At 71.3% G+C, this 57,671-nt stretch carries 44 protein-coding genes, 7 tRNA genes and 1 riboswitch (1 of these 52 running past the window's edge); of the genes, 25 read left to right on the top strand and 26 right to left on the bottom strand.

What is annotated here, in order from left to right:
* The 7 genes from ACFWJW_RS28315 to ACFWJW_RS28285 all read right to left on the bottom strand — a co-directional run.
* Positions 1–337: the 5' portion of a response regulator transcription factor gene (locus ACFWJW_RS28315; RefSeq protein ID WP_387246712.1), read on the bottom strand. Its footprint begins 266 nt before the window's first position; 337 of the gene's 603 nt are visible here — the first part of the coding sequence; its start codon is at positions 335–337; its stop codon lies off the left edge, out of view.
* A gap of 74 nt (positions 338–411) precedes the next feature.
* Positions 412–1,668, bottom strand: a complete 1,257-nt coding sequence (locus tag ACFWJW_RS28310) for a sensor histidine kinase (RefSeq protein WP_387246694.1) — start codon at positions 1,666–1,668, stop codon at positions 412–414.
* Between the two features lie 31 nt (positions 1,669–1,699).
* Positions 1,700–2,515, bottom strand: coding sequence for an ABC transporter permease (locus ACFWJW_RS28305; protein WP_387246692.1), 816 nt, complete (start codon positions 2,513–2,515; stop codon positions 1,700–1,702).
* Positions 2,512–3,558, bottom strand: coding sequence for an ABC transporter ATP-binding protein (locus ACFWJW_RS28300; protein WP_387246690.1), 1,047 nt, complete (start codon positions 3,556–3,558; stop codon positions 2,512–2,514). Before ACFWJW_RS28300 ends, ACFWJW_RS28305 begins: the two co-directional genes overlap by 4 nt.
* A 158-nt stretch (positions 3,559–3,716) precedes the next feature.
* A tRNA-Gly gene (locus ACFWJW_RS28295) sits at positions 3,717–3,789 on the bottom strand.
* A 74-nt stretch (positions 3,790–3,863) separates the two neighbouring features.
* A tRNA-Gly gene (locus ACFWJW_RS28290) sits at positions 3,864–3,935 on the bottom strand.
* Between the two features lie 119 nt (positions 3,936–4,054).
* Positions 4,055–4,375 (bottom strand): Lsr2 family protein, encoded by a 321-nt coding sequence (locus ACFWJW_RS28285; protein ID WP_387246688.1) that lies wholly within the window; start codon positions 4,373–4,375, stop codon positions 4,055–4,057.
* 300 nt (positions 4,376–4,675) lie between these two features.
* On the opposite strand from ACFWJW_RS28285, the gene purS reads away from it, so the two are divergent.
* The 8 genes from purS to purM all read left to right on the top strand — a co-directional run bounded on the left by purS (position 4,676) and on the right by purM (position 13,267).
* Positions 4,676–4,921, top strand: a complete 246-nt coding sequence (purS, locus tag ACFWJW_RS28280; protein WP_042151546.1) for a phosphoribosylformylglycinamidine synthase subunit PurS — start codon at positions 4,676–4,678, stop codon at positions 4,919–4,921.
* On the top strand, positions 4,918–5,598 hold the full coding sequence (gene purQ / locus ACFWJW_RS28275; protein ID WP_387246685.1) for a phosphoribosylformylglycinamidine synthase subunit PurQ: 681 nt from the start codon (positions 4,918–4,920) through the stop codon (positions 5,596–5,598). The genes purS and purQ overlap by 4 nt, the downstream gene beginning before the upstream one ends.
* Positions 5,595–7,844 carry a phosphoribosylformylglycinamidine synthase subunit PurL gene (gene purL / locus ACFWJW_RS28270; RefSeq protein WP_387246683.1) on the top strand — a complete coding sequence of 750 codons (2,250 nt, stop codon included), beginning with the start codon at positions 5,595–5,597 and terminating at the stop codon, positions 7,842–7,844. Before purQ ends, purL begins: the two co-directional genes overlap by 4 nt.
* Positions 7,845–7,999: 155 nt before the next feature.
* Positions 8,000–8,512 carry an ArsR/SmtB family transcription factor gene (locus tag ACFWJW_RS28265; protein WP_387246681.1) on the top strand — a complete coding sequence of 171 codons (513 nt, stop codon included), beginning with the start codon at positions 8,000–8,002 and terminating at the stop codon, positions 8,510–8,512.
* A 29-nt stretch (positions 8,513–8,541) separates the two neighbouring features.
* Positions 8,542–9,408, top strand: a complete 867-nt coding sequence (locus tag ACFWJW_RS28260; protein ID WP_387246679.1) for a M23 family metallopeptidase — start codon at positions 8,542–8,544, stop codon at positions 9,406–9,408.
* A 10-nt stretch (positions 9,409–9,418) separates the two neighbouring features.
* Positions 9,419–10,216, top strand: a complete 798-nt coding sequence (locus tag ACFWJW_RS28255) for a sterol carrier family protein (protein ID WP_387246677.1) — start codon at positions 9,419–9,421, stop codon at positions 10,214–10,216.
* Between the two features lie 363 nt (positions 10,217–10,579).
* Positions 10,580–12,139, top strand: coding sequence for an amidophosphoribosyltransferase (purF, locus tag ACFWJW_RS28250; protein ID WP_387246675.1), 1,560 nt, complete (start codon positions 10,580–10,582; stop codon positions 12,137–12,139).
* 33 nt (positions 12,140–12,172) lie between these two features.
* The gene (purM, locus tag ACFWJW_RS28245; protein WP_387246673.1) at positions 12,173–13,267 is read left to right on the top strand and encodes a phosphoribosylformylglycinamidine cyclo-ligase; all 1,095 of its coding nucleotides are present in this window, start codon (positions 12,173–12,175) and stop codon (positions 13,265–13,267) included.
* Positions 13,268–13,450: 183 nt separating this feature from the next.
* Here purM and ACFWJW_RS28240 read toward each other — a convergent pair whose 3' ends face one another.
* Both ACFWJW_RS28240 and ACFWJW_RS28235 read right to left on the bottom strand, forming a co-directional pair.
* On the bottom strand, positions 13,451–13,696 hold the full coding sequence (locus ACFWJW_RS28240; RefSeq protein WP_159744727.1) for a DUF3073 domain-containing protein: 246 nt from the start codon (positions 13,694–13,696) through the stop codon (positions 13,451–13,453).
* A gap of 317 nt (positions 13,697–14,013) precedes the next feature.
* Positions 14,014–15,132 carry a Leu/Phe/Val dehydrogenase gene (locus ACFWJW_RS28235; protein ID WP_387246670.1) on the bottom strand — a complete coding sequence of 373 codons (1,119 nt, stop codon included), beginning with the start codon at positions 15,130–15,132 and terminating at the stop codon, positions 14,014–14,016.
* 196 nt (positions 15,133–15,328) lie between these two features.
* Here ACFWJW_RS28235 and ACFWJW_RS28230 point away from each other — a divergent pair, with 196 nt between their 5' ends.
* Both ACFWJW_RS28230 and bldC read left to right on the top strand, forming a co-directional pair.
* Complete coding sequence (locus ACFWJW_RS28230; protein WP_387246668.1) at positions 15,329–16,165, top strand: hypothetical protein; 837 nt, start codon at positions 15,329–15,331, stop codon at positions 16,163–16,165.
* A gap of 514 nt (positions 16,166–16,679) precedes the next feature.
* Positions 16,680–16,886 (top strand): developmental transcriptional regulator BldC, encoded by a 207-nt coding sequence (gene bldC, locus ACFWJW_RS28225; RefSeq protein ID WP_003949541.1) that lies wholly within the window; start codon positions 16,680–16,682, stop codon positions 16,884–16,886.
* Positions 16,887–17,414: 528 nt separating this feature from the next.
* Here bldC and ACFWJW_RS28220 read toward each other — a convergent pair.
* From ACFWJW_RS28220 to hrpA, 3 genes are all read right to left on the bottom strand, one after another.
* Positions 17,415–17,648, bottom strand: coding sequence for a DUF6274 family protein (locus ACFWJW_RS28220; RefSeq protein WP_387246666.1), 234 nt, complete (start codon positions 17,646–17,648; stop codon positions 17,415–17,417).
* 329 nt (positions 17,649–17,977) lie between these two features.
* A tRNA-Asp gene (locus ACFWJW_RS28215) sits at positions 17,978–18,052 on the bottom strand.
* A gap of 94 nt (positions 18,053–18,146) precedes the next feature.
* Positions 18,147–22,265, bottom strand: coding sequence for an ATP-dependent RNA helicase HrpA (gene hrpA, locus ACFWJW_RS28210; protein WP_387246664.1), 4,119 nt, complete (start codon positions 22,263–22,265; stop codon positions 18,147–18,149).
* A gap of 241 nt (positions 22,266–22,506) precedes the next feature.
* On the opposite strand from hrpA, the gene ACFWJW_RS28205 reads away from it, so the two are divergent.
* Positions 22,507–22,737, top strand: a complete 231-nt coding sequence (locus ACFWJW_RS28205; protein ID WP_387246662.1) for a hypothetical protein — start codon at positions 22,507–22,509, stop codon at positions 22,735–22,737.
* Between the two features lie 60 nt (positions 22,738–22,797).
* Here the strand turns inward: ACFWJW_RS28205 and ACFWJW_RS28200 are convergent.
* From ACFWJW_RS28200 to ACFWJW_RS28185, 4 genes are all read right to left on the bottom strand, one after another.
* A tRNA-Phe gene (locus ACFWJW_RS28200) sits at positions 22,798–22,871 on the bottom strand.
* A gap of 4 nt (positions 22,872–22,875) precedes the next feature.
* Positions 22,876–22,950 (bottom strand) — tRNA-Asp (locus tag ACFWJW_RS28195).
* Positions 22,951–22,998: 48 nt separating this feature from the next.
* Positions 22,999–23,071: transfer RNA gene (locus ACFWJW_RS28190), tRNA-Glu, on the bottom strand.
* Positions 23,072–23,153: 82 nt separating this feature from the next.
* Complete coding sequence (locus tag ACFWJW_RS28185) at positions 23,154–24,833, bottom strand: metallophosphoesterase (protein WP_387246660.1); 1,680 nt, start codon at positions 24,831–24,833, stop codon at positions 23,154–23,156.
* A gap of 120 nt (positions 24,834–24,953) precedes the next feature.
* Between ACFWJW_RS28185 and ACFWJW_RS28180 the strand changes: the two genes are divergently transcribed.
* From ACFWJW_RS28180 to ACFWJW_RS28160, 5 genes are all read left to right on the top strand, one after another.
* Positions 24,954–25,304, top strand: coding sequence for a metallopeptidase family protein (locus ACFWJW_RS28180; RefSeq protein ID WP_387246658.1), 351 nt, complete (start codon positions 24,954–24,956; stop codon positions 25,302–25,304).
* A gap of 274 nt (positions 25,305–25,578) precedes the next feature.
* Positions 25,579–26,142: a hypothetical protein gene (locus ACFWJW_RS28175; RefSeq protein WP_387246656.1), complete on the top strand. Its 564-nt coding sequence runs from the start codon at positions 25,579–25,581 to the stop codon at positions 26,140–26,142.
* Positions 26,143–26,388: 246 nt separating this feature from the next.
* Entirely contained in the window at positions 26,389–28,533 is a 2,145-nt protein-coding gene (locus ACFWJW_RS28170) for a DEAD/DEAH box helicase (RefSeq protein WP_387246654.1), read from the top strand.
* 178 nt (positions 28,534–28,711) lie between these two features.
* A tRNA-Lys gene (locus ACFWJW_RS28165) sits at positions 28,712–28,787 on the top strand.
* A 322-nt stretch (positions 28,788–29,109) separates the two neighbouring features.
* Entirely contained in the window at positions 29,110–30,246 is a 1,137-nt protein-coding gene (locus tag ACFWJW_RS28160; RefSeq protein WP_387246710.1) for a PP2C family protein-serine/threonine phosphatase, read from the top strand.
* Between the two features lie 115 nt (positions 30,247–30,361).
* On the opposite strand, the gene ACFWJW_RS28155 is transcribed toward ACFWJW_RS28160, so the two are convergent.
* Positions 30,362–31,480: a DUF2332 family protein gene (locus tag ACFWJW_RS28155; protein ID WP_387246652.1), complete on the bottom strand. Its 1,119-nt coding sequence runs from the start codon at positions 31,478–31,480 to the stop codon at positions 30,362–30,364.
* Between the two features lie 284 nt (positions 31,481–31,764).
* Positions 31,765–31,919: riboswitch (cyclic di-AMP (ydaO/yuaA leader) on the top strand.
* 11 nt (positions 31,920–31,930) lie between these two features.
* Between ACFWJW_RS28155 and ACFWJW_RS28150 the strand changes: the two genes are divergently transcribed.
* Entirely contained in the window at positions 31,931–33,031 is a 1,101-nt protein-coding gene (locus ACFWJW_RS28150) for a M23 family metallopeptidase (RefSeq protein WP_387246650.1), read from the top strand.
* 194 nt (positions 33,032–33,225) lie between these two features.
* A complete protein-coding gene (locus ACFWJW_RS28145) occupies positions 33,226–34,197 on the top strand; it encodes an aldo/keto reductase (RefSeq protein WP_387246648.1) in 972 nt (323 codons plus the stop codon).
* Positions 34,198–34,287: 90 nt separating this feature from the next.
* Here the strand turns inward: ACFWJW_RS28145 and ACFWJW_RS28140 are convergent, their stop codons facing one another.
* Positions 34,288–34,590: a hypothetical protein gene (locus tag ACFWJW_RS28140; protein ID WP_387246646.1), complete on the bottom strand. Its 303-nt coding sequence runs from the start codon at positions 34,588–34,590 to the stop codon at positions 34,288–34,290.
* 172 nt (positions 34,591–34,762) lie between these two features.
* On the opposite strand from ACFWJW_RS28140, the gene ACFWJW_RS28135 reads away from it, so the two are divergent.
* On the top strand, positions 34,763–36,013 hold the full coding sequence (locus tag ACFWJW_RS28135; RefSeq protein ID WP_387246644.1) for a helix-turn-helix domain-containing protein: 1,251 nt from the start codon (positions 34,763–34,765) through the stop codon (positions 36,011–36,013).
* A 337-nt stretch (positions 36,014–36,350) separates the two neighbouring features.
* Here ACFWJW_RS28135 and ACFWJW_RS28130 read toward each other — a convergent pair whose 3' ends face one another.
* Entirely contained in the window at positions 36,351–36,521 is a 171-nt protein-coding gene (locus ACFWJW_RS28130) for a hypothetical protein (protein ID WP_387246642.1), read from the bottom strand.
* Between the two features lie 264 nt (positions 36,522–36,785).
* Here ACFWJW_RS28130 and ACFWJW_RS28125 point away from each other — a divergent pair, with 264 nt between their 5' ends.
* Complete coding sequence (locus ACFWJW_RS28125) at positions 36,786–37,721, top strand: YDG/SRA domain-containing protein (RefSeq protein ID WP_387246640.1); 936 nt, start codon at positions 36,786–36,788, stop codon at positions 37,719–37,721.
* A 40-nt stretch (positions 37,722–37,761) separates the two neighbouring features.
* On the opposite strand, the gene ACFWJW_RS28120 is transcribed toward ACFWJW_RS28125, so the two are convergent.
* Both ACFWJW_RS28120 and trmB read right to left on the bottom strand, forming a co-directional pair.
* Complete coding sequence (locus ACFWJW_RS28120) at positions 37,762–39,030, bottom strand: PrsW family intramembrane metalloprotease (RefSeq protein WP_387246638.1); 1,269 nt, start codon at positions 39,028–39,030, stop codon at positions 37,762–37,764.
* Positions 39,031–39,058: 28 nt separating this feature from the next.
* Complete coding sequence (gene trmB, locus ACFWJW_RS28115) at positions 39,059–39,922, bottom strand: tRNA (guanosine(46)-N7)-methyltransferase TrmB (RefSeq protein ID WP_387246636.1); 864 nt, start codon at positions 39,920–39,922, stop codon at positions 39,059–39,061.
* A 591-nt stretch (positions 39,923–40,513) separates the two neighbouring features.
* On the opposite strand from trmB, the gene ACFWJW_RS28110 reads away from it, so the two are divergent.
* On the top strand, positions 40,514–41,776 hold the full coding sequence (locus ACFWJW_RS28110) for a PQQ-binding-like beta-propeller repeat protein (protein ID WP_387246634.1): 1,263 nt from the start codon (positions 40,514–40,516) through the stop codon (positions 41,774–41,776).
* Between the two features lie 96 nt (positions 41,777–41,872).
* Here the strand turns inward: ACFWJW_RS28110 and lhgO are convergent, their stop codons facing one another.
* A complete protein-coding gene (gene lhgO, locus ACFWJW_RS28105; RefSeq protein WP_387246632.1) occupies positions 41,873–43,084 on the bottom strand; it encodes an L-2-hydroxyglutarate oxidase in 1,212 nt (403 codons plus the stop codon).
* Between the two features lie 192 nt (positions 43,085–43,276).
* Positions 43,277–44,725, bottom strand: a complete 1,449-nt coding sequence (locus ACFWJW_RS28100) for a hypothetical protein (protein WP_018092687.1) — start codon at positions 44,723–44,725, stop codon at positions 43,277–43,279.
* Positions 44,726–45,535: 810 nt separating this feature from the next.
* Here ACFWJW_RS28100 and ACFWJW_RS28095 point away from each other — a divergent pair.
* Positions 45,536–47,617 carry an asparagine synthase-related protein gene (locus tag ACFWJW_RS28095; RefSeq protein WP_387246630.1) on the top strand — a complete coding sequence of 694 codons (2,082 nt, stop codon included), beginning with the start codon at positions 45,536–45,538 and terminating at the stop codon, positions 47,615–47,617.
* A 68-nt stretch (positions 47,618–47,685) separates the two neighbouring features.
* Here the strand turns inward: ACFWJW_RS28095 and ACFWJW_RS28090 are convergent, their stop codons facing one another.
* Positions 47,686–49,677 (bottom strand): sigma-70 family RNA polymerase sigma factor, encoded by a 1,992-nt coding sequence (locus tag ACFWJW_RS28090; RefSeq protein ID WP_387246628.1) that lies wholly within the window; start codon positions 49,675–49,677, stop codon positions 47,686–47,688.
* A 321-nt stretch (positions 49,678–49,998) separates the two neighbouring features.
* Positions 49,999–50,862 (bottom strand): TetR/AcrR family transcriptional regulator, encoded by an 864-nt coding sequence (locus ACFWJW_RS28085; protein ID WP_387246626.1) that lies wholly within the window; start codon positions 50,860–50,862, stop codon positions 49,999–50,001.
* 445 nt (positions 50,863–51,307) lie between these two features.
* Here ACFWJW_RS28085 and ACFWJW_RS28080 point away from each other — a divergent pair, with 445 nt between their 5' ends.
* On the top strand, positions 51,308–52,687 hold the full coding sequence (locus tag ACFWJW_RS28080) for an NAD(P)/FAD-dependent oxidoreductase (protein ID WP_387246708.1): 1,380 nt from the start codon (positions 51,308–51,310) through the stop codon (positions 52,685–52,687).
* Positions 52,688–52,998: 311 nt separating this feature from the next.
* On the top strand, positions 52,999–54,807 hold the full coding sequence (locus ACFWJW_RS28075; protein ID WP_387246624.1) for a SpoIIE family protein phosphatase: 1,809 nt from the start codon (positions 52,999–53,001) through the stop codon (positions 54,805–54,807).
* Positions 54,808–54,889: 82 nt separating this feature from the next.
* Here ACFWJW_RS28075 and ACFWJW_RS28070 read toward each other — a convergent pair whose 3' ends face one another.
* On the bottom strand, positions 54,890–56,188 hold the full coding sequence (locus ACFWJW_RS28070; RefSeq protein ID WP_387246706.1) for an MFS transporter: 1,299 nt from the start codon (positions 56,186–56,188) through the stop codon (positions 54,890–54,892).
* Between the two features lie 186 nt (positions 56,189–56,374).
* Here ACFWJW_RS28070 and ACFWJW_RS28065 point away from each other — a divergent pair, with 186 nt between their 5' ends.
* Positions 56,375–56,935 (top strand): MarR family winged helix-turn-helix transcriptional regulator, encoded by a 561-nt coding sequence (locus ACFWJW_RS28065; RefSeq protein ID WP_387246622.1) that lies wholly within the window; start codon positions 56,375–56,377, stop codon positions 56,933–56,935.
* Positions 56,936–57,671: the final 736 nt, after the last annotated feature.

Below are 57,671 nucleotides of genomic sequence, written 5' to 3'. Positions count from 1 at the left end.
TCTCCGCCAGCCGCTGCGCCGACACGGTCTTCGGCACGAACCCCCGCACCCCGGCCTCCAGCGCCCGCTTCAGATGCCCGGGCCGCCCGTGACTCGTCACGATCATCGCCCGGCACCCCGGCACCTCACCCCGCAACGATGTGGCCACCGCCACACCGTCCGCCCCCGGCATCTGGAGATCCAGCACCGCCACATCCGGCTCATGCGCCCGCGCCATCGCCCGCGCCTCCGGCCCCGTCGCCGCCTCGGCCACCACCCGCAGATCGTCCTCCAGCGACAACAACGCCGCCAGCGCCCCACGGATCAGGTGCTCGTCATCCGCGAGCAACACCCGGATCGCCCGCTCACTCACCCCGCCACCCCGCTCCCTCCACCACGGCCCCCTTCCGGCACGCTCCCCGCCCACCTGTGCTACCCACTCGCCGCCCCCACGGGGAGCTCGACCGTCAGCCGGAAGCTGCCGTTCGGGACCCGGCCCGACGTCAGGCTCCCGCCCAGGGGGCGAAGACGCTCCCGGAGTCCCTTGAGGCCGCTGCCGGGGACCGACCCGGCGACCGCCTCGTCCGGCGGGTGGGTGACGCCGTCGTTCTCCATGGTCATCACGAGCACCGAGCGCCGCGGATCGATCCGGGTCCGCACCGCGCAGTTCCGCACCTCCACCGCATGCCGCAGGACGTTGGTGGTGCCTTCGCGGACGACCCAGCCGAGCGCCGACTCCACCTCCGGCGAGAGCTGTGCCCCCTCCTCGCCCTCGATACGGCAGTCCACCCCCGCCGCCCGCAGTATGGAGCGGGCCCCCGCCAACTCCGCCTGGAGATCGGCCTTCCGATAGCCGCGCACCACCTCCCGGACCTCCCGCTGGGCCTCCTGGGCGATCCGCTGTACCTCCACCATCTGCTCCACGGCCTCCGGCCGCTCCCGTCGCGCCAGCTGGACCGCCAGCTCGCCCTTGAGGGCGATCACCGCCAGATTCCGGCCCATCACATCGTGCAGATCCCGGCTGAACCTCAGCCGTTCCTCGGCGACCGCGAGCTGTGTCTCGGTGCTACGGGCCGCGTCCAGCTTCCAGATCACGCCGAGCAGCCAGCCCGTGGGCCGCGCCAGCCCGAAGCTCCACAGACCGGCGAAGAGCAGCAGGACCGCCATGGCCCCCGAGCTCAGCCAGGAATGCGTGACCAGGAAGAGCAGCCCCACGGACGCCACGGCGCTGCCGGCCAGCGCGGCCAGAAACTTCCGCTTGGACACCACCAGGCTGTGGGCCATGAAGAACGGTGTGAGGGTCGCGCCGATCGCCAGCCCCGTCGCACCCACACTGTCCTTGCCGGCGGGCCCGTTGGCGATGACCAGCGCGAACAACGCGACCTCGGCGACGAGGGTCAGCACCCCCGAGACCAGCAACAGGGTGCGCGGTGTCGCCCCCCGTTCCAGATACCGGTTCAGCGCGCGGTTCAACAGCGGTACGGCCAGCGCGGCCTGAGCCACGTTCAGCCCCATGGCGACACCGGCCAAGGTGACCGGCAGCGGGCTGCTGCCCGCCCGGCTCATGACGGGTGTCACCCCGCTGAGCACGGGAAGCCAGGGGAGGAGGTACAGACTGCCCCGGAAGTAGGCGTCGATCATGGCCATCTGGCCCCGCCGCCGCCACACCGCCCGTAGCTTGCCGATCATCCGCTGCCCCGCCCCCGTCGTCCCGATCCTGCTAGCGCCTCGGCTCCCAGCGGAACCACCGCTGGACAGCAAACAGCGCGAGCCCCGTCCAGGCCAAGCCGGTGAGCAGCTGCCCCACCGTCTCCTTGAGGCCCTCGCCCCCGGTCCAGCCGGCCCGTATCAGCTCCATCGCCGGTGACAGCGGAAGCAGTTCGAGCACGGAGGCCACCCGCTCCGGAAGGATGTCCAGCGGGACCACCATCCCGGACCCGGCCAGCGACACCATCATGAAGGGGAGCACGGCGAGCTGGGCGGCCTCGGCCGACTTGGCGAGAACGGAGGATGCCGCGGCGAACCCCACGGTCGCGGCCATGCCGAGCACCACCCCGGCGATCAGGAGATGCGGCGCGGCCGGCATTCCGGCGTCCAGGACCAGACCGCCCAGGACCACCAGAAGGACACACTGCATCAGCCCGAGCAGTACCGCCGGCAGCGCCGTGCCCGCCAGTATTTCCAGGTCCCGCAGCTCTCCGGTCCGCAGCCGTTTCAGGACCAGTTCTTCACGCCGCGCGGTATACGCGCCGGTGAGGCTGGAGTAGACGGCGAAGACCAGCACATACCCGAGGGTCGCGGGCAGGAGCGCAGATCCGACCGACAGCCCGGTGCCGGCCACCATGTTCTCGACCGCCCCTTTCATGGCGAACGCCAGGGCGACCGGGATGATCAGCGAGGTCGTCAGCGCGGTCTTGTTGCGGCCGAGAAGGGTCAACTCGGCTCGTCCCAGGGCGAGGAGACGCGCCGCGGTGCCGGTCTCCGCGGGTGTTCCGGCGGCCTCGATACCGACGGCTTCCCGCACGCTTGCACTCATGAGTTCTCCAGCCCCTTTGCGATGTGCAGAAATGCCTCTTCCAGGGATGCCGACCTGACATCCAGATGGCCCAGCGCTATCCCCTTGTCCCGCGCCCAGACCAGGACGCCGGTCGCGGCACGCTGGAGGTCGTCCGTCCGCAGCCGGACCGTGCGCCCGTCCGTCTCATGGCCGAGGACGCCCAGCTCTCCCAGCGGCGGAAGATCACCGAGATGGAATCCGGTGGGCAGCTCGAAGGAGATGTGCGAGGGGTGTGCGGCGACCACGTCCGCGACATGCCCTGCCGCCGCGATCCGCCCCTCGTGCAAGATCGCCAGCCGGTCCGCCAGCTCCTCGGCCTCTTCGAGATAGTGCGTGGTCAGCACGATCGTGGTCCCGGAGTCCCGCAGCTCACGGACCAATTCCCACGTGGCATGGCGCGCTTCGGTGTCCAGACCGGTCGTCGGCTCGTCCAGGAACAGCACCTCGGGCCTCCCCAGCATCGCCAGGGCGAGATCCAGCCGCCGGCGCTCGCCACCGGACAGCTGCTTGACCCGCACATCCCTGCGCCGCTCCAGCCCCACGGAGCCCAGGGCTTCGTCGACCGGGCGCGCCCCGCTGGTGCACCCCGCCCACATCCGCACGGTCTCCGCGGGCGTCAGCTCGGCGGGGAAGCCGCCCTCCTGGAGCATGACGCCCACCCGGGGCCGCACCTTGCGCCGCTCCCGGAACGGGTCATGGCCAAGGATCCGGACCCGCCCGGCCGTGGGCAGGGCCAGGCCCTCCAGCAGTTCGAGAGTGGAGGTCTTGCCCGCCCCATTGGTCCCCAGAAGCGCGAACAGCTCCCCGCGTTCGACGGAGAAGTCGATCCCGCGCACGGCCTCGAAGCTCCGCTGTCCGCTCCGCCCCTTTTCCCCGTCACGGTCCCGCGGACCGCCCGCGCGCCGGCCGCCGGCACCGTAGCTCCTGCGCAGACCGGTGACTTCGATCACATCGGCCCCGGAACCGGCGCTCCGTGCGCCGCCGCGGCCGACACCCCCGATGGTTTTCTCCCCGATGTTCATGAGACCAGCGTTCCGCCGGATCAAGGCTTCGGGCAGTGCGGGCTGTCATCGCAGCTGATGACAAATGTCAGTTGCCCCCGAGCGGAAGGGGGGAAGGGGGAGAGGCGATGCCACAGAAAGAAGGCCCCGGTCGCAATGACCGGGGCCTTCTTTATCTGAGCGGACGACGAGGCTCGAACTCGCGACCTCAACCTTGGCAAGGTTGCGCTCTACCAACTGAGCTACGTCCGCAGGCATCCACTCGGCTTTCACCGAGCGGCGCGACAGCTACTCTACCTGATCCTTTAGGAAGGTTGAGCAGTCAGAGCGGGTGACAGGGATTGCACACTGCGCCTCCCTCTTGGAAAGAGGGCGCTCTACTACTGAGCTACACCCGCGTGACTCCGTGAGGTCCGGCCTTTCGGCCTCGCCCCTCGGCGTGCTCCAGACTCTAGCTGATCAGTAGGGGTGCTGTGCAAGTCGGCTGCGCGCGGGCCGAGGGATGCCGGCAACTCCGTCAGTGATTGGCGGCGTTGAAGGCTTCGTAGACCTTCTTCGGGATCCGGCCGCGCGGCGGGACGTCCATCTGGTTGGAGCGGGCCCAGGCACGGACGGCCGCGGGGTCGGGGTTCACCGCGGTCCGGTGGTAGGTCTTGCCGGACTTGGCCCGCTTGCGGCCGGCCTCGACGAACGGAGCGAGGGCACCGCGCAGTTTCTTCGCATTGGCGGGATTGAGGTCGATCTCGTACGACTTCCCGTCCAATCCGAAGGTGACCGTCTCTGCGGCTTCTCCTCCGTCGATGTCATCGGAGAGCGTTACTACTACGCGCTGCGCCACGGATATCGGTCCTTTCGGGGAGCAACCCCTTGTTGACATGGGGTGATGCTCCGGATCCGGCTGATTGGGATCAATGCTTTTTCATTTGTACAGCGATGGGCATTGCATTGTGAAGCCCAGTTAATTTTGTCAGCGTGTCTTCCCGCAATCCGGACCCCGGATCTTTTCGAGAATTTTTCCTGCGGTGCACTCCCGCCGATACCGGACCGTGATCCGGAGCACCGTATATCTATGCGCGTAGATTTTCGAACACGGTACTGTGAGGACACCGCCTTACGCACCACACCACCGGGAGTGCCAGTGGCACGCGTCGTAGTCGACGTCATGCTCAAGCCGGAGATCCTCGACCCGCAGGGGCAGGCGGTGCAGCGCGCACTGCCACGCCTGGGCTTCGAGGGGATCGCCGACGTCCGTCAGGGCAAGCGTTTCGAACTTGAGGTGGAGGGTCCGGTCGACGAAGCCGCCCTCGCTCGCATCCATGAGATGGCCGAGACCTTCCTCGCCAACACCGTCATCGAAGACTTCACCGTGCGGGTCGACTCATGACCTCGCGGATCGGAGTCATTACCTTCCCCGGCACGCTCGACGACCGCGACACCCAGCGCGCGGTCCGGGTGGCCGGCGCCGAAGCGGTGCCGCTGTGGCACCGCGACAAGGACCTCAAGCAGGTCGACGCCGTGGTGCTGCCCGGCGGCTTCTCGTACGGCGACTATCTGCGGGCCGGGGCCATCTCCCGTTTCTCGCCGGTGATGGAGACCGTTATCGAGCAGGCCAAGGCCGGTATGCCCGTCCTGGGTATCTGCAATGGCTTCCAGGTGCTCACCGAGAGCCACCTGCTGCCCGGCGCGATGCTGCGCAACAACCATCTGCACTTCATCTGCCGCGACCAGAAGCTGCGGGTGGAGAACGCGGAGACTTCCTGGACCGTGGACTACGAGTCCGGCCAGGAGATCAGCGTTCCGCTGAAGAACATCGACGGCCGGTACGTCGCCGACGAGCGCACGCTCGACATGCTCGAGGCCGAGGGCCGGGTCGCCTTCCGCTACCTGGACGGCAACCCCAACGGTTCGCTCCGCGATATCGCCGGCATCACCAATGAGGCGGGCAATGTCGTCGGCCTCATGCCGCACCCCGAGCACGCCGTGGAGCCGCTGATCGGTACGGGCCGTACCGACGGCCTCGGATTCTTCACCTCGATCCTGAAGAAGCTGGTCAACGTATGACTCTCGACACCGTCAAGCACGCAGCCGAGACGCCGGACACCGACCAGCCGTGGGCCGAACTCGGCCTGAAGCAGGACGAGTACCAGCGCATCCGGGAGATTCTCGGCCGCCGTCCCACCGGCGCCGAACTCGCCATGTATTCGGTCATGTGGTCCGAGCACTGCTCCTACAAGAGCAGCAAGGTCCATCTGAAGCAGTTCGGCGAGAAGGCCCCCGAGAACGACGCACTGCTCGTCGGCATCGGCGAGAACGCCGGTGTCGTCGACGTCGGCCAGGGCTACGCCGTCACCTTCAAGGTGGAGTCCCACAACCACCCCTCGTACATCGAGCCCTACCAGGGCGCGGCCACCGGCGTCGGCGGGATCGTCCGCGACATCCTCGCCATGGGTGCCCGCCCGGTCGCCGTCGTGGACCCGCTGCGGTTCGGCGCCGCCGACCACCCCGACACCAAGCGCGTCCTGCCGGGCGTGGTGGCCGGAATCGGCGGCTACGGCAACTGCCTGGGTCTGCCCAACATCGGCGGCGAGGTCGTCTTCGACGCCTGCTACCAGGGCAACCCGCTGGTCAACGCCGGCTGTATCGGCGTCATGAAGCACGAGGACATCCACCTGGCCAAGGCGTCCGGCGCGGGCAACAAGGTCATCCTCTACGGCGCCCGCACGGGCGGCGACGGCATCGGCGGCGTCTCCGTGCTGGCCTCGGAGACCTTCGACGACTCCAAGCCCACCAAGCGCCCCGCCGTGCAGGTCGGTGACCCCTTCCAGGAGAAGCTGCTCATCGAGTGCACCCTGGAGATCTTCAAGGAAGACCTGGTCGACGGCATCCAGGACCTCGGCGGCGCCGGGCTGTCCTGCGCCACCAGCGAGCTGGCCTCGGCCGGTTCCGGCGGCATGCGCGTCGAGCTGGACACCGTGCCGCTGCGCGACTCCTCGCTCTCGCCCGAGGAAATCCTCATGAGCGAGTCCCAGGAGCGCATGTGCGCGATCGTCGAGCCCGGCAAGGTCGACCGCTTCCTGGAGATCTGCGAGAAGTGGGACGTCATCGCGACCGTCATCGGTGAGGTGACGGACGGCTCCCAGCTGGAGATCTTCTGGCACGGCGAGCAGATCGTGGACGTGCCGCCGCGCACCGTCGCCCACGAGGGCCCGGTCTACGAGCGCCCGTATGCCCGGCCCGACTGGCAGGACGCCCTCCAGGCCGACGACGCCGCCAAGCTGGCCCGCCCGGCGACCGCGGAGGAACTGCGGGCGCAGGTCCTGGCGCTGGTGGCCTCGCCCAACCAGGCGTCCAAGGCGTGGATCACCGACCAGTACGACCGGTTCGTGCAGGGCAACACCGTCCTCGCGCAGCCGGAGGACGCCGGTATGGTCCGCATCGACGCGGACAGCAACCTCGGTGTCGCGCTCGCCACCGACGGCAACGGGCGCTACGCCAAGCTCGATCCCTACACGGGCGCGCAGCTGGCGCTGGCCGAGGCGTACCGCAATGTCGCCGCGTCCGGTGCCAAGCCGCTGGCGGTCTCCGACTGCCTGAACTTCGGTTCGCCCGAGGACCCGGCGGTGATGTGGCAGTTCGCCGAGGCCACCCGTGGTCTCGCCGACGCCTGCCAGACCCTGGGCACGCCCGTCACCGGCGGCAATGTCTCGCTCTACAACCAGACCGGCGAGGTGGCGATCCACCCGACCCCGGTCGTGGCGGTGCTCGGTGTCATCGACGATGTGAACCGCCGTACGCCGATCGCCTTCGCGGAGGAGGGCCAGCTGATCTACCTCCTGGGTGACACCCGCGAGGAGCTCGGCGGCTCGGCGTGGTCGCAGGTCGTGCACGACCACCTCGGCGGTCTGCCGCCGAAGGTGGACCTGGAGCGCGAGCGGCTGCTGGCGGAGGTGCTGATCTCGGCCTCCCGTGACGGCATGATCGACGCCGCGCACGACCTCTCCGACGGCGGTCTGATCCAGGCGCTGGTGGAGTCCTGCCTGCGCGGCGGCAAGGGCGCCCGTCTCGTCGTTCCCGACGGGCTGGACCCCTTCGTCCTGCTGTTCTCCGAGTCGGCGGGCCGTGCGGTCGTCGCCGTCCCGCGCAGCGAGGAGCTCCGCTTCACGGACATGTGCGGTGCCCGGGGGCTGCCGGCCACCCGGATCGGTGTGATCGACGGCGCGGAGATCGACGTCCAGGGGCAGTTCAGCATCCCGCTGAGCGAGCTGAAGGAGTCGCACGAGGCCACGATCCCGGGCCTGATCGCCTGAGACCGGGCGGGCGGTGCGCACCGCCCCCGTATGACGGTCCGACGGCCCGTCCCCACCACCAGGGGGCGGGCCGTCGCCTTTTCCGTAGTGGGCAGCAGTGGGCAGCAGGGGGCAGCGCCATTGCCAAGGATTACGTAATTACGTAATCTCCCATCATGGATCTCGAACAGCGGGTGGCCGAGCTGGAGCGACGGCTGGCCGTTTTGGAGCAGGCCGCCGACCGGCCGGCACCCCCGCCCGAGCGTGAGCCCGACGACGAGCTGTGGGCCCTGCGGGGCCTGAAGTCCCAGCTCACCGAACTGGGCGCGGACAACGGGGGAGTGCTCTTCACCGGTGCCGTCCGCATTCCGGCCGGCCAGCGCTACGAGTGGCAGTACGGCCTGGTCACCGACACCGTGCTGGACCGTGACTGGGGAGCCGCTGCCGAGTCGTTCGCGGCCCTCGGCCAGCCCGTACGGCTGCGGCTGCTGCGCGAGATCCTCGGTGGCCGCTGCACCGCCGCCGAACTCACCGAGCTCGACGGCACCGGGACCACCGGCCAGATCTACCACCACCTGCGGCAGCTGACCGCCGCCGGCTGGCTGCACACGGCCGCCCGCGGCCGCTACGAGGTACCCGCCGACCGCGTCGTACCGCTGCTGGTGATGCTGACCGCCGCCGGGCGCTGACCCGCCCCAACCGACCCCAGGGGGACCCCATGCCGTCCACGTCCATACGGAAGCTCTCCGCACTCGCCGCCCGCCTCTGCCTGCTGGCCTTCCTCGGGCTGGTCGTCGCGCAGTTCTTCACCGACCTCTCGTACTGGTGGGCCTGGATTCCGCTCGCCCTGTGGATGCTGATCGGATTCGGCGTCAACCGCTCGGCGTCCCGCGCACGGTCCGAGGGCGCCACCGCGCGCGCTTCCGAGCCGGTGACGACCGCCGCCCCGGTCACCGGGCGCTGGAAGGCCCAGAACAGCCCCGCCGACAAGGTGCCCAGCCACGGCACCCGGGCCTACGGGCAGGCGTACGCCATCGACATCGTGGCCGAGCCGGCGTCCGGCGCCCGGCCCGGCTTCGGCTGGTGGCCGCTCGCCCGCCGCGGTGCGGACTTCCCGGCGTTCGGCGCGCCCCTGCTCGCCGTCGCCGACGCCACCGTCGTCCGCGCCGACGACCGTCAGCGCGACCACCTCAGCCGCACGTCCTGGCTCGCGCTGGCCTACTTCCTCGTCGTCGAAGGTCTCGTCCGCTCCCTGGGCGGCGCCCGGCGGGTCATCGGCAACCACGTGATCCTCGACCTGGGCGGCGGCACCTACGCGCTCTACGCCCATGTCCGCCACGGCTCGCTCACCGTCCGTACGGGGGACCGGGTACGGGCCGGGCAGCCGATCGGCCAGTGCGGCAACTCGGGCAACAGCACCGAGCCGCATGTCCACTTCCAGCTGATGGACGCCGCCGACCCCGACGCCGCCGACGGGCTGCCCTTCACCTGGCGGGGCCTCGGCGTCCCGGCCAACGGCGAGATCTTCGAGGCGGCCGCGGCGCCGGCGACGGACTCCGACGGCGTTGTCAGTGGTCCCGCCTAGGCTGATCACCATGCCTCCCGCCGCCCGGAAGCCGCGCCCCCGTCAGTACGACCCGAAGAAGACCCGGGCCGCCGTCACGGCCCAGCTCGATCATGTCCGGGACGCCGTACGCGGCCTCACTCCCGGGCAGTTCGCGCTGCCGACCCGGCTCGGCGACTGGACGGTGCGGGAGCTGGTGGCGCATCTGGCCATGACGCTCGGGGCGGTGACGCGCGGCCTCGCGCAGCCGGCCCCGCCGCAGCCGGAGACCACCGTGCTGGAGTGGCCGTCCGCGTCCGCCCCGTTCGCCTCCGCGATCGACGAGCGCACCCGCGCCCTGGCCGCCGCCCATGAGCCGGTGGATTTGCTGGAGCGCACCGCGGCCGAATTCGCCGAGCGCGTCGGAGCGGAACGGGACGACCGGGTGGTCGCGGCCCGCCCCGGCGCGATGCGGCTGTCCGACCTGCTGGTCACCCGCTGCCTCGAACTGGTCGTGCACAGCGATGATCTGGCGGCGGCGACCGGCCGGGAGATCCCGTACGACCGCCAGGCCCTGGCCACCACGACCCGGCTGCTGGCCGATGTGCTGGCCGCCCGCGCGCCCGGCGGTTCGGTCGAGGTCCGGGTGCCGCCGTTCGCCGCGGTGCAGTGCGTCGAGGGGCCGCGGCACACCCGCGGCACCCCGCCGAATGTGGTCGAGACCGACCCGCTGACCTGGATACGGCTGGCCACCGGCCGTACGACCTGGGCCGAGGCGGTGGACGCGGCGCGGGTCAGCGCCAGCGGCGAGCGGGCCGACCTCGGCGGCCATCTGCCCGTCATGAGCTGACCCGGGCGACGAGCCGGACCGGGCGGTTTCCGGCCGCGAAGGGTGCGTCGCGTATCTCACACGGGAGGGAGAGCCCCGGCGGGCGACAAATCCGGTGAAAGTGACGCCATGACCGCACAACGGTCGGGTGGTGAAGCCAGCGGAAGTGGAGCGCCGTAATCCGCTCGGCGGCGAGAAAGCGCAGTTCAGCGGGGTGACCGTGCAGGCGCACGGCCCCAGGAGAGGCGACGTCCCGGCCGTTCGCCCGCCGGCCCGGTGCCGGCGGCCGCGTCGCGCACAACCGGGGGCGCATTCATGCACTTCTCCAGTTCCGCGGCCATCCCCGGTTCGGATGAATGCGCGACCTGCCCTAGACTCGGTGCCGTGCCACGTGGTGACGGACGACTCAACCACGACCTGCTCCCCGGCGAGAAGGGCCCCCAGGACGCTTGCGGCGTCTTCGGTGTCTGGGCTCCGGGTGAAGAGGTCGCCAAACTCACCTATTTCGGGCTGTATGCGCTGCAGCACCGTGGACAGGAGTCCGCGGGCATCGCGGTGAGCAACGGCTCCCAGATCCTCGTCTTCAAGGACATGGGCCTGGTTTCCCAGGTCTTCGACGAGACTTCCCTCGGCTCCCTCCAGGGCCATATCGCCGTGGGCCATGCCCGCTACTCCACCACCGGTGCCTCGGTGTGGGAGAACGCCCAGCCGACGTTCCGTGCGACCGCGCACGGCTCGATCGCGCTCGGCCACAACGGCAACCTGGTCAACACCGCCGAGCTGGCCGAGATGGTCGCCGCGCTCCCCCGCGAGGGCGGCCGCGCGACCCAGGTCGCGGCCACCAACGACACCGACCTGGTGACGGCCCTGCTGGCCGGCCAGGTCGACGAGGAGGGCAAGCCGCTGACCGTCGAGGAGGCCGCCCCGCGCGTCCTGCCGAAGGTCAAGGGCGCCTTCTCGCTCTGCTTCATGGACGAGCACACGCTCTACGCCGCCCGCGACCCGCAGGGCATCCGCCCGCTGGTCCTCGGCCGCCTGGAGCGCGGCTGGGTGGTGGCCTCCGAGTCCGCCGCCCTCGACATCTGCGGCGCCAGCTTCATCCGGGAGATCGAGCCCGGCGAGATGGTCGCCATCGACGAGGACGGCCTGCGCAGCACCCGCTTCGCCGAGGCCCGCCCCAAGGGCTGTGTCTTCGAGTACGTCTACCTGGCCCGCCCGGACACGGACATCGCCGGCCGCAATGTGTACCTCTCCCGTGTGGAGATGGGCCGCAAGCTGGCCGCCGAGGCGCCGGCCGACGCGGACCTGGTGATAGCGACCCCGGAGTCCGGCACCCCCGCCGCGGTCGGCTACGCCGAGGCCAGCGGCATCCCCTACGGCTCCGGCCTGGTCAAGAACTCCTACGTCGGCCGGACCTTCATCCAGCCCTCGCAGACCATCCGCCAGCTCGGTATCCGCCTCAAGCTCAACCCGCTCAAGGAAGTCATCCGCGGTAAGCGCCTGGTGGTCGTCGACGACTCGATCGTCCGCGGCAACACCCAGCGCGCCCTGGTCCGGATGCTGCGCGAGGCCGGCGCCGCCGAGGTCCACATCCGGATCTCGTCCCCGCCGATCAAGTGGCCGTGCTTCTTCGGCATCGACTTCGCCACCCGCGCGGAGCTGATCGCCAACGGGCTGAGCGTGGCGGAGATCGGCAAGTCGCTGGGCGCCGATTCCCTCGCGTACATCTCCATCGACGGCATGATCGAGGCGACCACGATCGCCAAGCCGAACCTGTGCCGCGCCTGCTTCGACGGCGAGTACCCGATGGAGCTGCCCGACCCGGAGCTGCTGGGCAAGCACCTCCTGGAGTCGGAGACCAAGGCACCGGCGAAGTCCGACGTGGACGGCGTCCAGACGCTCACGGCCGGGGTCGGCGGCGCCGACGCGCTGCGTCGCCCGTAGAGCTCGTACACACACGACACGAAGGTTCTCAGCATGTCCGCTGAATCATCTGAGCGTGCTCCGCACGCGGGCACTGGTGCCAGCTACGCGAGCGCGGGCGTCGACATCGAAGCCGGCGACCGCGCCGTGGACCTGATGAAGGAGTGGGTGAAGAAGGCCACCCGCCCCGAGGTCGTCGGCGGGCTCGGCGGCTTCGCCGGCCTCTTCGACGCCTCGGCGCTGAAGCGGTACGAGCGCCCGCTGCTGGCCTCCGCCACCGACGGCGTCGGCACGAAGGTCGACATCGCCCGCAAGATGGGCGTCTACGACAGCATCGGCCACGACCTCGTCGGCATGGTCGTCGACGACCTGGTCGTCTGCGGCGCCGAACCGCTGTTCATGACCGACTACATCTGCGTGGGCAAGGTCTACCCGGAGCGGGTCGCCGCGATCGTCAAGGGCATCGCCGAGGGCTGTGTGCTGGCCGGCTGCGCGCTGGTCGGCGGCGAGACCGCGGAGCACCCGGGGCTGCTGGGCGCGGACGAGTTCGATGTCGCCGGTGCCGGTACGGGCGTCGTCGAGGCGGACCGGGTGCTGGGCGCGGATCGCATCCGTACGGGGGACGCGGTGATCGCCATGGCGTCCTCCGGCCTTCACTCGAACGGGTACTCGCTGGTCCGTCATGTGCTGTTCGACCGGGCGGGAATGGCCCTGGACCGGGAGATCCCGGAGTTCGGCCGCACCCTGGGCGAGGAGCTCCTGGAGCCCACCAAGATCTACTCGCTGGACTGCCTGGCGCTGACCCGTACGACCGAGGTACACGCCTTCTCGCACATCACCGGCGGCGGCCTGGCCAACAACCTCGCCCGGGTGATCCCGGACGGTCTGCACGCCACCGTCGACCGCTCGACCTGGACCCCGGGCCCGGTCTTCGACCTGGTCGGCTCGGCCGGCTCGGTAGAGCGCCGGGAGCTGGAGAAGACCCTGAACATGGGCGTCGGCATGATCGCCGTCGTCCCGCAGGGTTCGGTGGAGGCCGCCCTGACCACCCTCGCCGACCGCGGTGTGGACGCCTGGGTCAGCGGCGAGATCGTCGAGCGCGGTGACCACGCCGAGGCAGTGACCCTGACCGGTGACTACGCGAGCTGACGGACCGAGCCGTCCCCCTGGTCCGGGACCGGGCCAGGGGAGGTGCCGCCCGTGCGGACAGCCGTCCGCGCGGCGGGCCCGCCCACGGTCATCCGGGCAGGCATCCGGGCAGCACAGAACCCGGTCCGGGTATGCCCAGGACCGGGTCCGCGATGCTGTTATGGGTGCCGCGAGCGCAGAGACTCAAGCGCGACGACGCTGGTCCGACGAGTCGCCCTCGTCCTCTTCGTCGTCGTTGTACAGCTCTGCGTACCGTGCGTACGGGTCGTCGTCCTCGTCCTCCTCGAACGGCTCTGCGTTCGGAGGCTGCTGGTTCGACGGTGATGCACCCAGCTCGTCGGCCAGTCGTGAGAGATCCGTCCCACCGCTGCTGTACTTCAGCTGGCGGGCGACCTTTGTCTGCTTGGCCTTGGCCCGGCCGCGCCCCATGGGTCGACCCCCTCAATGACGGGGCTCGATGGCCCCAGAGTCTTGACACGCGTTCATGGATCAGAGCGGACTCTCGACAGAGAGACCGGCCCGTAGGGCTTTAACGGTACCTGCTTCCGCGGCCATACGGTACGTCGCCCGCATCACCCGCCGCTCGGCACGACCCGCAAGGTGCCCCGTCCCCGCTGGTCAACTGCGATTTTAACCTGTCCTGTACGGCGACCCGCCGACGGGTGGTGAGGGATGTCTCCCTGATCACCCGTGGCGGGCCGCGCAAGGCACGCTTTCCGGCCGACAAGGCCGCATTTCCGGCTGCGTCAGGCGCGCCGGGCCTCCGCCATCCGCTGCTCGGCCAGGCGATCGGCGGCCGCGGCGGGCGGAATGCCGTCGGCCTTCGCACGAGCGAATATCGCCAGGGTGGTGTCGAAGATCTTCGCTGCCTTGGTCTTGCAGCGGTCGAAGTCGAAGCCGTGCAGCTCGTCGGCCACCTGGATGACGCCGCCCGCGTTCACGACGTAATCGGGGGCGTAGAGGATGCCGCGGTCGGACAGATCCTTCTCGATGCCGGGGTGGGCGAGCTGGTTGTTGGCCGCGCCGCACACCACCTTCGCGGTCAGCGCCGGCACCGACTCATCGCTCAGCGCACCGCCCAGCGCGCACGGCGCATAGACGTCCAGGCCCTCGGTGCGGATCAGCGCCTCGGTGTCCGCAGCCGCGGTGACCTGCGGGAACTTGGCACGGACCCGGTCCACCGACTCGGCCCGGACGTCCGTGATCACGACCTCGGCACCGTCCTGGAGAAGGTGCTCGACGAGCAGATGGCCGACCTTGCCGACGCCCGCGATGCCCACCTTGCGGCCGCGCAGCGTCGGGTCGCCCCAGGCGTGCTGGGCGGAGGCGCGCATGCCCTGGAAGACGCCGTAGGCGGTCAGGACGGAGGAGTCGCCGGCGCCGCCGTTGGCGGGGGAGCGGCCGGTGGTCCACTTGTTCGTACGGGCGACGACGTCCATGTCCGCGACGTACGTACCGACGTCGCACGCGGTGACATAGCGGCCCCCGAGGGAGCCCACGAACCGGCCGTAGGCGAGCAGGAGTTCCTCGGTCTTGATCAGGTCGGGGTCACCGATGATCACGGCTTTACCGCCGCCGTGGTCCAGCCCGGCCAGGGCGTTCTTGTAGGACATGCCGCGCGCCAGGTTCAGAGCGTCCAGCACGGCCTCCTCTTCGGAGGCGTAGGCATGGAAGCGGGTACCGCCGAGGGCGGGGCCCAGGGCGGTGCTGTGGATGGCGATCACAGCCTTCAGGCCGCTGGCACGGTCCTGGCAGAGAACGACCTGCTCATGCCCCCCTTGCTCCGATCGGAACAGGGTGTGCAGAACGCCGCCGTCGGTGCCGGCGGAGGCCGGACGTACGTCAGTCACTGTGGTGACTCCCATAAGTCGCGAAGGGACGCCCTCCGACGGGTGGGGAGGGCCGGTTGAAAAGAGCGTAAGACCTGCGGGGCCGGTTGATCCGTCAGGTGCCGAGGATCACCCTCTCCCGGGGGACGGGCATGGGACGATCTGGTCGTATCGCAGGCCGGCGGGGGACCTCGGGATCTCCCGGCGGTGACTTCCCTTTGAAGGAGCGGGCGTGGCCCAGGCGTCGTCGGTGAAGGTCCCGTACATGGCATATCTACGGGTCTACGAGCCGCTGGCTGCGTTCCCCGAGCCGGAGCGCTCCCACTGGGCCCGCTATGCCAAGCGGGCGAAGACCCCCACCGCACAGGACGAGCAGCGCCGGGCCCTGGCGGATCTGCTGCCGACCCCTCCGGTGCCGGTGCCGGTCCACGAGAGCGCGGACGCCTTCATCGCCGTGGTGAACGAGGTGACCTGCGTCTGCCCCTGGCGCACCCGGCTGCGTGGCTGGCAGGCCCTGGAGTCGCTGGACGAGCTGCTGCCGGCCTCGGTGCTGGACGCGGCGCTGCCCCCGGTGGTGCGCCGGCAGGCGGCCACCGACTACGAGCAGTGGCGGGAGCGCAACCCGGACGCCCGGCCCTGGATCCGCGGGGCGGCCTGGCACGTCCCGGTGCGCTGGTTCGTGCTGTTCTCCGACGGCGAGCGGGAGTACACGAAGGGTGAGCAGGAGCCGGTGCTGCGTTACCGGACGCCGATGGTGCAGGCGCGGCGACGGGTCGCCCGGGGGCTGCGGACGCTGCGGGACGCCCTGGAAGAGGGGCCCTTGATCGACGGCCTGGTAGATGTGGGGCGCTGGCTCGAGGAATTCCATCCGCGCTCGCTCGTGGAGCTGGACTACGGAGGGCTGGTGCACGCGGTGCCCGAAGCGCAGCTCGCCGAGGACCGTTCCGCCGCCGAGGTGGCGGAGGGGCTGGCGGCGCTGCGCGAGGGGGACGGTGAGCGGGCCGGAGTCGCGTACGAGAAGCTTTCCCAGCGGTGGCGTGCGGTGCGGGAACGGCAGTTCTCCAGCTGAGGCGCCGGTGCGGTGCCGTAGGCCGTGGCGTGGAAGCGTCGAGTTCGCTTTTCGGTGGTGGGACGGTAAAGGACGTAGGTCCTGATCCGGGCGATTGCCTCAAGCGTGACCTAAAGCACTGACATCGGGTCTTGCTCCCAAGCCATACCCTCGTGCCAAAATAGGACAAGGAGCCCGACCTGGGCTCCTTCCGTCCAACTAAGGGCGGATAGATCGGTATTGCGTTCCTTGAGGGGTCTCGTGGCGGCTGGTCATGCTGTGACTGATCGTCACGGACGGGTGACTGTCCGCTATGGCACGGTCCATCGGCATCCGCCGAGGTTGAACACCTGAGAGGGCAATTCCATCGGTTTGGCCGACGTGGCTGGACAGATGGTGTAGTTGTAGTGCCGAGGACAAGCCGTTCGTCCTATAACCGACTCGGCCCGCGTCCGCCATTTCGGGCAACGTGGGTCAAGGTGCAGAATTTAGAGGAAAGAACCGTGATGGTTCGGTTCTCCCGAGGAGGCCGCTCATGACCGCTCGCACCCCTGACGCCGAGCCGCTGCTTACCCCTGCTGAGGTCGCCACGATGTTCCGCGTGGACCCGAAGACGGTGACCCGCTGGGCCAAGGCAGGCAAGCTCACGTCCATCCGCACGCTCGGAGGACACCGGCGTTACCGCGAGGCTGAGGTCCGCGCACTGCTCGCGGGCATTCCGCAGCAGCGCAGCGAGGCCTGAACAACCGCATAACCAGGTCGTTTTCGGGGCCCCCAACCCGAAAGCGTCCGCTTTGCGCCACATAGCTCGACCGCTCCACCACGCTTCACACAGCTTCATACGACGCGGTGCCTGCCCCACAGGCCCCACACCCGCTCCACTTGGGTACGTCATCGATCGCGCTGGACTCCGCCGGGTCCAGCGCGATTTTTTCGTGTGCGCCCGCTTCAGGGCCCGTCGGGGCGGTCGGGCCGGCCTGGCGCCGGCGCCGTCCCGGACGGCGGCCAGGGGGTCTCCACGGCCCCTGTGAGGGGCTTTCCGCAGGGACCCCGAGCCCCCTCTCGGAAGCCCTCTCGGGGGAAGTGCAATTGCACATATTAAATTGACCGGTTGTAGGGCGGGTGTAAGTTCCTCATCGCGCCAAACTTGTTCGGTGACACCCGTCACACGACGTGGCGCTTGAAGACGATACGTCCGCTGCGATAGTGAACTTCGCCCGCCACACCCAACAGCCTGTCACCGCACCGCGGGTGGCGCAGGCGTCGGTGGTCACCGGTCGGCGGGACCTTCGTCCTCGTCCGCCGGCGGCTCGCAGACGGCCCCGGACGAGCCGGAGGCGGACGCGGGCGCCGCAGGCCCGGAGCGGGCCGTGTGCGGCTCCATGACGAGCCGTTGCAGCTGATGGCAGACCGGGCAGTGCCGTGTCAGATGGCGATAACCCGTGGCGGCTGACAGATGGGCCCGCAACAGCGCCCTGGTCTCGTGCCGTACCGCAGTCGTCATGCGCATACCTCCCCGGCCCCCACGCCTTCCTCCAGTGAGTACCCGCGGTACGTGCCGCCGTCAATACAGCGGGCGGCAATCCGACTACGGTCCGCATCCGCCGGGAGTGGAACCGGCCGGTGCTTCGGCCGGCCCGCGGCGGGGTGCGGACGGGGCCGGAAGGTGATCGGCGCCACGCCCCCTGGCCGGCGCGCGACAGAGCGTGCCGCGTGATCTGACGGGATGTGGGGTGGCGGTGGCGGTGCCGGTGCCGGCTTCGTGCGAGGCGGGGCATGGGTACGGACAGCAGAACGGCCCGCATCCGAGGGGGATGCGGGCCGTTCTCTCTGCGGTCCTGACGGGATTTGAACCCGCGGCCTCCACCTTGACAGGGTGGCGAGCACTCCAAACTGCTCCACAGGACCTTGCGTTTCGCTTTCCGCTTGCGGCGGGCTGCGAAGCAAGACTGTACAGCAGGTCAGGGGGTGCGGTCGAACTCGATACCGGCGGGCCGGGTTCCTACGGCGCGGCGGCGTCCACCGCCTTCACGATGCGCTTGTCGGAGACCGGGTACGCGGTCCCCAGCGCGTGGGCGAAGTAGCTCACCCGGAGCTCCTCGATCATCCAGCGGATCTCCAGGGCCGCGGCCGGCACCGGGCGGCCCGGCGGGAACTGCTCCAGCAGCCAGGCGTATTCGTCCTGCATCTCCTTCACCTTCGCCATCCGGGTGCGGTCCCGCTCGGCGTTGGTGGGCAGCTGCTGGAGACGCCGCTCGGCGGCCACCAGATAGCGCATCAGATCCGGCAGCCGCTTGGCGCCGTGCGCCGTCACGAAGCCCGGCTTGATGAGCGCCGCCAGCTGCTCCCTGATGTCCGTGAGGGACGGCAGCAGCGAGGGGAACGCCGTCTCCTTCAGCCGGCGCTCGCACGCCTGCCAGGCGGCCAGCACCTCCTGGACCTGCTGGATGGTCTTCAGGGTGACGTCCACCAGATCCGCGCGGACCTGGTCGAACAGCTTCCGGAAGGACTCCTCGTCCCAGGCCGGGCCGCCCCGGGCCGCGATCAGCCGGTCCGCGGCGGCGGTGACGCAGTCCTCGAAGAGCGCGGCGATGGAGCCGTGCGGATTACGGGACAGCGCGAGCTTCTGCTGATTGCTCAGCTTGTCCTGGGCGAACTTGGCCGGATTGGACGGGATGTTGAGCAGGATGAGCCGGCGGGTGCCCGCCCACATCGCCGTGAGCTGCTCGGCCTCGGTGTCGAAGAGGCGTACGGCGACGCTGCTGCCCTCGTCGACCAGCGCCGGGTATGCCTTGAGCGGCTGGCCCGCGCGCCGGGTCTCGAAGGTGCGCGGCAGCGTGCCGATCGTCCAGGACGTCAGCCCGGTCCGCTGCTCGGGGCCGGCCGTTCCCGGGCCGCCGTCCGCGCCGCCCTTGCGGTCCCTGGCCGGCCGCTCGGCGGCCTGCTCGAATGCCTTGGAGATGGCCGCCCGGGTCTTCGGCTTGAGCCTCAGCCGCAGCGCCTCCAGGTCCTTGGCCTCGGCGAGCTTGCGGCGCCGCTCGTCGACCACCCGGAAGGTGATCTTGAGGTGGTCCGGGACCTTGGCCGGGTCGAAGTCCGCGGCCTCCACGGGCACGCCGACCATCCGCTGGAGCCCCGCGGCCAGAGACGTCGTCAGGGCGCCCTGAAGGGGGACCGTGGAATCCAGGAAGCGGGCCGCGAAGTTCGGTGCCGGGACGTAGTTGCGCCGGATCGGCTTGGGCAGCGACCGGATCAGCTCCGTCACCAGCTGTTCGCGCAGGCCCGGGATCTGCCAGTCGAAGCCCTCCGAGGAGACCTGGTTGAGGACCTGGAGGGGGATGTGGACGGTCACACCGTCCGCGTCCGCGCCCGGCTCGAACTGGTAGGTGACCTTGAACTTCAGCTTTCCCTGCCGCCAGGAATCCGGGTAGTCGTCCTTCGTGACGGCCTCGGCGGACTCGTTGATGAGCATCGAGTGCTCGAAGTTCAGCAGCTCCGGCTCGTCGCGGTGCTTCTTCTTCCACCAGGCGTCGAAATGCGCGCCGGAGACCACGTCCGCCGGAATGCGCTGGTCGTAGAAGTCGAAGAGCGTCTCGTCGTCCACGAGGATGTCGCGGCGCCGGGCGCGGTGCTCCAACTCCTCGACCTCACCGAGGAGTTTGCGGTTGTCATGGAAGAACTGGTGATGGGTGCGCCAGTCACCCTCGACCAGGGCATTGCGGATGAACAGATCGCGCGAGGTCTCCGGATCGATCCGGCCGTAGGTGATCTTCCGCTGGGCGACGATCGGGACGCCGTAGAGCGTCACCCGCTCGTACGCCATCACCGCGGCCATCTTCTGTTCCCAGTGCGGCTCGCTGTAGGTGCGTTTGACCAGGTGCTGAGCGAGCGGCTCGATCCACTCCGGCTCGATTTTCGCATTCACCCGCGCCCACAGCCGGGACGTCTCGACCAGCTCGGCGGACATCACCCAGCGCGGTGGCTTCTTGAAGAGCGCGGAGCCGGGGAAGACCGCGAACTTGGCGCTGCGGGCGCCCAGATACTCGTTCTTGGCGTCGGTGTCCTTGAGGCCGATATGCGAAAGCAAACCGGAAAGCAGGGAGGTGTGGATGTGGTCCGGCGCCGCGTCCTCCTCGCTCAGGTGGATGCCCATGGTCTTGGCGACCGAACGCAGCTGGGAGTAGATGTCCTGCCACTCGCGTATCCGGAGGTAGTTCAGGAACTCACCGCGGCACATCCGGCGGAAGGCCGAGGAGGACAGCTCCTTCTGCTGTTCGCGGACATAGCGCCAGAGATTGAGGAAGGCGAGGAAGTCGGAGGTCTCGTCCTTGAAGCGGGCGTGCTGCTGATCGGCCTGCTGCTGCTTGTCCGCGGGCCGCTCGCGCGGGTCCTGGATGGAGAGCGCCGCCGCGATGACCATGACCTCGCGGACACAGCCGTTGCGGTCCGCCTCCAGCACCATTCGCGCCAGCCGCGGGTCGACCGGCAGCTGGGAGAGCTTGCGGCCGAGCGGGGTCAGCCGCTTCTTGGGGTCCTTCTGCTTGGTGTCCAGCGCGCCGAGCTCGCTGAGCAGATCGACGCCGTCCTTGATGTTGCGGCGGTCCGGCGGGTCGATGAACGGGAACTTCTCGATGTCGCCGAGGCCGGCCGCGGTCATCTGGAGGATGACGGAGGCGAGGTTCGTCCGGAGGATCTCCGCGTCCGTGAACTCCGGGCGGGAGAGGAAGTCGTCCTCGGAGTAGAGGCGGATGCAGATGCCGTCGCTGGTACGGCCGCAGCGGCCCTTGCGCTGATTGGCGCTGGCCTGCGAGACCGGCTCGATGGGCAGCCGCTGGACCTTGGTGCGGTAGCTGTAGCGGGAGATCCGGGCCATGCCCGGGTCGATGACGTACTTGATGCCCGGGACGGTCAGCGAGGTCTCGGCGACGTTCGTGGCCAGCACGATCCGTCGGCCCGTGTGCCGCTGGAAGACGCGGTGCTGCTCGGCGTGCGACAGCCGCGCGTACAGGGGGAGGACCTCGGTGAACGGGAGGGCCTTCTTGTTGAGCGCGTCGGCGGTGTCGCGGATCTCCCGTTCGCCGGAGAGGAAGACCAGGATGTCGCCGGGGCCGGCGGACTGGAGCTCGTCCACGGCGTCGCAGATCGCGGTGATCTGGTCGCGGTCGCCCTCCAGATTGTTCGCAGCCTGGCCGCCCTCCTCCAGCAGCGGGCGGTAGCGCACCTCCACCGGATACGTCCGGCCGGAGACCTCGACGATCGGTGCGCCCCGCTTCGTCTCTTCCTCGCTCCCGGAGGCGCCGTCCCGGGAACCGGCGCGGTCCGGCGCCGCCCCTACGGACGCGAAGCTGCCGAAGTGCCGGGCGAACCGCTCCGGGTCGATGGTCGCCGATGTGATGACGACCTTGAGATCCGGGCGCCGGGGCAGCAGCTGGGCCAGATAGCCGAGGATGAAGTCGATGTTGAGGCTGCGCTCGTGCGCCTCGTCGATGATGATCGTGTCGTACTGGCGCAGCTCCCGGTCCGTCTGGATCTCGGCGAGCAGGATGCCGTCCGTCATCAGCTTGACGAGGGTGTCCCCGCCGACCTGGTCGGTGAAGCGGACCTTCCAGCCGACCGCCTCGCCCAGCGGGGTCCTCAGCTCCTCGGCCACCCGCTCGGCGACCGTACGGGCCGCGATCCGGCGGGGCTGGGTGTGCCCGATCAGGCCCCGGATGCCCCGGCCGAGCTCCAGGCAGATCTTGGGGATCTGCGTCGTCTTGCCGGAGCCGGTCTCCCCGGCGACGATCACGACCTGGTGGTCGCGGATCGCGGCGAGGATCTCGTCCTTCTTCTGGCTGACCGGCAGCTCTTCCGGATACGTGATCTCGGGCACCGCGGCGCGCCGCTGCTCGACCCGCAGCTCCGCCTCCTCGATACCGCCGGAGATCTCGGAGAGCACGGCCGCCCGGGCCTCCGGCTTACGGATACGGCGTGCGCCGTCGAGCCGGCGCCCCAGCCGTTGCTGATCGCGCAGCATCAGCTCGGGCAGACGTTCCAGCAGGTCGGAGAGGCCGGGAGCGGCGGTGCCGGGCAGCGCGGGAGCAGAGCCGTCGGGCAGGGCGGAGGCAGGCTGACTGGACATACGTCCCCCAGGATCTCACCTCGCCCAAACGACTGGCGAACCATTTGCCCGCGCGGGCGCCGCACGGCGCGGCCCGGCAACGCTTCCCCTGTCCCGGCCGGTCCTCGCACCCATGGACGTCCCGGCCGGCGCCACCGCCATCCGGGTGGCCGCGAGGGGGGGCGTGCGGGCGCGCGTGGGGGAATGCGAAGGCGCCCGAAAATGGCCCCTGAAGCCCGCGCGCATCCACGAGAATGCCCCTATGGACAAGGGAATACGACGGATTGCGGGCATCGTCATGATGGTCGCCGGTATCGCGCTCGGCGCCTGGCTGGTCTTCGGCGCGCCGCACGACTGGGAAGGCAATGTGCGGCTGCTGAAGATGGCGATGGGCCTGGCGGCGACGGGGATGATCACCGGCGGTGCCCGGCTGATCTTCTGGCAGCCCGAGGACGAGTCCGCCGAGACCGCCCAAGAGGCCGGTGTCGGATAGCGACGAACAACGACGAAAAAGGCCCCGATTCGAGGAATCGGGGCCTTCTCCCAAGGGGTGTGGCTGGGGCCGGGGTCGAACCGGCGACCTATCGCTTTTCAGGCGATCGCTCGTACCAACTGAGCTACCCAGCCGCAGCGGTCCTGACGGGATTTGAACCCGCGGCCTCCACCTTGACAGGGTGGCGAGCACTCCAAACTGCTCCACAGGACCTTGCATTGTGCGAAAGCGGCGTGAGCCAGTCTCGCACACGGTGATGCGTGCCCCCAACGGGATTCGAACCCGTGCTACCGCCTTGAAAGGGCGGCGTCCTGGGCCACTAGACGATGAGGGCTGGTGGCCACCTTGGCGTCGTTACCGGCGCCGTCGGGGACGTGAGAAGCATATGGGATGGGAGGACCGTTCGCCAAAACGGTTCAGCGGGGGTGGTCGGAAGGACTCCTGGCCGGGCGCGCGGAAGGGTGGGACGAGGGCCCGGAGGACGGGCCTGCCGAGGGCGGTGAACCGGACGGCGAAGGCGTGGCGCCGGGTTGGTTCTCATGGGGGAGATGACGGCTGACCTCGGCCCGGGACAGGCCCAGTCCGCCGAGGGTGATCTCGTCCCACGCCTGGAGCCGTTTCGTCCGCCGGTCCAGATAGAGCACCGAGGCCAGGACCGGCTCGGGCTTCTTGTTGTGCACCGCGCGCAGTCCGCCGCCGCCCGTCGAGCCCTCGACCATCAGCCGGGTGCCCTGGGGGAGCAGGGTGTTCTCCCGGTGGTGGACATGGCCGGCCAGTGCCAGCGGGGCCAGGCCGTCCGCCTCGGTCACCGCGGCGGGGTTGTGGGCCAGCGCGAGGTCGACGGGGGTGCCGGCCAGCCGCTGGGTACGCAGCGCGTCGGCGAGGCGGCCGCCGGCGGTGCGCTCGGCGGGGTCGCCGGCCGCCACCACGGAGCGGTCCGGGGTGAACTGCGGGTCGCCGACGCCCGCGATACGTACCCCGGCGACCTGGGTGACCTTGCCGTGGTCGAGGACGGTGACATGGCGGCGGCCGGACAGGTACTTCTGCGTGCCCAGGGAGTCGTGGTTGCCGCGCACCCATACGTAGGGGGCGCCGAGGGTGGAGACCGGGTCCAGGAAGTGGTTCTCGGCGGCCGAGCCGTGGTCCATGGTGTCGCCGGTGTCGACGATCACGTTGATCCGGTACTGCTTCACCAGGGAGGCGATGATCCGCCAGGCGCCGGGGTTGAGGTGGATGTCGGAGACGTGCAGGACGCGGATGGTGGTGGGGTCCGGCTGGTAGACGGGCAGCGTCGAGGTGGCGTCGTAGAGCTTGGTGACGTTGGTCACCAGGCGCGCCAACTCCTGCTGGTAGACGTTGAATTCGCTGACGATGCTGCGGGCGTTGCCGACCACCGAGGGCGCCGAGGTGAGCAGGCCGGAGAACTTCGGCTCCAGTACGGACTCCGGGTTCCAGGTGGCGTACGCGGTGCCCGCGGAGGCGCCGAGCAGGGTGAGCGCCAGACCGCCGGCGGCCAGTGCGCGGCGCGGGCGGCGGTAGACGGCCAGGCCCAGCGCGGTGGCGCCGGCCGCCACGGCGACACAGGAGTGCAGCGCGAGTCCCAGGGCGCCGCGGGTGATGTCGTGGGTGACCTCGGCCTGGAGACCGGCGAACCGTTCGGGGTGGTCGACCAGCGCCTGGGAGCGGACCGGGTCCAGCCGGTCGACGCCGACATCGAGCCGTACGGGCGCGTGGTGGCTGCTCAGTTCCAGGTCGCCGAGCGGCGCGACCTCGATCCGGGTGCCGCCGGACAGCGAGGGGCGCAGCGCCATGCTGGTGTCCATCGGGCCGACGGGGACACGGAGGCTGCCGATCAGCAGCAGCCCCAGCCAGGCGCCCGCGACGGTGACGGCCATCAGGCCGAGGGCGGACACCAGGGGGCGGTGCGGCGCGCCGTCGAGCAGGGTGGCGGTGGGGGCCGTACGGCGGGAGCGGTAGCGGCGGCGGACGGCTGCCGGGAGGGCGCGTACGCCGTCGAGGCCGGTATGGAGCAGCCGGTGCGGGTGGCTTTGCGGGGCGTCGGGGTGCGGTGTCCGGGAGCGCGCTGCGCGGGCCATTGGTCCCGTATGCCCGGCGGTGGCGCCGTTAAGCGAGGAGGGGCCGCTTCCGGTTGGGCTGCGGTGCGGCGGGCGGGCCGCGACGATCGGTGGGGAGGCGCCGTGGCGGAGAATGGTGGTGTGCTGGAAATGACGCGCGAGGAGTTCGAGGAACTGGTCGCCGAGGCGCTCGACCGGATCCCGCCGGAGCTGACCCGGCTGATGGACAACGTGGCGGTCTTCGTCGAGGACGAACCACCCGCCGGCGACCCCGACCTGCTCGGGCTCTACGAGGGGACGCCGCTGACCGACCGGGGGGAGTGGTACGCCGGTGTGCTGCCGGACCGGATCACCGTCTACCGGGGGCCGACGCTGCGGATGTGCGACACCCGCGAGGACGTGGTCGCGGAGACCGAAGTGACGGTCGTTCATGAGATCGCGCACCACTTCGGGATCGACGACGAGCGGCTGCACGCGCTGGGCTACGGCTGAGGGCTGCCCGTAGGGCCTGCCGGGCACGTGAAGGGCCACGGCCCGGCGGGAGTGCGTCCCGGAACCCGCGCCCGGCGCGATCGGCCGGGCCTGGTGCGTGTCCTCAGGTGGGGGGCGGGAGTTGGGCAGGGCGTCCGTGCCGCCGTCCCTGCGTTCCGGATCCGGAGGTCCCGCCGTGCGCCCGAGCCCACATCGCCCGTCGTCCCTGACGCCGACACCGTCCCCGTCGTCGTCCCCTGCCCCTGCCCCTGCGTCGCGCCCGCCGTCGGCCCGGGTGCGCTCCCGGGCCGCCGCCGCGGCCGTGACCGTCTCCGCGCTGGCCGCGGCGCTGGCCGGGTGTATGAGCGTGAGCGACCCGGAGGAGCCGAAACCGTCCGGCAGCTCCGCGCGGCACGACGGGAAGGACGGCTGGTCCGGCCCCAACGGGGTGACCGTGGACGGCCGCGGCGACGGCCCGCGGCGGATGGGCCGCAACGGCGAGGCACACCCCGCCGGCGGCAAGGGCAAGAAGGCGGGCAAGGCGTCGAAGAGCGCGGCACCGGAGCCCTCCGAGCCCGGTACCCCGTCCCAACCCGTGCGGCCCTCGGGCCCCGAGCCGGGCGCGGGCGACGGCCACGGCGGCTCCGGCGGCCATGGCGGGCGCCCCCGACCGGAGCCCTCGCCGTCCCGCCCCGACCGCCCGGCCACCCCGCCGGCCTCGTCCGCGCCCAGTACGCCCCCCGCGCAGCCGACCCCGCCGCCGAGCAGCCCCCCGCCGCCGCCGAGCTCCCATGCCTCCGGCCCGTCCCCCGTCTCGCCGATGGCGTCGCAGTCGGAGCCCTACGACGAGGAGGCGTGAGGGGTTCCGGGCGGAGCGGGTAGCTTTGTCCGGGGGAGTGGAGGGCCTGGTCAGAAGGTCATTTGCCATCCGGGGTGCGGAGTGCGTATGGTGGTAGATCGTTTGATCCCATTTGCCCGGCGCCAGAAAAGAAGCGCGCCGCGTGGCGCGTTCTCTCCCTTGCCGTGGCTGACCGCATAGAGGCGGTCTTGTGAAACACACGGAGTTTGGGCGCGTGCCGAGACTCCGGAAGGTTTCGCATTTCGCATGTCCATTTCCACTGAGCAGTCCGTCATGCCCGCAATCGACGAGCAGACGGCCCCCGAGGTGACGGCGGTCGACGAGTCGCCCGAGACCGACACCGACACCGTCACCTTCGCCGACCTCGGACTGCCCGAGGGCGTCGTCCGCAAGCTCGCGCAGAACGGCGTCACCACCCCCTTCCCGATCCAGGCCGCGACCATCCCGGACGCGCTGGCCGGCAAGGACATCCTCGGCCGCGGCCGCACCGGCTCCGGCAAGACGCTCTCCTTCGGTCTGCCGACCCTGGCGCAGCTCGCCGGCGGCCACACCGAGAAGAAGAAGCCGCGCGCCGTCATCCTCACCCCGACCCGTGAGCTCGCGATGCAGGTCGCGGACGCCCTCCAGCCCTACGGCGACGTCCTCGGCCTGAAGATGAAGGTCGTCTGCGGCGGTACGTCCATGGGCAACCAGATCTACGCCCTGGAGCGCGGCGTCGACATCCTCGTCGCCACCCCGGGCCGGCTGCGCGACATCATCAACCGCGGCGCCTGCTCCCTGGAGAACGTCCAGGTCGCGGTTCTCGACGAGGCCGACCAGATGTCCGACCTGGGCTTCCTGCCCGAGGTCACCGAGCTGCTGGACCAGGTGCCCCAGGGCGGCCAGCGGATGCTGTTCTCCGCCACGATGGAGAACGAGATCGGCACCCTGGTCAAGCGCTACCTGACCAACCCGGTCAGCCACGAGGTCGACAGCGCCCAGGGCAACGTCACCACCATGACCCACCACGTCCTGGTCGTGAAGCCGAAGGACAAGGCGCCGGTCACCGCCGCCATCGCCGCCCGCAAGGGCCGCACCATCATCTTCGTCCGCACCCAGCTGGGCGCCGACCGCATCGCCGAGCAGCTCGTCGAGTCCGGTGTGAAGGCGGACGCGCTGCACGGCGGTATGACGCAGGGCGCGCGCACCCGCGTCCTCGCGGACTTCAAGGACGGCTACGTCAACGCGCTGGTCGCCACCGACGTCGCCGCCCGCGGTATCCACGTCGACGGCATCGACCTGGTCCTGAACGTCGACCCGGCCGGTGACCACAAGGACTACCTGCACCGCTCGGGCCGTACCGCCCGCGCCGGCCAGTCCGGCACCGTCGTCTCGCTGTCGCTGCCGCACCAGCGCCGGCAGATCTTCCGGCTGATGGAGGACGCGGGCGTGGACGCCTCGCGCCACATCGTCGGCGGCTCCGGTGCCTTCGACGAGGACGTCGCCCGGATCACCGGTGCGCGCTCGCTCACCGAGGTCCAGGCCGAATCGGCCAACAACAGCGCCAAGCAGGCCGAGCGGGAGGTGAGCGAGCTCACCCGTGAGCTGGAGCGCCTTCAGCGCCGCGCCGCCGAGCTGCGCGAGGAGGCCGACCGGCTGACCGCCCGGGCCGCCCGCGAGCGCGGTGAGGACCCGGCCGAGGCGCTCGCCGCCGCTGCCGAGACCGCCGCCGCCGAGGTGGCCGAGGCCGCCGTTCCGGCGCAGGCCGGCGCGGCCGACGAGCGCCGTGACGACCGGGGCAACTTCGAGCGCCGCGACCGTCGTGACGACCGCTCCGGCGGCCGTTCCTTCGACCGTGACCGCCGTGACGACCGGGGTGGCTTCAACCGCGACCGCCGCGATGACCGTTCCGGTGGCCGTTCCTTCGACCGTCGTGACGACCGGTCCGGTGGCGGCTTCAACCGCGACCGTCGTGACGACCGGGGCGGTTTCGGCCGTGACCGCCGTGACGAGCGTTCCGGTGGCCGTTCCTTCGACCGTCGTGACGACCGTTCCGGCGGCGGCTTCAACCGCGACCGTCGCGACGACCGTTCCGGTGGCCGTTCCTTCGAGCGCCGTGACGAGCGTTCCGGTGGCGGTTTCAACCGCGACCGCGGCGACCGTCCGAGCCGCCCGTTCAACCGTGACGACCGCTCCGGCGGCCGCGCCACGGGCCGTTCCACCGGTGGCTACCGTTCCGCCGGCGGCGACCGTCCCTTCAACCGTGACGACCGCTCCGGCGGCCGTCCGTCCGCCGGTGGCCACCGCTCCGGCGGCGACCGCCCGTACGGCCGCCGTGACGACCACCGTGGCGCCCCGACCGGCTCCTTCGGCCGTCGCGAGGACAAGCCGCGCTGGAAGCGCAACGGCTGATCACCGACGCTGATCCGCGGGGCCCGTACGCACTCAAGTGCCGTGCGGGCCCCGCGCGTTGTACGGCCCGCCGCAGGCCCCGCCGGGCCCGCCGGCCGGCCTCGCGGCACCCCGCCGGATGGCTTGATCCGTAATGCCTTCGGGCTGCGGCACCTCCTCGGGCTATGCTGCTCGGTGCGGGCCATTAGCTCAATTGGCAGAGCAGTGGACTTTTAATCCATTGGTTCAGGGTTCGAGCCCCTGATGGCCCACCAGAAGCGGGACGGGAAGACCGTCCGGCGGATGCGGTGCCCCGAGGGCCCGGACCATTCGCGGTCCGGGCCCTCGGGCGTGCGCGGGGTGCCGGGCGGGCCCAAATGCCGTGGAGCGGAACGTGCTTGGGGGCGCGAGGCGGCTCCCGTTTCCTCCTGGGCTTCCCCCGCCGCCCGCGCGCCACCTCCCCCCCGGCCGGTCCCGTGACCCGTCCGGCCCCCGACGAGTCGCCGGCCCGGCCCGTACCGGCAAGCCTGGGGACGTCGAGGCGACCGGCACGGCGGTCCCGTACGGACGGGCGGGAGGGGGAAGCGGCCGGTGCGGATGCTCCGAGGTGAGGCGCCCTCTGCGGGCGGCGGGGAGCGCCGTGCCCGGCTGGTGTCGTCCGGCCGGATGCCGATGCGCCGGCTTCCCGTCCTCCTGATCGCCGGCGGTGTCGCCTTCGGCATGGGGACGCCCGCCGGTTACACCGCCGCCCCCTTCTTCTCGGCCGCCCCACTGGTCGCCGCGCCGTTCTTCGCCCTGCGCGGCACCGTGCTCACGGCACTGGCCGCCGTGCTCGGCGAGATCTGGGTCGTCCTCTATCGCAGCGGCGCCGCGCGGGATCACGGCGAGTCGGTGACGGAGACCGTCATGGTCCTGGCCGTCGCCCTGTCGGCCCTGGGCATCAACCGGATCGTCCGGAGCGCCGGCGTCCGCCCGGCCTCCCTGGAGGACGTCTCGGCGGCCCTCCAGCGCGCCGTCCTGCCCACGCCGCCCGAACGGCTCGCCGGGCTCGCCATCGCCGCCCGCTACGTGGGCGCGCGGGTGGCGGACCGGAGCGGCGGTGACCTCTATGCGGTCCAGGAGACCCCGCACGGCGTACGGCTGCTGGTCGGCGACGTACGGGGCAAGGGGCTGGACGCGGTGCGGACCGCGGTGATCGTCATCGGCGCCTTCCGTGAGGCGGCGGAACAGGAGCGCACCCTGGGGGCGGTGGCGGGCCGGCTGGAGCGGGCGCTGCGGCGGGAGGACGGGCGGCGCGAGGGAGTGGAGCAGACCGAGGGGTTCACCACTGCCGTTTTGGCCGAGATCCCCGCCAACGGGCAGTGCGTTCTGCGGGTGCTCAACCGGGGCCATCCGTCCCCGCTGCTGCTCACCCCGGACGGCGGGCTGCGCGAGCTGCTGCCCGCGGCGCCGGCGCCGCCCCTCGGGCTGGGCGAGATGGCGAGCCGGCCGGACCGGCCGGACGAGACGTTCTTCCCGGCCGGGGCCCTGCTGCTCTTCTTCACCGACGGGGTGACCGGCGCCCGGGACCTCCTCGGCCGCTGCTACAACCCGTCGGGCACACTGCGCGGCTGCCGCTTCCCCGGCCCGGACGTCCTCGTGGACACCCTCGTCGAGGAGGTGGCACGGCATACGGGCGGCGCGTCGGCCGACGACATGGCGCTGCTGGCGGTGCAGCGGCCCATGGGGGCGTAGGTGGTGGCCCGTAGGGGGTTCGGTGGGCGGGGGCTTCATGGGGGTGGGGCCCGTGTAGGGGGACGGGCGGGCGTACGGGGTGCCGTACGGGAGCCGGGCCGTCCCCCGACCCCGCTCAGTGCCCCGGGCCGCCCCGTGCGCCGGAGAGGCTGTGCAGGCTCTGGCCGTGCGGGCCGGTGAGCGCGACCGGGCGTCCGTCGAGCGCGAGGGTCAGGTGCAGGGCGTCGTCCGGGCGGGGCGCGTGGGGTGCGGCGTCGGTGATCCACGGCAGCACGGAGTAGTGCTCGTTGGAGATCCAGTGGCCGCCGCCGGGCCGCCCGTCGAGCAGCGACCGTACGAGACGCGCGAACTCCGCGCGGCGGGCCGGCGGGAGATAGGCCAGCACGGCGCTGTGGAAGATGACCAGCGTCGCCTCGGGCGGTGCCTCGGCGGCGAGCGCGGGCAGCTCGTCGATCAGGTCGCCGCGCACCATCCGTGGCCGCGGCGCCGGCCGCACCGCGTCGACGGCCGCGGCCAGCCGTGCCGCACGCTCCCCGTCGCCCGGCCATACGAGCGCCTGGAGCCAGCGCAGATCGTCCGGTTCGCCGGCCGGGTCGAGCGGGTCCAGGTCGATGCCGGCCCGCCAGACGATCCGCGGCAGCCGTTCGGGCAGCTCGTCGGCCGCCCCGCCCGTACGGCAGGTGAACACCAGCGGGCTCTCCGGTGCACCCAGCTCGGCCCGGCGGCGCGGCCCGTCCCCGCCTTCGGCCTCGTACCGGTAGCGATAGCGGTCGGGGTGCAGACACAGCCCCGCGGACGCGCCGGCCTCCAGCAGCGCCAGCGGCTGCGGCAGACGGGCGAGCAGCGGCAGCAGGGTGGCGCAGCGGGCCGGTTCGTTGGTCTGGGTGGCGCGCTGCATGATCACCGCGCGCACCTCGTCCCAGTGCCGGATCGTCCACTCGCGCCAGCGCCCGTACGCGGCCGCACCGCGCGGGCCCGTCTCGGCGTGCGGGCCGTCGAGATAGCGGACGGCGGCGAGCAGGAGGTTCGGCTGCTGTTTGTTGCCGGCGGGCAGCGAGCCGGACAGCAGATCGCAGAACTCCGCGTCCTGGCTGATCCGCGCGGTCAGCTCCTCGTGCGCGTCCGACCGGCCGCGCGCCTCCCGCCAGGAGAACTCCCCGTACCGCTCCGCCACTCCCCACGCGTGACCGGCGGCCCGTCCGGCGTTCCCGGTGTTCCCGACGTTGACGACCATGATCCGACGTTACTGCTCTCACCCTCCGTGACCGAGGGGCACCCCTGCGCATAACGACTGGCACACAATCCGCGCGAGATCGTTTAGGGCTGGCGGGCCAACTCGCCCGGGTTGCTGCACTGCTGGCCGAAAAGGCCGCGCGGCAGCTCGTGCGGAGCGCATACGGATTCGTGGGAACGCTTGGAATTCGGCCGCCGTCTCTATTACTGTCCGATAACGCAGCGCGGTCGTCCCAGCCGCCGCCCGAGGCGGCACCGCGCGCCGACGCCGAATCCCGCACGCGCTTTTCACGCACCCCCAAGCACTTCGAACTGCACCAAGGGAACCGGGGAACCACTTCCTTGGGGTGAATCGGACGCCCTCCGCCAGTGGGCGTCCGTAGGAGACCTTCCTGCTCCGAACCCGTCAGCTAACCCGGTAGGCGAGAAGGAAGGAAAGGAGTGCGCCCCCGTGGCGTCCAACAGGTCTACCCCTGAGGACCCGTTCGCCTACGAGCTCGATGACCGAGGTGCCTTCCCCGGCCCCGGTGTCGATGACGGCGACGGACCGTGGGAGGAATGGAATCCCACCGAGGAATCCACCCGTGCCGTTCGAGGCAAGCACCGCGTCGCCAAGCAGCGCGGCGGCGGATTCGCCCGCAGCGGCACCGTCCTGGGTGTCGGTGTCATCGCGGCGGTCGGCGCGAGCGGCATGGCCTCGGCCGAGGGCCGTCCGCCGGTGCCGATCTCGATGCCCGACGTCGGCGGCCTGGCCGACGACCTCTCCGAGAAGCTGCCGGACGCCAAGGAGCTTCCCGGCATCGGCGAGCTGATATCCGACGACGACTCCGCGGCCACCGACGCCGCCTCGGCTCCCGACAGCGGCGCGGTCACCGCCGCCACGGGCGCGGACACGGGTAACGCCGCGGGCGCCGGTGAGGCGCTGCGCAGCCGCATCCTCCAGCAGGCCGACGCGCAGCAGGGCTCCGCCGAGCAGGAGGCCCGCGAGGCCGCCGAAAAGGCCGCCGTCCAGCAGGCCGCCACGGAAGCCGCCGCCCACCAGAAGTCGGCCGAAAAAGCCGCAGCAGCCAAGAAGGCGGCCGAGATGGAGGCCAAGCGCAAGGCGGAGGAAGCGGCCCGGCGGAAGGCGGAGGCCGAACGCCTCGCCGAACTGGCGAAGAGCTTCATCGCCCCCGTGTCCTCCTACACGCTCACCGCCAGTTTCGGCCAGGCCGGTGACCGCTGGGCCGCCGACCACACCGGACAGGACTTCGCCGCGCCGACCGGCACCCCCGTCAAGGCGGTGCACTCCGGCACCATCACCCAGGCCGGCTGGGCCGGCTCGTACGGCTACCGCATCGTCCTCACCCTCGACGACGGCACCGAGCTCTGGTTCTGCCACCTCTCCTCGATGGTGAAGACCTCCGGCAAGGTCAGCACCGGCGACGTCATCGGCCGCGTCGGCGCCACCGGCAACGTCACCGGCCCCCACCTCCACCTGGAGGTACGCCCCGGCGCCGGCGACCCGATCGACCCGATGCCGTGGCTCCGCGACCACGGGCTCAACGTGTGACCGAGGGCGTCGAGGGCGTCGGGGGCGTGGAGGGCATTGCGGGCACCGAGGGCATCAAAGCCTGAAGCAGACCCACACGCACACCCACCCCCACCCCCACCCCCACACCCTCAACCCGTAAGGGCCCGAGGGCAGTTGTCGTCCCGGGGGAAGAGGAAGGAATAACTCCTCTTCCCCCGGCGCTGCAACGACGTATGACCGCGACACACAGCACCACCCCAGGCGCCCGCAGCACCCGCAAGCCCCTCGGCTCGCTCTCCGTCTCCCCGCTGTCCCTCGGGGGCAATGTCTTCGGCTGGACGGCCGACGAAGCCGAGTCCTTCGCCGTGCTCGACGCGTATGTGGCGGGCGGTGGCAATTTCATCGACACCGCCGACGCCTACTCGCACTGGGTCCCCGGCAACGAGGGCGGCGAATCCGAGACCGTCATCGGCAACTGGCTGGCCTCCCGCGGCAACCGCTCCGAGGTCGTCATCGCCACCAAGGTCGGCGCCCTCCCCGGCTACAAGGGCCTGTCCCCCGCCACCATCAAGTCCGCGGTCGACGCCTCCCTGACCCGTCTGCGCACCGACTACATCGACCTCTACTACACCCACTACGACGATGAGTCGGTCGAGGTCCCGGAGTTCCTCACCGCCCTCGACGACCTCGTCCGGGCCGGCAAGGTCCGCGAGATCGCCGCCTCCAACATCTCGGCACAGCGCCTGGAGGAGTCCCTGGCCTGCTCCGCCCGTGAGGGCCTGGCCCGCTATGTCGCCCTCCAGCCCCACTACAACCTGGTCTCCCGCGACACCTATGAGGGCGAACTCGCCGAGGTCGCCGCCCGCCACGACCTGGCCGCCGTCCCGTATTACGCCCTCGCCTCCGGCTTCCTGACCGGCAAGTACCGCCCGGGCACCCATGTCGACAGCGCCCGCTCCGGAGGCGCCGCCAAGTACGTGGACACCGACCGCGGCCGCCGCGTCCTCCAGGCCCTCGACACCGTCGCCACCGCCCACCGCGCCGAACCCGCCACCATCGCCCTCGCCTGGCTCACCGCCCAGCCCACCGTCGCGGCCCCCATCGCCAGCGCCCGCACGGTGAACCAGCTCCCGGCCCTGCTGGCGGTGGGGGATGTGACCCTGACGGAGGCGGAACTCAAGCTGCTGGGGGAGGCTTCGGCCTGACCCAGTTCTCAAGGGGGAGAAGGCGAGCCCGCCCGCCGGCTTCCTCCCTCCTCCCCCTGCCTCCTCCCACTTCCCTCCCCGTCCTCCGTCCTACTTCCGGCGGTCCACCACGGCCCACGACGCGGCGGCCACCCCACCCGCTACGGCGAACACCGAAGGCCACGCCCCGATCTTCTTCGCCAACGGATGCGACCCGGCAAACGCAGCCACATACACCCCACTCAACGCAGCCGCCGTCACATTCCCCGCCTTACGCTGCCACTCCCACGCCGCCACGGCCCCGGCAGCAGCGAGCGCAACCCCGCCCAGGGGGCGCTTCTTCGTCCAGCGCGCTACGGCGTAGCCGCCTACCAGGCCGGTTGCGGCAACTGCTGCGGTCGGAATTCCAGCCATCACTAAGCCCTTCTGCGAACAAACAACGAAGCCAGCTCTCCTTCTGACCCTACGTCGCACCGGCCGCGGCAGATTGGTATGCACAGCATCGTGAACTAGGCGAGCACCGCGACGAGTTCATGCTGAACACGTACGCTGGCGGTGACGTTGAGTGTGCAGAGAGGGGCCGAACGTGTCATCTGACGCTACTCCGGAACTGCCTTACGAGCCGATCGCGTTCGGTCAGCGAATGCAGGTTCTCCGTGTTCGCCGCGGTATGAGCCGTATCGTTCTCGCTGGTCTGCTGGGTAAGTCGCCGAGCTGGGTAAAGCAGGTGGAGGGCGGGCGGCTTCAGATGCCCAAACTCCCCATGGTCCTGCGGATCGCCGAGGCTCTCCGCGTGCCGAGTCTTGCCGATCTCGTTGGTGATCAAGCGACGCCGATCTCGCTCTTCGTCGGTCCCGGCCATGCTCGCCTCCCGTATGTACGGGACGCCCTCAACGAGTACCCACTGGCGGCCTCGCGCCAGGCTCCGTCCGCCGCCCATCTGAAGCACCGCATCGCCCATGCGTGGCGGGCGCGGCACTCCGCCCCGCATCACCGAGACGTTATTGGTGAACTGCTCCCGCACCTCATTCGCGATGCTCAAGCCTCCTTGGCTCAAGCGGAGTCGGGAGCGGAAAGAAGGGCTGCGCAGTCCGTGCTGTCCGAGGTCTACAGCCTCAGCCAGTTCTTCCTCGCGTACCAATCTGACGCGCCCTTGCTGTGGCGGGTAGTGGAGCGCAGTTTGGTCTCCGCGCAGGAGTCCGAGGACCCACACACCATCGGTGTCGCAGCATGGCTTGCCGCACAGGCACATCGCGACAGTGGTCCTGGGCACTACGAGGCCGCAGACGCCGTAAACCTGGCGACTCTCCGCTACCTCGAACCCCTCCTCCCTGAAGCCGACGATGACGTACTTGCCATCACGGGGGCACTGAATTTCGAGGCCGGATATACCGCGGCCCGACGAGGGGACGCCGGCACCGCCTGGCGCTACTGGGATGTCGCGCGGTCCATGGCAGGGCGACTTCCCGCGGACTATTTCCACCCCGTGACCTCGTTCTCCAGAGCGATCATGGGGGCTCACGCGGTGACCGTAGCCGTGGAGCTGCACGCAGGCGGTGAAAGCGTCAGGCAAGCCGCTGCCGCAGACGTGACGCTCATTCCGTCGCGTCCGCGGAGCGCTCGCCACCGTATTGAAGAGGCGCGTGGCTACTACCTCGACGGCCAGGCAGAGACTGCTCTGGCAGTTCTGGACAAGGCCCACCAGGCCGCTCCCGAAACCATCCGCTACAACGGATACGCGCGGCGGATCGTCTTGGAAGAGACCGAGTCGAGGAGCCCGGCACAACGGCGTAGGGCAAGCGAACTCGCCGTGAGAATTGGCGCGTTGGCGGCGTAAACGAAGGGGTACAAACTGTGCCCCTGACGCTCTCTGGATGGCCGTACGGTCAGTCTCGCCTGACCGTACGAAGACCCCCGCGACCGCTCCACACGGTCCGGGGCATGGCCAACCTGAGAGAGCAGGTCAACGTGTCGAACTGTATCGCCCGAATCTTCGAGTCCATTTTGCAGGCACTGTTACCTCCATCGGGGCGGCGCAGGACACGACAGCCGCGACGACGGGACGCACAGGTCATTTCCCGTCACCTCGACACCGGCGCCGGAGCGGGTTGCGCCATGAAGGGGACGGGCTGATGAGTGTCCGGCAGTTGCTGCGTCTGCTGCCTTGGCCGAACTCAGCTGGCCACCCGTGCTACCTGTCCACAGACGGGACAGGGTTCTTGTCGCGCCTTGCTGACGATATGGAGCAGATGCAGCTCGACATGGGAAGCGATCTTCTCGACTTCGCGCGCGAACTGCTTGATGACAGCAAGGTCACGCACCGTGAACTTCACTTCCTTGTCCATCGGTTGACCGAAGCTCTCCGGGACGCGTTACGCGTTGCTGAGAGCCGTGGCGCCAGGATTCCCGTACATGGCGGCGATGAGGCAGCGGAGGCCGGAGGGCGATGCAACGGAGCTGAATAGCGCAGGTGTCTGTGTGACGGATGAGCCGCTGGAGGCTTGAGCGTCTAGCCGAACCTTCTAGGCAGCCCTTTCAGGGGGTGTGGTGCTGACCACACCCCCTGGAGGCGCGCGTCATGGGAGGCGATGGGTTGACAGGATTCGGCTATGGCGAAGGCGCGGTCATCCAACCCAGTCCGTTTTGGCCCTCCTCAGGACGTCAAGGAGGGGCAGTGGTTCGCGGGACACACAGAGTTGCACGCAGCCGGTGTCCATCGTCGGTCTGGCCAGGGCATCTCTGGCACCGCGCATGAGGGCGTCGATTCCATCGTTCTCTCCGGCGGGTATATCGATGATGAGTACGGCGAGCAAGAGATCATCTACACGGGTGAGGGCGGTCGCGACAGGGATACCGGTCGCCTCTACGCAGACCAATCCCTGGCGGCGCCGGGTAATGCCGGCTTGCTGCTCAATGAGGGACTGGGGCACCCGGTGCGAGTGGTACGTGGTCTAAAAATTCGGGGAAAGAAGCGACCCCGTGCGACGGGGGGCTATGAGTACTGCGGGCTGTTTCGCGTCGCGGAGCACTGGACGACAGTCGGGAAGGAAGGTTTCCGTATCTGTCAGTTCAGGCTGCTCAAGTTGGCCCCGGGGGAGTCGGCAAGGCCGCACCCCGTCTCGCCGGGGGAGGGTGCGGACACCACCACCGAAGAGCAGTTGCGCCGCATCGTCGCGTACGAGCAGCTGATTCGCGACTCCAAGGTCGTCCGGAGAGTAAAAGAGATCTACGACAACACCTGTCAGATCTGCAAGTGCCGACTGGTGGTGTCCCCCGGTGGCGAGGCGTATAGCGAAGCGGCTCATATCCATGCGCTGGGCAAACCCCACGACGGGCCGGATGAACTGTGGAATGTGCTGTGTCTGTGCGCGAACTGCCATGCGCTCTTTGACCGAGGAGCGCTTCAGCTCAGTGATGATCTCGATGTGTTTGATGGACTGACGAAGCGCTTCGTAGGGGCCCTGAACCTGGCCAAGGAGCATCAGGTCAAAGTGGACTGCGTGCGTCAGCACCGGGCGCGCTGGGCTGAGCGATTCACCGAGTAGGACGGCCCGCTCAGCCCCGTACTGCTACGCGCCCGGCACCCTACCGCTCCTCCCGCACCCCCCACGCCTCCACCAACGCCACCCGCCCCCAAGCCTGATACTCCCGCAGATGCTCCAGCAAGTGCCGTTCCCGGGTGGCGAAGTCGGGGGTGGGGCCCATGAGGTGGGCGCGGCGGCGGTGGAAGGAGAGGGCGGTGGCGACGGTGGTGTATTCGGTGACGGCGCGGGCGGCGGCGGGGCCCTGGGTGCGGCGGGCCAGGTCGCGGGCGAGGGCGCGGGTTTTGAGGGAGGAGAGGGCGGTGGGTTCGGTGGGGGTGAGCCAGCCGGCGGTGATGTAGGGGGCGAGGTAGCCGCGCAGGGTGAGCAGTTCCTGGTTGCGGGCCCAGATCGCCAGCCAGGTCAGGGTGATGAGGACGGGGACCATGAAGAGGCCGTAGACGATGAGGAAGCCGAGGTCGCCCAGGGCGGAGGCGCCGTTCCAGATGGCGTGCAGGAGGACGGCGGTGAGCAGGCCGAGGAGGGCGAGGGCGCGGCGGGCGGCGCGGCGGCGGGGGTAGCGGGTGGCGGTGATGCCGAACGCGAGGCCGGTGAGGACGGTGAAGAGCGGGTGGGCGAAGGGGGAGACGATGATGCGGAGGAAGAAGGTACCGGCGGTGAGTGAGTCCAGGCCGGAGTGGCCCAGGGACTGATCCTCGCCGAAGGCGTTGCCCAGGTAGAGGACGTTCTCGGTGAAGGCGAAACCGGTGGCGGTGATGCCGGCGATGACGATGCCGTCCGTGATGCCGTCGAAGTCGCGCCGCCGGAAGCGGTAGAGGAAGAGCACGGCGGCCGCCTTGACCACTTCCTCGACGACCGGGGCGATCACCGTCGCGCCCCATGCCTCGGCCTCGGAGGGCGACGTGGAGGCGATGTTCGCGGCCAGCCAGTCGGTCGCGAAGCCGTTGGCGAGCAGCGCGACCAGGGTGGCGGCACAGGCGCCCCAGGTGAAGGCGAACGCGAGGTTGCGCCAGGGCTCGGGTTCGACGCGGTCGAGCCAGCAGAACGCCGCCACCAGGAGCGGAACCGGGAAGACGGCGAGGCCGAGGCCGACCAGGAAGCCCTCGGTGCCGGTCTCCTGGCGGACCATGCCGATGATGATCACGCCGGAGAGTGCCAGCAGCGACACCAGGGCGACCGCGCGGAGGGTCTTGCTGCGCCAGGGCGGCGTCCGGCGGCGGGCGTGCGCGGCGGCGGGCTTGTGCGTGTGCGGTGTGTACGGGGGCGGGGCGGGCGCGTGGGGCGGGTACGGGGGCGGCTGGGACGGGTACACCCATCGACCCTAACGAGGGGGCTTCGCCCTATGTGTCGCGGCGGCGGAAGAGGAGGTCGTGGACGGTATGTCCCTTGTCCAGGCCCTGGCCCTCGAACCGGGTGAGGGGGCGGAAGTCCGGACGCGGCGCGAAGTCCTGGTGGAGGTTCTCCAGCGTCGGCTCGGCGGAGAGCACCTCCAGCATCTGCTCGGCGTACGGCTCCCAGTCGGTCGCACAGTGGACCAGGGCACCGGGCGCGAGCCGGGTGGTCGCCAGGGCGATGAACTCCGGCTGGACGAGGCGGCGCTTGTGGTGGCGCTTCTTCGGCCAGGGGTCGGGGAAATAGATGCGCAGACCAGCGAGGGAGGCGGGGGCCAGCATCTCGCGCAGCAGGATGATCGCGTCACCGTTGGCCACCCGGATGTTGGACAGACCGTTCTGCTCCGCGAGACGGAGCAGATTGCCCTGCCCGGGGGTGTGCACATCGCAGGCGAGGATTCCGGTGTCCGGGTCGGCGGCGGCCATCTGGGCCGTGGCCTCCCCCATGCCGAAGCCGATCTCCAGGACGACCGGCCGCCCCTCGAAGAAGGCATCGAGATCGATACGGGAGAGCCCGTCGATGTCCAGTCCCCACGTCCCCCACCGGCGGCGCAGCGCATCGGCCTGGCCGGGTGAGACGCGGCTGCGGCGCGGCTGGAACGAGCGGATCCGCCGCTCGTGATGGGACCCCGCGGGGTCGGCCGCGGGCCCCGTCCCGTCGGGGAACATCGGCTCCCCGCGCCGGGGGGCGGCGGCCGAGACCGCGGTGGCCCCGAGGTCGGGTGCTTCCTGAGCGGCGGGGGCCCCGGGAGCGGCTTCCGGAGCGTCTGATTCCGCAGCGGCGCGGGCGTGAGTGGTGGGGTTCTCGGACACAGTGCGTCCGATTCTACGGGGGCGGAGGGCGGCGGCGGAGGGGCCGGCGGCGAACCCAGACTTCCCAGGCGATGGCGGGGCGGAAGGGCGGAAATCCCCGGTGAAATCGGGGTTGGCGCGGTGTGTAGTGGCGTGCATACGATGCGGGGTCGACGTGGCAAAACCAAACCGGGGGGACTGTTCATCGTGTCGCAGGGTGGCCAGGGAAGCGCCGAGTATCCACAGGGGCCGCCGCCGGCGGCGGGTCCGGGGGCCGCGGGAATGCCGCCCGCCGGCCACCCCGCGCCGAGCCACCCCGCTCCGCCGCCCGTCCCGCCACAGGGGCAGCAGCCCGGCCCGTACATGGGAGGGCCCGGGTATCAGCCGCAGGGACAACCCGCACCGGGTGGCGCGCCCTTTCCGCCGCCCGTAGGCCGGCCCCAGGGGCCGCCTCCCCAGGGCTACGCGGGAGGCCAGCAGCCGCCGTACCCGCAGCAGGGCCAGGCGCCCGGGCAGTTCCCGGGGCAGCCGCCGTTTCCCGGCGGGCCCACGGCGGCGCCGTTCCCCGGCGGTCCGGGGCAGCCCCCCGGCCCGGGGCGCGGCGGGGTTCCCGTGCCGCTCATCCTGGCCATCGTGATGGTCGTGCTGATCGGGGCCGGCGTCGGCGGGTACTTCCTCTTCACCTCCGATGACTCCGCGACCCCGGCCGCGGACCGGCCCGCGAACGCCATGCAGCGGCTGTGGGAGGCGCCGTCGCCCGCGTCCCAGCGCGAGGGGCAGGACGAGAACAACCTGCGCTCGATGTGGTTCAACAACGACGACCTCGTCTTCGGGGACGGCCAGGGGGTACGGGCCTACAACCGCAAGACCGGCAAGAAGCAGTGGACGGTCAAGACGCCCAAGGGAGCGGGCGAGGTCTGCGCCATGTCCAAGAGCGCGAGCGACGACGGCGTCGGCGCCGTGGTCTTCGACGCGGGCGGCGACGACTGCTCCTTCCTCTCCGTCATCGACACGGACACCGGGCGGACGCTCTGGTCGAAGAACCTCAAGGCCGGCGGGAGCACCGAGGACAGCCCGCAGATGGTGGTGAACTCGAAGGTCGTCGCCGTCGCGATCGGGGACACCTACGCCGGTTTCACCATCACCGGAGGTGCGAAGGTCTGGGAGCTGACCGCGCGCGGCCACGACTGCACCACCACGGTGGGGCTGAGCCCGCAGTACCGGGCGGTGGGGAGTGACTGCTCCGACGCGAAGCCGAAGAAGCAACTGGCCCTCCAGGACCTGGAGTACAGCGGCATCCACTCGACGGTGACGGGCGACGGCCGGGCCGTCGGGCAGATTCTGTCCGACCGGCCGCTGACGATCCGCATGAGTGAGGAAGCCAATGTGATCGATGCCGAGGGCACCCTTTCCACCTACACCGAGGAAGGGAAGCCGGACAAGACGTTCAAGCTCTCGGGCGAGCTGAAGGACCTGAGCCTCGAGCCCCGCGAGACCTTCGTCGACGAGGACGAGCAGGTGCTGATCTCCGGCTACGGCTCGGGCGGCATCGCCGCCGTGGACCTGAAGACCGGCGAACTGCTGTGGAAGAAGCGGTCCTCGGCGTCCGCCGCGCTGGACACCGAGGGGCTGATCGCGGTGACCGATGCGCCGGACACCGGCACCCCCGGCCGGGACCCGGTGCTGGTCTCGATCGGTGTGCGGGACGGCAAGGAAAAGGTGCTGGGCACGGTCTACGACCCGAAGCACGCCCTCGGCTCCCCGGACCTCATGTCGCTGGCCTGGGACGGACACACCAACACGCTCTTCATCCAGGGCGAGGGCCTCAGCCAGGACAAGTCCAGCATTCAGGCGTTCAAGGCACCGGTCAGCTGACGGCCTCTGCCGCGCGGGACTCCCGGCTCCCGGCTTCTCCGTTCTCCCGGTTTTCCGGGACGAGCGGAAGGCCGGGAGCCGGTCGCGTCACGGGCCTCACACCCCCATCATCGCCAACACCCTCCGTGCCACCTCCCGCCCAATGGGAAGGGAAGCCGTCGCGGCCGGGGACGGGGCGTTGAGGACGTGGATCATGCCCGGGGAGTCGGCGAAGAGGAAGTCGTCGACGAGGGTGCCGTCGGGGAGGACGGCCTGGGCCCGGACGCCGGCCGGGGAGGGGCGCAGGTCCTCCTCGCGGGCGGCCGGGAGCAGACGGCGGACCGCGTCGGTGAAGGCGCGCCGGGACAGGGAACGGTGCAGCTCGCCGGCGCCGTAGCGCCAGTGGCGGCGGGCTATCCGCCAGGAGCCGGGGTAGGCGAGGGTGCCGGCCAGCTCGGCGGGGTGCAGGGTGCGCCAGTCGTAGCCCTCGCGGGCCAGGGCGGGGACGGCGTTCGGGCCGATGTGCACGGCGCCGTCGATGCCGCGGGTCAGATGCACGCCGAGGAACGGGAAGGCCGGGTCGGGGACCGGGTAGACCAGGCCGCGGACCAAGGAGGCGCGGCCCGGGGCGAGGGTGAAGTACTCGCCGCGGAACGGGACGATCCGCATGCCCGGGGCGTCGCCGGCCAGCCGGGCGATCCGGTCGCTGTGCAGACCGGCGCAGTTGACCAGGGCCCGTGCGCGGTGGACCGTGCCGTCGGACGTACGGACCGCCACCCGGCCGGGGCGGCGGCCGATGGCCGTCACCTCGGCGCCGTACCGGATCCGGGCGCCGGCGTCCTCGGCGAGGTGGGCGAAGCGGCGGGCGACGGCGCCGAAGTCGCAGACGCCGGTCGTGCCGACATGGATGGCGGCCAGGCCGCGCACCTCGGGCTCGTACTCGGCTATCTGGGCGGGGCCCAGCTCGCGCACCGGCAGGCCGTGCTCCCGGCCGCGCTGGATGAGGCCGTGCAGCCGCGGCAGCTCACTGCGGTCGGTGGCGACGATCAGCTTGCCGGTGACCTCGTGCGGGATGTCGTGTTCGGTGCAGAACTTGACCATCTCCGCCGAGCCCTGGAGGGCGAAGCGGGCCTTGAGCGAACCGGGCGGGTAATAGATGCCGCTGTGGATCACGCCGCTGTTGCGCCCGGTCTGATGGCGGGCCGGACCGGACTCCTTCTCCAGGACGACCACGCGCGTGCCGGGCGCGGCACGCGTGATCGCGTACGCCGTAGAGAGTCCGACGATGCCGGCACCGATCACCAGCACCTCGCAGTCGTACGCCGCCACTGCACCTCCCCAACCGCATGACCGCAGGCCGGCCCGTCGCCACAGACCCGCGCATCATCACCGACGACGTATCCCATCATGACGGCCGGCACTGACAATGCCGATCGGACGGGTCCCGAGGTGCATGATCCCGGCCGGGCCGTACGTGGCTGGCGCGGCCGGGAGGGCGGCTCGGTCCGGCCCGGCAAGCCGCTAAGCCGGCGCCGCCAGCAGCGGTCTCGCCCGCTCCCGCAGCTCGACCACCCGGGGCTCGTCGCCGTACGGCTCCAGGCGGTGCAGCAGATCGCGGACGTACTCGGTGGTGCGGGCGGAGGAGATCCGTCCGGCCACCTCGACCGCGCGGGTGCCCGCCGCGCAGGCCGCGTCCAGATTGCCGGACTCCAGTTCGGCGACCGCGGACACGACGAGGCGCAGCCCGTGGGAGCGGACGAATTCCTCGGTGGGCCGGGACAGCGCCTGCTCGGTGAAGCGGCGCACCTGGCGGGGCAGCCGCAGATCGCGGTAGCACTCGGCGGCGTCGGCGGCGAAGCGCTCGTACGAGTAGAAGTCCAGCCACGAGGGGTCGGGATCGCCGCCGCGGGAGCGCTCCAGCCAGCCCTCGGACGCCTTCAGCGCCACCTCACAGGCGCGCGCCTCACCGGCCTTGGCCTGCGCCCGCGCCTCGACCAGCCGGAAGAAGCTCATGGTCCGGGCCGTGGCCAGTCCGCGGTTGCGTTCCAGGGCGGCCTGGGCGAGGTCGACGCCCTCGTCGGCGAAGCCGCGGTAGGTCGCCTGGAGGGACATCGAGGCCAGGACATAGCCGCCCAACGGGACGTCGGCGGCCGCGCGGGCGAGCCGCAGCGCCTGGATGTAGTACCGCTGCGCGGCCTCCTGCTGGCCCGTGTCGAAGGCCATCCACCCCGCGAGCCGGGTGAGTTCGGAGGTCGCGCCGAACAACGCGCGGCCCACTTCGTCGCTGTACGAGGCGAGGAGTAATGGGGCCGCGTCCACCCGGAGGCACTCCGGCACCATGGACGAACGCCAGTCGCCGCCCCCGTACTTGGAGTCCCAGCGGCGCGCGTCCTCGGCCGCCTCCCGCAGTTTGCTGACATCGCTGTGGCCGACGTGCTGCGGAATCCCGGCGTCACCGGCCGCCGCGGCGTCCTTGTCCCGGGCCTCGGCCGCCTCCCGCGCCACCGAACTGTCGGCCGGGGATATCAGCCAGCGCGAGGCGGGGGTGGCGTACGCGCTGACGGCGAAGGATCCGGCCAGGCTCTGCCAGATGCCGCCCCCGCCGGCCCGCCGTCCGGCCAGATCGAGACGGTAGAGCTCGGTCGCGGACCGCACCGCGGCGCCCACATCGCGGGGAAACGCCAGGCCGACCTCGGGTGCCGGGTCCGCGTCGGCCAGCCCGATCTCGTGCAGCGGAACCGGCCGGCCGAGCTTGCTGCCGATCGCGGACGCGATCAGATGGGGCGCGGCGCCTTGGGGCACCATGCCCTTGGAGACCCACCGCGCCACCGACGTCTTGTCATAACGAAGCGTCAGTCCGCGCTGCGCACCGAGGTCGTTGACCCGGCGCGCCAGTCCGGCATTGCTGATACCCGCGAGGGCGAGAACGGTGCCAAGCTTTTCGTTCGGCCCGCGTATATCCCTGGACATGCGCACCCCTCGACACAGCGACGGCCGCCCCGGTACCCCGGGGCATGCGTCCACCCAGAGTAGTTCGCCGGATCCCGACCGTTAAGAGTCGGTGTCCCGGATGGCGAGATTCGTGTTCAAACAGGGGTGCGGGAATTGGCATGTGCTCCGGGTACGTGTGCCCGTGCGCCCGTCCGTGCGCGCTGGCCGCCCGCTTTCGCGGGCGCTTCCATGGCTTCTGCGTGGGTCGGCCCGCTGCACTGGATCCAGTGGGCTGGGGGATACCGTCACCTCATTCCCCGCGGGTGACGGTCCGGTCCGGGGGGCGCAGCCCGCCTCCCGGGCCGTCGCGAGAAACGGGCGCCGGCCCGTTGGGGCGCCGGTTGACATCGCGCCCGAAGGTGTCAACTGGGCTGTATGGAACGGAGTTTGGCCGAAAGTCGACGGGTGATGATTTCACGCCGCCGCACGCACGGAGCCGCCTCGGGGGCCACACGGGGGGCCTTCCGGGGCCGATGCGGCGGAGTGCCCGCGCCCGGCGTACGGGAGTGCCGCCGGGCCGGTTCGCGCGGCCCTCCCGCCGGCACTCCGCCGCGTCCGTTGGGCCACTCCCGGCCCGCTCCCACGGTGCCTCCGTGCCCCTCTCCGGGCCCGCCGACGGCCCTCATTACCCGGGCGCCCCGCGAACTGCCCGTATACAGGCCCGCTCCACCACCTCTCCCGCGCCGCTGTCATGGCAGCATGGTCCGCACAACAGCTCGGGACGGCCGGGCGATCCGCTGACGGGGCGGCCGTTGGCCCCGGCGCACGGGGAATCGGGTGGAGGCGGCCATGCGCTGGTTGGTGGGGTGGAGCAGTGCCGCCACGGGGCCGGCCGGCGACGAGCGCCCCGCGGTCCTCCCCGTCGGTGCCCAGCTCCTCTGGGACGGCCCGGATCCCCTCTGGGCGGTCGGCGACTGGCGGCCGGACGAGGTCCGGGTCGTCCAGGCGGACCCCGGGACCCGGCTCGCGATCTTCGGCGTCTGCGGCGCCACCGACGACCAGCTGAAGGTGGGCCTGTTCGCGGCGCGCGGGGGCGCACTGCGGCATCTCACGGCCTGGCCCGGCAGTTACACCGCCGTCGTCCAGGTAGGGCGGCGGATCACCGTCACCGGCGACCTGGCCGGCGCCCGCCCCGTTTTCCACACCCCCTGGGCCGGAGGCACCGCCTACGCCACCGCCGCCCTCCCGCTCGCCGACCTCGTCGAGGCCGGCCTCGACATCGGCCACCTCGCCGCGCTGCTGGCCTGCCCGGACATCCCCGAGGCGCTCGGGGCCGGCACACCGTACGAAGGCGTCCGCCGGATCCCGCCCGGCCACGCCCTGGTACTGCGCGGCGGCGCCGGCGACATCACCTCCTTCGAACCGACCGCCTCGCTCGCCGTCGCCGCGCCCCAACTCGCCCCGGAACAGGCGGTGGAGGGCGTCCGCGACGCTCTGGTCGAGGCCGTCCGCGCCCGGCTGGCCGGCCCCCGGCACGCCCCCGATCCGGACGGGCGCGACGGCCTCGACCCCGGCCCGGTGCCCGGCATGGGCCCCGCCGAGCGGCGCGCGGCGCGCGGTGCCCCGGCTCCCGGCATCGGCGCCGACCTCTCCGGAGGGAGCGCCTCCGCAACCCTCGCTCTGCTGGCCGCCGGCCTCCCCGGCCGGCCAGGAAGGCTCAACGGCCACGGCGAACGCCTCCTGGCCGTCACCTTCAACGACCGCGCCACCCATGACGGACGGACCGGCCACGACGCCGAGTTGGAGCGCGCCCGCAGCCTCGCCGACAATCCGCGGCTGCACCACGTCGTCGTCGCGGCCGGTGAAGAGGCCCTCCCGTACGCGGACCTCGGCAGCGGTCCGCTCACGGACGAGCCGGGGCCCTCCCTCACCACCGCGGGCCGCCACCGCCGATGGCTGCTGGCCGGCAGCGCGGACCACTTCGTCGGCCACGGCGCCCGCCAGGTCCTCGACGCCCACCCGGCCCGGCTCGCCGACCTCCTCATGGACCGCCGCCGACGCCATCTGCTGCGCCCGGTCACCGCGCTGGCCAAAGCGGACGGCGCCCTGGCGCAGTCCGTCCTCGTGCCGTTCACCGTCTACCGCGCGGCCCGCAAGCTCGCCCGTATGCCGTACGCGGCCGGTATCGCCGACACGGCGCGCCGCCTCCTGGAGCGGCAGTTCGCCGACGAGCCGGTGGCCGGCGGCGCCGTGGACGCCTCACTGGCCGCGCTCGCCTGGTGCCGGCCGGGGCCCGCGGCGCGCTGGCTCACGGGGGAGGCACTGGCTGAAGTATCGGTTCGGCTGAGCGACGCGGCGCACCGCTCGCCCGCCGTGGGCCGTCCCGGCGAGCGCCGCGCCCGTGCCGCGCTGGCCCGCCAGGCCGCCGACCACCGCGTCTTCGAGCAGGCCGCCGAGGTCCGCAACCAGCGGCTGCACGCCCCGTTCCTCGACAACCAGGTGGTGCTCGCCTGCCGCGCCCTGCCGGACACCCTGCGGGTGCAGCCGGGGGCCCGGGCCGCGGTGCTGCGCTCCGTACTGGCCGGAGCCGGCATCCGGGACCTGCCGCCCGGATGGGGCGCCACCTCGCAGCTCACCCACGCGGCGGCGGTACGCGCCGGGCTGCGCGGCGCCGTCGGCGACCTGGTGCGGCTCTTCGACACCCCGCTGCTGGCCGACGCGGGGCTGGTGGAGGCGCGGGTGGTCCGCAAGGCACTGCGGTCGGCGGCCGAGGGCGCGCCGCTGCCGCTGGACGGGCTGGCCGAACTCGTCTCCACGGAGCTGTGGTTGCGGCGGCTGGTGGCCCGGCGCGGGACGTGCTGGACGGGGGCCGGGGCGCCGCGTCAGAAGGCGGTCGCGGGCGGCGTGGTGCCCCGGGCGCGGCTGGGCTGAGTGGCGCCACGGGGCCGGGCGGGGTGACCTGGCCGGCCACCCCGGTGCACGACGGGGCCGCCGGCGGCTCAGCGGCACATGATCGTGGACTGCGCCCAGTCCGCCAGGGCGACCGCACCCACGGGGTTCGCCGGATCGGTCACCAGCCGGAGCGTCTTACGGCCCGTCAGCGGGACATGCACCGGTACGGCCCGCTCCCCGCTATGTACCGCTCCCGACTGCCACAGCGGCACGCCGTCCGCAAAGACGGCGAACCGCACCGCGGCCGGCCCCGCACTGAGATCGTCCACGCCCGCCACGGCGTCATAGGCGGTGCACCGGCGGTTGAGGTCGATGGTCACCGAGGACCGCCCGTGGACGCTCACCCCGTGCGCATACGTGGTCCCGGCGATCCGCGGTGACTGCCGCTGCCACAGCCAGCTGCTCGCCAGGGCGCGCACCTCCGGCCTGCTGCCGTCGCCCATGACGTCGAGGGCGAGCGCATTGACCCGGTAGGCGGCCGGGGCGGGCAGCGGTGGCTTCGGGCTGGGCTTCGGTGGGGTGGGCTTCGGCGGGGTGGCTTTCGGCGGGGTCGGCTCGGGCCGGGTGGGCGGATGGGCCGGCGTCGAAGGCGGGGCCGGCGTCGCGGGCGCGGCCGGCGCGCGCGTCGGCTCCGGTGGGGTCGCCTTGGGGGTGGGCGTCGGCCGCGGGCCCCGCGTCTGTTCCGGGGCCGGCTGCTGCGCCGGGCCCTTCGGAGCGGGGGCGGCGCCGCCCGCCGGTGGCAGCCCGGGGTGCGACGAGCGGGGCGCCGGCCGCTGGGGTGCGGACACGGCCGGCCGCGGCGCCTGGGCCCGTGGTTCCGGCGCCGGCTTCGGGGAAGCGGTCAGCGCCAGCGAGAGCGTCGCGCCCGCCACCACCGCCGCCCCGGCCCCGATCCCGGCCTTGACCGCCCCGCTCAGCCCCTTGCCGACGGCGGCACCGGGGCTTCCCGTCGCACCGGAACCGCCGCTCCCGGTGGCCGCGGCCGCACCGGCCGCCGCCCCCGCCACCGCCGTCTTGACGGCGTACCCGGCGGCGCCCCAGCCGAGGAACGCGACCGGCAGCAGCGCACCGATCCGCTGATTGACGTCCGCGACCTCCAGCGCGGCCAGCCGGCACCGGGGACAGGCGTCCAGGTGCCGGCGCAGCCCCCGCTCGGCCCGCATCCGCAGCCCGCCGCGGGCATAGGCGCCGAGCCGGTCGGCATACCGGGCGCAGTCGCCGCCGTCGGTCAGCGACTGGCTGACATGCTCCTGGAGATACGCCTGTTTGAGGCCCTCGCGGGCGCGGTGCGCCAATACGGCGGTGGCGTTCGCGGTCAGCCCGAGCAGCGGGGCGACCTCGCTCGGCGACTCGTCCTCGACCGTGGTGTGCCACAGCACCGTCTGATAGCGCTCCGGCAGACTGCGGAACGCCCGTACGGCCATCGACCGCTCGGCCTCCTGCATGGCCCGCACATCCGCGCCCAGGTCCAGGGTGGCGTCGTCCTCCGGCGCACCGGCCGAGGACACCGCGAACACCGCGAAGTCCTCCACCAGTTGCTCCCGCCGCGCGGTCTGCGCCCAGGACGCGGCCACCCGGCGGACGGTCGTCAGCAGATAGGCGCGCACCGCGGACTCCGGGCCCGCCCCGCCGCGCACCGCTTGCAGCGTGCGGGCGAAGACCTCGCCGGTCAGGTCCTCCGCGGTGTGCGCGTCCCGGCAGCAGCTGCGGGCGTAGCGCCGGACCGCCGCGGCGTGCCGGCGGTACATCTCCTCGTACGCGCTGTCGTCGCCGGCCCGCAGGTCGGAGAGCAACTGGGCGTCGGACGGCGGGAGTTCGCCGTCCTCGGGACCGGTGGCCGGGCCCGCCCCGCGGTGCTCCCGCTGCGGCGGCACACCGGGCCCCGCGTCCGCCGGGACCTCGGCGCCCTCGTACCGCCCGGCCGGGGGAGTCGCCCCCAACGGACCGCCCTGGCCGGGGACCTGCCCGGACCGCGGAGCTTCCCGCTCGCCCGCCCCGGCCTCGCCGTCGCGCCGCCCGTCCCGCCCGTCAACACCCATCGCCGAGGCTCCCGAAGCCGCTGTCCCAACGGAATACCGCGTAAGCGTGCCACACCGGATCCCGGCGGCTGCGGGTCCTGGCGGCCCGCCACCCGTCCGGGGTGCACACGCAAACGACCGCACGGGCGCTCACCCGTACGGGCCATGCCGCGCAGACGGCCGATACCGTGCGCGGCCCTCGTACGGGTCCTGTCGTGCGCGGTACCCGGACGGCGTGCGGACCGGAGCCGCCGCGGCCCGCCGACGGCACCGTTCCGCGGAACGGCCCCGCCCGGTGGGCCCCACGGTCGGGCCCACCCGGACGGAGCCGGCCGCCGGTCCTCAGCCGGCCGGGCGCGAGCGCAGCCCCTCCAGGAGAATCTCCAGCAGCCGCGCGGACGCGGCCTGCTGCTGCCCGGGATCGGGCAGCGTCGGCGCTCCCGTGGCGATCACTAAAAGGATGTCCGAGACCGTCACATCGGCGCGCAGCTCACCGGCCGCCCTGGCACGCTCCACGAGCCGCCCGACGACCTCCAGCAGCGCGTCGGCCCCGGCGGTCTCCTCTGCGGCGGCAGCAGCGGCCGGCGCGGCCTCGGCCGGCCGGAGATCCGCGGACGCCCCGTCCGCGCCGGGCGCCGTGCGCTGCTGCGGTACCCGCGCCTCGCTCAGGCCGTCCGGCATCCGGGGCCCGTCCGCGGCCTCCGCCGCCGGATCCCCGGCCCGGCCGGCCGCGCTCGCCCGCAGAATGCCCGGCGGCAGCAGCCGTCCGGCCCCCGAGGCGACCGACGTCCGCAGAAAGCGGGACAGCGCCGACCACGGGTCGTCCTCCTGGCCCAGTGCCGTATGCGCCTGCTCCGTCAGCCGCGAGGTCTCCTCCTCGGCTATCCGGCGGACCAGCACGTCCTTGCTCGGGAACCGGCGGTAGACCGTGCCGACTCCGACGCGGGCCCGCCGCGCCACGTCCTCCATGGGAGCGCCGTACCCCAGCTCGCCGAACACCTCGCGTGCGGCTCGCAGTACGTGCTCCAGATTGCGCTGGGCGTCCACCCGAAGCGGTGTGCTCCGGCCGCCCGTCCCCGTGCCGGCACCGTTGGTCACCGCGGTGCCGTTGCTCTGGGGTCTGTTGTGCTCGCTACCGCTCCCGGCCCCGTCGGAGGCATGTGCCACAGCGACGGTGGCCGACCATTGAGAGCCCTGAATGTGCATAGTGATCCCCCGGTAATGACGTCTCCCCCCGGAGACTCCCCGCCCTGACAGTCAGGGCGTACCGACGAGAGGGTGCACCCCAACGAGATACGAACATAGTTGAGCTCGGGTCAAGAATGAAGGGGGCGTTCCGCACAATGCGCCCCCCGATCGGCCCAAGGCGCCTGATCCGCCCCGATTCCGCCCCCGCTCTTCCGCCGCCACCCACCCCCTGACCAGCGCACCTCGGCCCGCACACGCGGAATGCGTCCTTCCGTCCCCAGGGCCGCGCCCGGTCATACATTTCGACGGGCCTGTGGACAAAGGCGCTCCGGGGGTGCGTCATGGAACAGTGCTGTGCTTTCCCGGGGGTGCAGCTCCCGAAGCCGTCCGCGCGCCCGGCCGGCTTGCGGATCGGTGCCGCCCGGGCCTGGTCGACACCGCGAGGAGAACCTCTGTGAAGACTGTGTCTTCGGAAGACGTGACGCGCATTCTCGTTGTCGGCGGTGGCTACGTGGGGATGTATACCGCCCTGCGATTGCAACGGAAGCTGAAGCAGGAACTGCGGCAGGGCACCGTCGAGGTCATCGTGGTCGACCCCGAGCCGTACATGACGTACCAGCCGTTTTTGCCCGAGGCCGCGGCCGGTTCGATCTCCCCGCGCCATGTCGTCGTACCGCTGCGCCGGGTGCTGCCGCAGTGCAAGGTCGTCATCGGCGAGGTCACCGCCATCGACCACGACGACCGCCGGGCGACCATCACCACCCTGGCCGCGGAGGAGACCGGCGACGGTGCCATCGAGGTGGCGTACGACGAACTGGTCCTCGCGCCGGGCTCGGTCTCGCGCGCCCTGCCCGTCCCGGGCCTGGCCGACGTCGGCATCGGTTTCAAGACCGTCGAGGAAGCCATCGGACTGCGCAACCACGTCCTCGGCCAGCTCGACATCGCCTCCTCCACCCGCGACCCCGCCGTCCGCGATGCCGCGCTGACCTTCGTCTTCGTCGGCGGCGGCTACGCGGGCGTGGAGGCGCTGGCCGAGCTGGAGGACATGGCCCGTTACGCCGTCCGCTACTACCACAACATCCAGCCGGAGGACATGAAGTGGATCCTGGTCGAGGCGACGAACCGGATCCTGCCCGAAGTGGGCCCGGAGATGGGCCGCTACGCCGTACGGGAGCTGCGGGCCCGCAATATCGACGTCCGGCTGGAGACCCGGCTGGGCTCCTGTGAGAAGAACGTCGCCCAGCTCAGCGACGGCTCCCGCTTCCCGACCCGGACCCTGGTGTGGACCGCGGGCGTCAAACCGCACCCCATCCTGGCCGCGACCAAACTGCCGCTCAACGGCCACGGCCGCCTCCTGTGCACCCCCGCGCTCCAGGTGGACGGCGTCGAACACGCCTGGTCCGCCGGGGACGCGGCAGCCGTCCCCGATCTCACGGCCGCACCGCCGTCCGGGCCCGACGAGCCCCGCGCCCTGTGCGCCCCCAACGCCCAGCACGCCGTCCGCCAGTCCAAGGTCCTCGCCGAGAACCTCGCGGCGGCGGTGCGCGGCGGCCCGATCGTGGACTACGCGCACAAGTACGCCGGCTCGGTGGCCTCGCTCGGCCTGCACAAGGGCGTCGCGCATGTCTACGGGCGCAAGCTGAAGGGCTACCCGGCGTGGTTCATGCACCGCGTCTACCACCTCAGCCGGGTGCCGACCTTCAACCGCAAGGCGCGGGTGCTCGCCGAATGGACCCTCGCGGGCCTGTTCAAACGCGAGATCGTCTCGCTCGGCTCGCTGGAGAACCCGCGCGCCGAGTTCGAACTCGCCGCGGGAACCGGACGGCACAACGAAGCGAGCTGACGCGCCGTACCCCCACAAGAGTTGACGTGCTGTCAGCGCTGGAGGGGCCGGATGTTCCGGAGCGCGGAACTCCACAGCGCCACCCCGGCGTCTGACGGATGTCCGTCCGGTCGGCCACACTGGACGTGTGACCATGGGTGGGCTCGTATCTGCAAAGAGTGACAATCACGAGGATTCTGGACGTTTGCTGCATTCCGCAAAGGGGCGCCGAGAGTGTCCCCAGCCGACCGTCCCCCGGCCACCTGCCGGGAGATCCCGCCATGCCGACGGCCCGATCCCGCGCGACGACGCGAAGTAAGAGGTACCCCTCCGTGATCTTCACGCGCTGGAGCGCCAAACTCCCCGGCACACAGCGGCGCGCCGCCGCCCGGTCCGACCGCGCCGCACCCCGCCCCGCGTCCGGCCCGCCGGCCGCCCCGCCCACCGCGGCCCCGGCACCGTCCGCCGTGCCTCCGGCAGCCGACGGCGCACCGGCCGCCCCGACGGCCGCCACCACCGGCTCGGTCCCCGCCGCCCGCGCCGAACACACCGATCCGGCCCCCGCCCAGGACCGCACCCCCGCGACCCTGCCACCCACCGTCGACGCCCTGTCCGTGCACGACATCCTGGGCACCATCCCGGCCCTGGTCGCCGTCGTCTACGGCCCCGAGCACCGCCTCGCCTACGTGAACGGCGCCTACGCCGCCGTCTTCGGCCCGCGCCCGGCCGGCGACACCGCCCGCGAAGCCCTCCCGGAGCTCGACGCCCTCGGCCTGCTCCCCCTGATGGACCAGGTCCTGCGCAGCGGCAAACCGCGCACGGTCAAGTCCCGCAAGGTCCCCGGAGGCGACCGCACCCGCGACGGCTACTACACCTTCACCTGCACCCCGATCGAGGTCGCCGCCAGCGGCCCGGCCCCCGACCCCGAGGTCGCCTGCGTCGCCCCGCACAAGGGCGTCCTGGTCTTCGGCGCCGAGGTCACCGACCAGATCGAGTCCGCCGAGCGGCTGCGGGCCAGCGAGGCCCGCCAGCGCGAGGCCGCGGTCACCCTCCAGCGCTCCCTGCTGCCCCAGGAACTGGAGCAGCCCGACGACCTCCGCGTCGCCGCCACCTACCAGCCCGGCGGCACGGACGCCGCGGTCGGCGGCGACTGGTACGACGTCATCACCCTCGGCGCCGGCCGTACGGCCCTGGTCATCGGCGATGTCATGGGCCGCGGGGTGCGCGCCGCCGCCGTCATGGGCCAGCTGCGCACCGCGGTCCGCGCCTACGCCCGCCTCGACCTCCCGCCCCACGAGGTCCTCCAGCTCCTGGACGGCCTGGCCGCCGAGATCGACGCCAGCCAGATCGCCACCTGCGTCTACGCCGTCCACGACCCGAACGAGGGCCGCCTGGTCTACGCCTCGGCCGGCCATCTGCCCATCCTCGTACGCGACCCGGACGGCACGATCCGGCGCGCCGCCGAACCCACCGGACCGCCCCTGGGGACCGGCGGCTGGCTGCACACCTCCGGTTCCGTCCCCCTCGGCCCCGGCAGCAGCGCCGTCCTGTACACCGACGGTCTCGTCGAGCGCCGCGACAAGGACATCGACGACGGAGTGGAGGCCCTGGAGCGCGCCTTCGCCGGGGCGGCCGGCGCCCCGGACATCGTCTGCGACCGTCTGCTGCGTTCGCTCGGCATCACGGCCGCACATGACGACGACGTCGCCATCCTCGTCGTCCAGAACCCCGCCCGCACCGGCCATGACGCCGAGCTGTTCCACAACGCTGCCCTCGAACTCCACGGCGGCACCGAAGCGGCCCCGCGCGCCCGCGCCTTCGCCTCCGGCGTCCTCGCCTCCTGGCGCTTCTCGCCCGAGCTGCACGACCTCGGAGTGCTGGCCGCCAGCGAACTGGTCGCCAACTCCCTCCAGCACGGCACCCCGCCGATGCGGCTGCGGCTGCGCCGCACGGACCGCCGGCTGATCGTCGAGGTCACCGACGGCGACGACCACCTCCCGCGCCGCCGCCGCGCCGAGCCGGCCGACGAGGCCGGCCGGGGCATCTCCATCGTCGCCACCATCGCCTCGTCCTGGGGCTCCCGCCGCACCCCGGGCGGCGGCAAGGCCGTCTGGTGCGAATTCGCACTGCCCCGCGGATAGCCGAACGCCGCCGGCCCCGGTCGCAGAGGACCGGGGCCGACGGCATACGGGAGCGGCCCTCTTACGGCATCGGGCGCGGGGCTCAGGCGCCGCAGGCCACGGCTTCCGCCTCGGCCGGCACCCGCGCCGCGGGCACCGCCGCCACCGCACGGTGCGGATTGTCCTGCGCCGGCCGCAGCATCCGGCCCAGCCACAGCGACAGCCCGGTGATCCCCAGCGCGCAGAGCACCAGCATCCCGATGTACGCCGCGTACATCCCGTGCCCCACCATCAGCGCACCCACCGCCGGACCAACCGCCAGCGCCAGCTGCTTGACCAGGGCGAACGCCGAGTTGTACTGACCGATCAGCGAGGCCGGCGCCAGATCGGCCACCAGCGGAGCCACCGTCGGCGACAGCATCGACTCACCTATCCCGAACAGCGCATACGTCGAGATCAGCAGCGTCGTCGCCACCATCTGCGCGCCGTGCACCAGCCCGGACACCCCGGCGGCGATCCATGCCACCGTCCAGACCATCCCGACCAGCGCCATCACCCGGCTGCGCCGACGGCCCTCGACGAGCTTGAGCACCACGAACTGCGCCGCCACGATCGCCGCCGTATTGGCCGCGAGCGCGATGCCCAGGCTCGCCGGCGCGATCCGGGTGACCTCGGTGGCATACGCCGCCAGCCCCGACTCGAACTGCCCGTAGCAGGCGAAGAACAGCACAAAGCCCAGTACGCACAGCCACACCATCCGACGGTCGGCGAACATCGCCCGCCAGGCACCCTTGGCCCGCTCCTCGGTCGGCACCGGGTCCTCGACCTTCGGCCCCCGCGGCAGCCGTACGGTCGCCACCGCCGCGCCGAGCACCAGGAACATCACGGCCTCGATGGCGAACAGCCGCACAAAGCTCGATGCGTGCGACTCGTCGACGAGCAGCCCGCCGACCAGCCCACCGACACCCAGCCCCAGGTTGTTCAGGAAGAACTGGGTGGCGAACGCCCGCGACCGGGTCAGCGTCGTCGAGCACCACACGATCATCGTCGCGAGCGCCGGCTGAATGACCGCGATCCCCGCACCGAGCGCGATGGCCGACGCGATGACCAGCGGCTCCGTGGCGGACAGCCCCAGACCCAGGGCACCGACGGCGGCGGAGACCGTACCGGCGATCGCCACCGGCAGTGGTCCGCGCCGGTCGATCGCCCGACCGGTCAGCGGCAGGACGACCAATGCGGCCACCGCCAGCATCGCCAGCACCACACCGGCCGTGCTCGCACCAAGATCCCGCACCTTCGCCACATAGACGTACAGATACGGAACGGTGAAGCCGTTCCCGAACGCACTCAGCGCGTTCCCGAGCTGGATCCGGCGCAACGCGGCGCCCATCGCGGTGGTCACACTCACCTACCTAGGTCAGGTCGTCAGACGAACAGGGGGAGAACCCAGGAGCCGGACAGACGCCAGGGCGAGACCGGTCCGAGCACGGACAGTCTCACCCTGAAGACTTCAACTCTAAAGTTCGAAGCTAAAGAGTACACGTAGAAGAACTTCAACGCCAATGACTTCCATGTCATACTGCGCCGCATGCCTGAGCCCTCCGATGCGGCCGCCGACGCTGCCGAGCCGAGCCTCGAGGAACAGATCGCCGCTTACCAGCGCGAATTCCAGGACCTCGACCCCCAGGTGGAGCAGGTCGTCTCCGCACTCCAGCGCCTCAACCGACGGATGAACGTCGCCTACGGACGACAGACCTCCACGCTCGGCCTGAGCAACGCCGAATGGGAGGTCCTCAAGGCCCTCGTCGTCTCCGGAGCCCCCTACCAATTGGGCCCCGGCGAACTCGCCAAACGCCTCGGCCTCACGCCGGCGGCCATGACGCACCGCATCGACCGCATGGCGAGCGAGGGCCTGGTCACCCGGGAGCGCGACGAGAACAACCGCGTCCGCGTCATCGTCGAGCTGACCCACGAGGGCCGCGAGAAGTGGCTCGAGGCGATGCGCCTGGCCTCCGTCTTCGAAGAGGACCTCCTCCAGGACCTCTCCGGTGAGGAACGCCAGCTCCTCGGCCAGGTGTTGACCCGCCTCCTGCGCCGCGTCGAGGACGCCCAGCCGGACGCCGAGGGGCGTCTGAGTGACCTTGACTGACGCGAGTTGACACGGCCTACCCCCATCCGTAGTGTTCTCCGAGTTGCCACGGAGCCGACAGGCCCGGAGCAGCCATCCCGCCGCTTCGCGGCACACCACTACTGCACGGCCCCTCACGGGAACGATTTCGCATGCCGAAATTCGAACCGCGACGTGATTATGCGTCAACGAGGAATTCCGCTAAAGTAGTGATCACGCCGAAAGGCACGGCAAGGCAAATTGCCGGACCACGGCGAACCCCCCTCCGACGGGGATTCGGAAACGAATTCGGACCGGCAACGGACCGAAACGGATCTGATAGAGTCGGAAAGGCCGAAAAGCGAAAGCCAAACGGCCAAGCCCGCTCCAGCAGGGCGCCAGAGAAGGAAACGGATCTGGTAAGGTTGGAAACGCGAAGAAGCCGAAAGGCGGAAACGCACCGGCGAAAATCGGACCCGCAAGGATCTGATAGAGTCGGAAACGCAAGACCGAAGGGAAGCGCCCGGAGAGCCTGGTGAAACAGGCACAAAGGAAGCGTCCGTTCCTTGAGAACTCAACAGCGTGCCAAAAGTCAACGCCAGATATGTTGATACCCCGTCCACCGGAAACATTCCGGAGGATGAGGTTCCTTTGAAAAGCCCACCACGGCCCACGGGTCGGGGTGGCACACACAGCGAGGACGCTGTGAACGACCGGACCTATTCCGTCTGGTCGTTCCGCTCTCGTGTGTGTTTCACCGGATTACCGGTAAACATTC

Origin of the sequence: Streptomyces sp. NPDC127097 (genome assembly GCF_042724075.1) — a bacterium.
Classification (GTDB): domain Bacteria; phylum Actinomycetota; class Actinomycetes; order Streptomycetales; family Streptomycetaceae; genus Streptomyces.
The sequence above is the reverse complement of the archived record's forward strand: the minus strand, read 5'-3'. Positions and strand labels throughout refer to the sequence as shown.

Excerpts from the sequence above, each read along its gene's own strand:
- ACFWJW_RS28310 (WP_387246694.1), bottom strand. The coding sequence starts at position 1,668 with ATGATCGGCAAGCTACGGGCGGTGTGGCGGCGGCGGGGCCAGATGGCC.
- ACFWJW_RS28305 (WP_387246692.1), bottom strand. The coding sequence starts at position 2,515 with ATGAGTGCAAGCGTGCGGGAAGCCGTCGGTATCGAGGCCGCCGGAACA.
- ACFWJW_RS28300 (WP_387246690.1), bottom strand. The coding sequence starts at position 3,558 with ATGAACATCGGGGAGAAAACCATCGGGGGTGTCGGCCGCGGCGGCGCA.
- purQ (WP_387246685.1), top strand. The coding sequence starts at position 4,918 with ATGACCTCGCGGATCGGAGTCATTACCTTCCCCGGCACGCTCGACGAC.
- purL (WP_387246683.1), top strand. The coding sequence starts at position 5,595 with ATGACTCTCGACACCGTCAAGCACGCAGCCGAGACGCCGGACACCGAC.
- ACFWJW_RS28265 (WP_387246681.1), top strand. The coding sequence starts at position 8,000 with ATGGATCTCGAACAGCGGGTGGCCGAGCTGGAGCGACGGCTGGCCGTT.
- ACFWJW_RS28260 (WP_387246679.1), top strand. The coding sequence starts at position 8,542 with ATGCCGTCCACGTCCATACGGAAGCTCTCCGCACTCGCCGCCCGCCTC.
- ACFWJW_RS28255 (WP_387246677.1), top strand. The coding sequence starts at position 9,419 with ATGCCTCCCGCCGCCCGGAAGCCGCGCCCCCGTCAGTACGACCCGAAG.
- purM (WP_387246673.1), top strand. The coding sequence starts at position 12,173 with ATGTCCGCTGAATCATCTGAGCGTGCTCCGCACGCGGGCACTGGTGCC.
- ACFWJW_RS28240 (WP_159744727.1), bottom strand. The coding sequence starts at position 13,696 with ATGGGGCGCGGCCGGGCCAAGGCCAAGCAGACAAAGGTCGCCCGCCAG.
- ACFWJW_RS28235 (WP_387246670.1), bottom strand. The coding sequence starts at position 15,132 with ATGGGAGTCACCACAGTGACTGACGTACGTCCGGCCTCCGCCGGCACC.
- bldC (WP_003949541.1), top strand. The coding sequence starts at position 16,680 with ATGACCGCTCGCACCCCTGACGCCGAGCCGCTGCTTACCCCTGCTGAG.
- ACFWJW_RS28220 (WP_387246666.1), bottom strand. The coding sequence starts at position 17,648 with ATGACGACTGCGGTACGGCACGAGACCAGGGCGCTGTTGCGGGCCCAT.
- hrpA (WP_387246664.1), bottom strand. The coding sequence starts at position 22,265 with ATGTCCAGTCAGCCTGCCTCCGCCCTGCCCGACGGCTCTGCTCCCGCG.
- ACFWJW_RS28205 (WP_387246662.1), top strand. The coding sequence starts at position 22,507 with ATGGACAAGGGAATACGACGGATTGCGGGCATCGTCATGATGGTCGCC.
- ACFWJW_RS28185 (WP_387246660.1), bottom strand. The coding sequence starts at position 24,833 with ATGGCCCGCGCAGCGCGCTCCCGGACACCGCACCCCGACGCCCCGCAA.
- ACFWJW_RS28170 (WP_387246654.1), top strand. The coding sequence starts at position 26,389 with ATGTCCATTTCCACTGAGCAGTCCGTCATGCCCGCAATCGACGAGCAG.
- ACFWJW_RS28160 (WP_387246710.1), top strand. The coding sequence starts at position 29,110 with ATGCTCCGAGGTGAGGCGCCCTCTGCGGGCGGCGGGGAGCGCCGTGCC.
- ACFWJW_RS28155 (WP_387246652.1), bottom strand. The coding sequence starts at position 31,480 with ATGGTCGTCAACGTCGGGAACACCGGGAACGCCGGACGGGCCGCCGGT.
- ACFWJW_RS28145 (WP_387246648.1), top strand. The coding sequence starts at position 33,226 with ATGACCGCGACACACAGCACCACCCCAGGCGCCCGCAGCACCCGCAAG.
- ACFWJW_RS28140 (WP_387246646.1), bottom strand. The coding sequence starts at position 34,590 with ATGGCTGGAATTCCGACCGCAGCAGTTGCCGCAACCGGCCTGGTAGGC.
- ACFWJW_RS28130 (WP_387246642.1), bottom strand. The coding sequence starts at position 36,521 with ATGGACAAGGAAGTGAAGTTCACGGTGCGTGACCTTGCTGTCATCAAG.
- ACFWJW_RS28125 (WP_387246640.1), top strand. The coding sequence starts at position 36,786 with ATGGCGAAGGCGCGGTCATCCAACCCAGTCCGTTTTGGCCCTCCTCAG.
- ACFWJW_RS28100 (WP_018092687.1), bottom strand. The coding sequence starts at position 44,725 with ATGTCCAGGGATATACGCGGGCCGAACGAAAAGCTTGGCACCGTTCTC.
- ACFWJW_RS28095 (WP_387246630.1), top strand. The coding sequence starts at position 45,536 with ATGCGCTGGTTGGTGGGGTGGAGCAGTGCCGCCACGGGGCCGGCCGGC.
- ACFWJW_RS28090 (WP_387246628.1), bottom strand. The coding sequence starts at position 49,677 with ATGGGTGTTGACGGGCGGGACGGGCGGCGCGACGGCGAGGCCGGGGCG.
- ACFWJW_RS28085 (WP_387246626.1), bottom strand. The coding sequence starts at position 50,862 with ATGCACATTCAGGGCTCTCAATGGTCGGCCACCGTCGCTGTGGCACAT.
- ACFWJW_RS28065 (WP_387246622.1), top strand. The coding sequence starts at position 56,375 with ATGCCTGAGCCCTCCGATGCGGCCGCCGACGCTGCCGAGCCGAGCCTC.